Annotated in this window: 52 protein-coding genes; 25 read left to right on the top strand and 27 right to left on the bottom strand. The window is 62.3% G+C overall.

Features of this window, described 5'->3' with window-relative positions; genetic code table 11:
- Nucleotides 1–109 precede the first annotated feature (109 nt).
- Both dcd and ACF8EA_RS25515 read left to right on the top strand, forming a co-directional pair.
- The gene (gene dcd, locus ACF8EA_RS25520; protein ID WP_003254920.1) at nucleotides 110–676 is read left to right on the top strand and encodes a dCTP deaminase; all 567 of its coding nucleotides are present in this window, start codon (nucleotides 110–112) and stop codon (nucleotides 674–676) included.
- Between the two features lie 94 nt (nucleotides 677–770).
- The gene (locus tag ACF8EA_RS25515) at nucleotides 771–998 is read left to right on the top strand and encodes a hypothetical protein (protein ID WP_021781983.1); all 228 of its coding nucleotides are present in this window, start codon (nucleotides 771–773) and stop codon (nucleotides 996–998) included.
- Between the two features lie 6 nt (nucleotides 999–1004).
- Here the strand turns inward: ACF8EA_RS25515 and pdeM are convergent, their stop codons facing one another.
- From pdeM to ACF8EA_RS25480, 7 genes are all read right to left on the bottom strand, one after another.
- Entirely contained in the window at nucleotides 1005–1655 is a 651-nt protein-coding gene (gene pdeM / locus ACF8EA_RS25510; protein ID WP_274149004.1) for a ligase-associated DNA damage response endonuclease PdeM, read from the bottom strand.
- Nucleotides 1652–4102 (bottom strand): ligase-associated DNA damage response DEXH box helicase, encoded by a 2451-nt coding sequence (locus ACF8EA_RS25505; RefSeq protein WP_392523670.1) that lies wholly within the window; start codon nucleotides 4100–4102, stop codon nucleotides 1652–1654. The genes pdeM and ACF8EA_RS25505 overlap by 4 nt, the downstream gene beginning before the upstream one ends.
- 67 nt (nucleotides 4103–4169) lie before the next feature.
- On the bottom strand, nucleotides 4170–5285 hold the full coding sequence (locus tag ACF8EA_RS25500) for a succinylglutamate desuccinylase/aspartoacylase family protein (protein WP_021781986.1): 1116 nt from the start codon (nucleotides 5283–5285) through the stop codon (nucleotides 4170–4172).
- 113 nt (nucleotides 5286–5398) lie between these two features.
- On the bottom strand, nucleotides 5399–7057 hold the full coding sequence (locus ACF8EA_RS25495) for an ATP-dependent DNA ligase (protein ID WP_392523668.1): 1659 nt from the start codon (nucleotides 7055–7057) through the stop codon (nucleotides 5399–5401).
- Nucleotides 7054–8070, bottom strand: a complete 1017-nt coding sequence (locus ACF8EA_RS25490) for a ligase-associated DNA damage response exonuclease (RefSeq protein WP_392523666.1) — start codon at nucleotides 8068–8070, stop codon at nucleotides 7054–7056. The genes ACF8EA_RS25495 and ACF8EA_RS25490 overlap by 4 nt, the downstream gene beginning before the upstream one ends.
- Before the next feature lie 125 nt (nucleotides 8071–8195).
- Nucleotides 8196–10637 carry a penicillin acylase family protein gene (locus ACF8EA_RS25485; protein WP_392523664.1) on the bottom strand — a complete coding sequence of 814 codons (2442 nt, stop codon included), beginning with the start codon at nucleotides 10635–10637 and terminating at the stop codon, nucleotides 8196–8198.
- A gap of 102 nt (nucleotides 10638–10739) precedes the next feature.
- A complete protein-coding gene (locus ACF8EA_RS25480) occupies nucleotides 10740–12080 on the bottom strand; it encodes a PLP-dependent aminotransferase family protein (protein ID WP_021785821.1) in 1341 nt (446 codons plus the stop codon).
- Between the two features lie 172 nt (nucleotides 12081–12252).
- Here ACF8EA_RS25480 and ACF8EA_RS25475 point away from each other — a divergent pair, with 172 nt between their 5' ends.
- Genes ACF8EA_RS25475 through ACF8EA_RS25460 form a run of 4 tightly spaced genes read left to right on the top strand, consistent with a single transcriptional unit; the run spans nucleotide 12253 to nucleotide 15858 of the window.
- Complete coding sequence (locus tag ACF8EA_RS25475) at nucleotides 12253–12966, top strand: serine O-acetyltransferase (protein ID WP_028697985.1); 714 nt, start codon at nucleotides 12253–12255, stop codon at nucleotides 12964–12966.
- Nucleotides 12963–13751, top strand: a complete 789-nt coding sequence (locus tag ACF8EA_RS25470; RefSeq protein ID WP_367250710.1) for an alanyl-tRNA editing protein — start codon at nucleotides 12963–12965, stop codon at nucleotides 13749–13751. The genes ACF8EA_RS25475 and ACF8EA_RS25470 overlap by 4 nt, the downstream gene beginning before the upstream one ends.
- On the top strand, nucleotides 13748–14959 hold the full coding sequence (locus ACF8EA_RS25465; protein ID WP_084850146.1) for an MFS transporter: 1212 nt from the start codon (nucleotides 13748–13750) through the stop codon (nucleotides 14957–14959). Before ACF8EA_RS25470 ends, ACF8EA_RS25465 begins: the two co-directional genes overlap by 4 nt.
- Entirely contained in the window at nucleotides 14956–15858 is a 903-nt protein-coding gene (locus ACF8EA_RS25460; protein ID WP_084850147.1) for a pyridoxal-phosphate dependent enzyme, read from the top strand. Before ACF8EA_RS25465 ends, ACF8EA_RS25460 begins: the two co-directional genes overlap by 4 nt.
- A gap of 111 nt (nucleotides 15859–15969) precedes the next feature.
- On the opposite strand, the gene ACF8EA_RS25455 is transcribed toward ACF8EA_RS25460, so the two are convergent.
- From ACF8EA_RS25455 to ACF8EA_RS25440, 4 genes are read right to left on the bottom strand one after another with little or no spacing between them, the layout of a single operon-like run.
- On the bottom strand, nucleotides 15970–16167 hold the full coding sequence (locus tag ACF8EA_RS25455) for an SEC-C metal-binding domain-containing protein (RefSeq protein WP_003254900.1): 198 nt from the start codon (nucleotides 16165–16167) through the stop codon (nucleotides 15970–15972).
- Nucleotides 16168–16174: 7 nt separating this feature from the next.
- Nucleotides 16175–16648 carry an LEA type 2 family protein gene (locus ACF8EA_RS25450; protein ID WP_021785826.1) on the bottom strand — a complete coding sequence of 158 codons (474 nt, stop codon included), beginning with the start codon at nucleotides 16646–16648 and terminating at the stop codon, nucleotides 16175–16177.
- Nucleotides 16649–16650: 2 nt separating this feature from the next.
- The gene (locus ACF8EA_RS25445) at nucleotides 16651–17127 is read right to left on the bottom strand and encodes a YchJ family protein (RefSeq protein ID WP_021785827.1); all 477 of its coding nucleotides are present in this window, start codon (nucleotides 17125–17127) and stop codon (nucleotides 16651–16653) included.
- Between the two features lie 2 nt (nucleotides 17128–17129).
- Nucleotides 17130–17624: a DUF6231 family protein gene (locus tag ACF8EA_RS25440; RefSeq protein WP_021785828.1), complete on the bottom strand. Its 495-nt coding sequence runs from the start codon at nucleotides 17622–17624 to the stop codon at nucleotides 17130–17132.
- 159 nt (nucleotides 17625–17783) lie between these two features.
- On the opposite strand from ACF8EA_RS25440, the gene ACF8EA_RS25435 reads away from it, so the two are divergent.
- The 3 genes from ACF8EA_RS25435 to ACF8EA_RS25425 all read left to right on the top strand — a co-directional run bounded on the left by ACF8EA_RS25435 (nucleotide 17784) and on the right by ACF8EA_RS25425 (nucleotide 19660).
- Nucleotides 17784–18476, top strand: a complete 693-nt coding sequence (locus ACF8EA_RS25435; protein WP_003254894.1) for an OmpA family protein — start codon at nucleotides 17784–17786, stop codon at nucleotides 18474–18476.
- A gap of 89 nt (nucleotides 18477–18565) precedes the next feature.
- Nucleotides 18566–19285, top strand: coding sequence for an OmpA family protein (locus ACF8EA_RS25430; protein ID WP_392523662.1), 720 nt, complete (start codon nucleotides 18566–18568; stop codon nucleotides 19283–19285).
- A 99-nt stretch (nucleotides 19286–19384) separates the two neighbouring features.
- Entirely contained in the window at nucleotides 19385–19660 is a 276-nt protein-coding gene (locus ACF8EA_RS25425; RefSeq protein ID WP_021785831.1) for a DUF1145 domain-containing protein, read from the top strand.
- 122 nt (nucleotides 19661–19782) lie between these two features.
- Here ACF8EA_RS25425 and ACF8EA_RS25420 read toward each other — a convergent pair whose 3' ends face one another.
- Complete coding sequence (locus ACF8EA_RS25420) at nucleotides 19783–20247, bottom strand: CopD family protein (RefSeq protein ID WP_021785832.1); 465 nt, start codon at nucleotides 20245–20247, stop codon at nucleotides 19783–19785.
- A 98-nt stretch (nucleotides 20248–20345) separates the two neighbouring features.
- Between ACF8EA_RS25420 and dinG the strand changes: the two genes are divergently transcribed.
- The 5 genes from dinG (at nucleotide 20346) to pdxH (ending at nucleotide 27827) form a co-directional block, all read left to right on the top strand.
- The gene (gene dinG, locus ACF8EA_RS25415) at nucleotides 20346–22490 is read left to right on the top strand and encodes an ATP-dependent DNA helicase DinG (RefSeq protein ID WP_084850150.1); all 2145 of its coding nucleotides are present in this window, start codon (nucleotides 20346–20348) and stop codon (nucleotides 22488–22490) included.
- Between the two features lie 79 nt (nucleotides 22491–22569).
- Entirely contained in the window at nucleotides 22570–24804 is a 2235-nt protein-coding gene (locus tag ACF8EA_RS25410) for a beta-galactosidase (protein WP_028697987.1), read from the top strand.
- A 133-nt stretch (nucleotides 24805–24937) separates the two neighbouring features.
- Entirely contained in the window at nucleotides 24938–26083 is a 1146-nt protein-coding gene (locus tag ACF8EA_RS25405) for a serine hydrolase domain-containing protein (protein WP_392523660.1), read from the top strand.
- A 99-nt stretch (nucleotides 26084–26182) separates the two neighbouring features.
- A complete protein-coding gene (locus ACF8EA_RS25400) occupies nucleotides 26183–27160 on the top strand; it encodes an OmpA family protein (RefSeq protein WP_367250716.1) in 978 nt (325 codons plus the stop codon).
- Nucleotides 27161–27179: 19 nt separating this feature from the next.
- Complete coding sequence (gene pdxH / locus ACF8EA_RS25395; protein ID WP_003254885.1) at nucleotides 27180–27827, top strand: pyridoxamine 5'-phosphate oxidase; 648 nt, start codon at nucleotides 27180–27182, stop codon at nucleotides 27825–27827.
- A 39-nt stretch (nucleotides 27828–27866) separates the two neighbouring features.
- Here pdxH and ACF8EA_RS25390 read toward each other — a convergent pair whose 3' ends face one another.
- Entirely contained in the window at nucleotides 27867–28100 is a 234-nt protein-coding gene (locus ACF8EA_RS25390; RefSeq protein ID WP_021785838.1) for a hypothetical protein, read from the bottom strand.
- A gap of 147 nt (nucleotides 28101–28247) precedes the next feature.
- Here ACF8EA_RS25390 and ACF8EA_RS25385 point away from each other — a divergent pair, with 147 nt between their 5' ends.
- Nucleotides 28248–28712 (top strand): glycine zipper 2TM domain-containing protein, encoded by a 465-nt coding sequence (locus ACF8EA_RS25385; RefSeq protein WP_009684613.1) that lies wholly within the window; start codon nucleotides 28248–28250, stop codon nucleotides 28710–28712.
- Nucleotides 28713–28781: 69 nt separating this feature from the next.
- On the opposite strand, the gene nhaA is transcribed toward ACF8EA_RS25385, so the two are convergent.
- The 8 genes from nhaA to ACF8EA_RS25345 form a co-directional block, all read right to left on the bottom strand.
- Entirely contained in the window at nucleotides 28782–29975 is a 1194-nt protein-coding gene (gene nhaA / locus ACF8EA_RS25380; protein WP_028697988.1) for a Na+/H+ antiporter NhaA, read from the bottom strand.
- A gap of 277 nt (nucleotides 29976–30252) precedes the next feature.
- Nucleotides 30253–31860, bottom strand: coding sequence for an NAD(P)/FAD-dependent oxidoreductase (locus tag ACF8EA_RS25375; RefSeq protein ID WP_019750617.1), 1608 nt, complete (start codon nucleotides 31858–31860; stop codon nucleotides 30253–30255).
- A 103-nt stretch (nucleotides 31861–31963) separates the two neighbouring features.
- On the bottom strand, nucleotides 31964–32638 hold the full coding sequence (locus ACF8EA_RS25370) for a COG3650 family protein (RefSeq protein WP_084850151.1): 675 nt from the start codon (nucleotides 32636–32638) through the stop codon (nucleotides 31964–31966).
- 88 nt (nucleotides 32639–32726) lie between these two features.
- Nucleotides 32727–33428 carry an ABC transporter ATP-binding protein gene (locus tag ACF8EA_RS25365; protein ID WP_021785841.1) on the bottom strand — a complete coding sequence of 234 codons (702 nt, stop codon included), beginning with the start codon at nucleotides 33426–33428 and terminating at the stop codon, nucleotides 32727–32729.
- Nucleotides 33429–34196: a high-affinity branched-chain amino acid ABC transporter ATP-binding protein LivG gene (gene livG, locus ACF8EA_RS25360; protein WP_021785842.1), complete on the bottom strand. Its 768-nt coding sequence runs from the start codon at nucleotides 34194–34196 to the stop codon at nucleotides 33429–33431.
- Nucleotides 34193–35449, bottom strand: coding sequence for a high-affinity branched-chain amino acid ABC transporter permease LivM (locus tag ACF8EA_RS25355; protein WP_101196506.1), 1257 nt, complete (start codon nucleotides 35447–35449; stop codon nucleotides 34193–34195). Before ACF8EA_RS25355 ends, livG begins: the two co-directional genes overlap by 4 nt.
- Nucleotides 35446–36369, bottom strand: a complete 924-nt coding sequence (livH, locus tag ACF8EA_RS25350) for a high-affinity branched-chain amino acid ABC transporter permease LivH (RefSeq protein ID WP_008097482.1) — start codon at nucleotides 36367–36369, stop codon at nucleotides 35446–35448. Before livH ends, ACF8EA_RS25355 begins: the two co-directional genes overlap by 4 nt.
- A gap of 184 nt (nucleotides 36370–36553) precedes the next feature.
- Entirely contained in the window at nucleotides 36554–37669 is a 1116-nt protein-coding gene (locus ACF8EA_RS25345; RefSeq protein ID WP_021785844.1) for a branched-chain amino acid ABC transporter substrate-binding protein, read from the bottom strand.
- A 359-nt stretch (nucleotides 37670–38028) separates the two neighbouring features.
- Here ACF8EA_RS25345 and ACF8EA_RS25340 point away from each other — a divergent pair, with 359 nt between their 5' ends.
- Together ACF8EA_RS25340 and ACF8EA_RS25335 are read left to right on the top strand one after the other, a co-directional pair.
- Entirely contained in the window at nucleotides 38029–38340 is a 312-nt protein-coding gene (locus tag ACF8EA_RS25340; protein WP_021785845.1) for a DUF2288 domain-containing protein, read from the top strand.
- A gap of 192 nt (nucleotides 38341–38532) precedes the next feature.
- Nucleotides 38533–39420, top strand: coding sequence for an NAD(P)-dependent oxidoreductase (locus ACF8EA_RS25335; RefSeq protein WP_392523657.1), 888 nt, complete (start codon nucleotides 38533–38535; stop codon nucleotides 39418–39420).
- On the opposite strand, the gene ACF8EA_RS25330 is transcribed toward ACF8EA_RS25335, so the two are convergent.
- Both ACF8EA_RS25330 and rapA read right to left on the bottom strand, forming a co-directional pair.
- A complete protein-coding gene (locus ACF8EA_RS25330) occupies nucleotides 39320–41584 on the bottom strand; it encodes a putative bifunctional diguanylate cyclase/phosphodiesterase (protein ID WP_392523655.1) in 2265 nt (754 codons plus the stop codon). The two genes, ACF8EA_RS25335 and ACF8EA_RS25330, sit on opposite strands and share 101 nt — an antisense overlap.
- A 267-nt stretch (nucleotides 41585–41851) precedes the next feature.
- Nucleotides 41852–44698 carry an RNA polymerase-associated protein RapA gene (gene rapA, locus ACF8EA_RS25325; protein WP_103470083.1) on the bottom strand — a complete coding sequence of 949 codons (2847 nt, stop codon included), beginning with the start codon at nucleotides 44696–44698 and terminating at the stop codon, nucleotides 41852–41854.
- Nucleotides 44699–44848: 150 nt separating this feature from the next.
- Here rapA and ACF8EA_RS25320 point away from each other — a divergent pair, with 150 nt between their 5' ends.
- From ACF8EA_RS25320 to ACF8EA_RS25285, 8 genes are all read left to right on the top strand, one after another.
- Nucleotides 44849–45544: a M949_RS01915 family surface polysaccharide biosynthesis protein gene (locus ACF8EA_RS25320; protein WP_325950486.1), complete on the top strand. Its 696-nt coding sequence runs from the start codon at nucleotides 44849–44851 to the stop codon at nucleotides 45542–45544.
- A gap of 63 nt (nucleotides 45545–45607) precedes the next feature.
- The gene (locus ACF8EA_RS25315; protein ID WP_021785850.1) at nucleotides 45608–45937 is read left to right on the top strand and encodes a hypothetical protein; all 330 of its coding nucleotides are present in this window, start codon (nucleotides 45608–45610) and stop codon (nucleotides 45935–45937) included.
- 68 nt (nucleotides 45938–46005) lie between these two features.
- Nucleotides 46006–46167, top strand: a complete 162-nt coding sequence (locus ACF8EA_RS25310; RefSeq protein ID WP_021785851.1) for a hypothetical protein — start codon at nucleotides 46006–46008, stop codon at nucleotides 46165–46167.
- Between the two features lie 135 nt (nucleotides 46168–46302).
- Entirely contained in the window at nucleotides 46303–46419 is a 117-nt protein-coding gene (gene ccoM / locus ACF8EA_RS25305) for a cytochrome c oxidase subunit CcoM (protein WP_003254862.1), read from the top strand.
- A 216-nt stretch (nucleotides 46420–46635) separates the two neighbouring features.
- Complete coding sequence (locus tag ACF8EA_RS25300; RefSeq protein WP_103470082.1) at nucleotides 46636–48624, top strand: FUSC family protein; 1989 nt, start codon at nucleotides 46636–46638, stop codon at nucleotides 48622–48624.
- Nucleotides 48611–48817, top strand: a complete 207-nt coding sequence (locus ACF8EA_RS25295; protein ID WP_012051433.1) for a DUF1656 domain-containing protein — start codon at nucleotides 48611–48613, stop codon at nucleotides 48815–48817. Before ACF8EA_RS25300 ends, ACF8EA_RS25295 begins: the two co-directional genes overlap by 14 nt.
- 12 nt (nucleotides 48818–48829) lie before the next feature.
- Nucleotides 48830–49699: an HlyD family secretion protein gene (locus tag ACF8EA_RS25290; RefSeq protein WP_021785853.1), complete on the top strand. Its 870-nt coding sequence runs from the start codon at nucleotides 48830–48832 to the stop codon at nucleotides 49697–49699.
- A gap of 222 nt (nucleotides 49700–49921) precedes the next feature.
- Nucleotides 49922–50266, top strand: coding sequence for a DUF2025 family protein (locus tag ACF8EA_RS25285; RefSeq protein WP_021785854.1), 345 nt, complete (start codon nucleotides 49922–49924; stop codon nucleotides 50264–50266).
- Between the two features lie 16 nt (nucleotides 50267–50282).
- On the opposite strand, the gene ACF8EA_RS25280 is transcribed toward ACF8EA_RS25285, so the two are convergent.
- From ACF8EA_RS25280 to ACF8EA_RS25265, 4 genes are all read right to left on the bottom strand, one after another.
- Nucleotides 50283–52865, bottom strand: a complete 2583-nt coding sequence (locus ACF8EA_RS25280; RefSeq protein ID WP_103470081.1) for an EAL domain-containing protein — start codon at nucleotides 52863–52865, stop codon at nucleotides 50283–50285.
- Nucleotides 52866–52916: 51 nt separating this feature from the next.
- Nucleotides 52917–53990 (bottom strand): diguanylate cyclase, encoded by a 1074-nt coding sequence (locus ACF8EA_RS25275; protein ID WP_392523714.1) that lies wholly within the window; start codon nucleotides 53988–53990, stop codon nucleotides 52917–52919.
- 283 nt (nucleotides 53991–54273) lie between these two features.
- Complete coding sequence (locus tag ACF8EA_RS25270) at nucleotides 54274–55170, bottom strand: formate/nitrite transporter family protein (RefSeq protein ID WP_274119341.1); 897 nt, start codon at nucleotides 55168–55170, stop codon at nucleotides 54274–54276.
- Between the two features lie 90 nt (nucleotides 55171–55260).
- On the bottom strand, nucleotides 55261–55450 hold a 190-nt coding region (locus tag ACF8EA_RS25265), incomplete at its 5' end, for a hypothetical protein (RefSeq protein WP_392523653.1).

Here is a 55450-nt window from a genome sequence, read left to right as displayed (position 1 = left end):
TGCAGCCCCCACCCGGCGCGGGATTAGGGATGGAACTTTAACCTGGGCGCCGGGACCGGTAATATGCGCATCACGATTTTCACCACGCAACTCTTCAGGACACCCCGCCATGAGCATCAAATCGGACAAGTGGATTCGCCGCATGGCGCAGGAACACGGCATGATCGAACCCTTCGTCGAGCGCCAGGTGCGCGGCGAGCAGGACAACCGCGTGATCTCCTTCGGCGTCTCCAGCTATGGCTACGACGTACGCTGCGCCGACGAATTCAAGGTGTTCACCAACATCAACTCGGCTACCGTCGATCCGAAAAATTTCGATGCTGGCAGCTTCGTCGATATCAAGAGCGACGTGTGCATCATCCCGCCAAACTCTTTCGCCCTGGCGCGCACTGTCGAATATTTCCGCATTCCCCGTGACGTGCTGACCATTTGCCTGGGCAAGAGCACTTACGCCCGTTGCGGCATCATCGTCAACGTCACGCCGCTCGAGCCCGAGTGGGAAGGCCACGTGACGTTGGAGTTCTCCAACACCACCACGCTGCCGGCGAAGATCTACGCCAACGAAGGCGTGGCGCAGATGCTGTTCTTGCAGTCCGACGAAGAGTGCGAAGTGTCGTACAAGGACCGTGGCGGCAAATACCAGGGCCAGCGCGGCGTCACCCTGCCGCGTACCTGAGCCGACAAGCGCGGGGAATTACCCGCGCCTTTGGCACTCCAACGAAGTAACGCCGGTGTGCATGATGTGCATCGGCTTTCGTCAGGAGCAGCCAATGAAACTCCATCCCGCAATCAGTGCCAAGCTGGCAGGCCTGCAGCCCAATCACGTAGGGTTGTTGCCCTGGTCACTGCTGGCGCACCCGCTGCCCATGCAGGCGGGGGGCGTGCCTCATCAACCTGACCCCGATACTCCACAACCGCCGGAGCCCGGTGAGACGCCACCCATGGAGCCTGGCGAGCCGACCTTGCCGGACGAGGCGCCTCCCGCCCCTGTTGCCTGAGCGTCGCTACAGCGTCCAGACGCGGTCAGCGCCAGCCAGGTACACGCGGCTGGCGCTGGCGGGCGTTATTTCCCACCCTCCGGTGAACTCACCGAATGCAGGTAGCAGGCTGACCTGCTCATCGATCAGGAAGCAAGGCAGGCGCAGGCGCTGACGGGCCTTGCCTCGCAGGACGAAGACTGGGTGTACGTGGCCCGCCAGTACCGGGTGTGTGTGGTGGAGCTGCGGCTCGTGCTGCAGGGCAAAGGGCTCCAGAACCCAAGGCTCGTCCACGACCTGAATATCGAGCGAGGCGGGTGGATCGCCGGCGTTGCGGTCATGATTGCCGCGTATGAGCACTATTTTCAGTTCTTTGTGCCGCTTGCGCCAATCATCCACTTTGGCCAGCGTTGCCGGTGCACGGGCCGTGCGGGCATGCAGAAAGTCGCCCAGGATGATCAGTTGCTCACAGTCATGCGCGGCCAGCAAGCTATCGAGCCGGGCGAGTGTCGCCTCAGTCGTTCCGCGTGGCACCGGTTGATGCAGGGCACGGTAGCTGGCGGCCTTTCCGATGTGCACGTCGGCCACCAGCAGGGCCCGGCGGGCGGGCCAGTAGATGGCTTTGTCGGCGAGCAGCCAGAGCACCTGACCACAGTGTTCGATGGGTTGGTAATTCATTCCGCGTCCGCCGCTTGCTCCAGGTCCGCCACCATCCGCGCAATCCGGTCTGCCAGTTTCTCGGTGCTCAACGTCTCGCGCATGCCTTCCACCAGCAAGGCAAACGCCAGTGGCCCTGGCCGCTTCAACGCCCGCAGGTCCAGTTGCAACGCGCTCATTTTTAGCAATTGCCGACGTAGCCGCTCGATTTCCAGCTCTTCGCTCAATACCTCATCCCGCGCCTGGCCAAGCAGCAAATTCCCTGCGTCGTGTTTGCGAAACACCTCATAGAACAGGCCGCTGGAGGCCTGGATCTGCCGCGTACTCTTCTGCGCGGCGGGATAGCCGCCAAACACCAGGCCGGCAATCTGGGCAATTTCCCGAAAGCGCCGCAGTGCCATTTCCCCGGCATTCAGGCTGGCCAGCACATCTTCCAGCAGATGCCCGGTGCCTAGCGCTTGCGGCAGGTGCGTAGCCCAGTCCACCTTGGCAGGGCTGAGGAGTTCGAATCCGTAGTCATTGACGGCAATCGACACCGACAGCGGTTGTGCGCGGCTGACCCGCCAGGCAATCAGATTGGCCAAGCCCAGGTTGGCCATGCGCCCGGCAAAGGGGTACAGGAACAGATGCCAGCCCTGACGGGACTTGAAGGTCTCGGCCAGCAGTGTGCCTGTGGTGGGCAAGGCTGACCACTGTGCCTGAAGCCCAAGCAGTGGGCGTACTGCGCGCATTTCCGGCCCGTCAAAGCGTTCATGGGCTGCAGCATCGAGCTGCTCGACCAGCGCCTCGGCCAGCTCGCTCGAGAGCGGCATGCGCCCGCCGTTCCAGCGCGCCACAGCGGCCTTGCGCGCGGTGCTGCGACGCACATAGGCCGTCATGTTTTCCACACGCACCAACTCCAGTACCCGCCCGGCAAACACCAGCGTATCGCCGGGGCGCAGGCGAGCGATGAACGCTTCTTCAACACTGCCCAGCGTTTTCCCCCCGCCGCCCTTGCTCCAGTATTTCAATTGCAGGTTGGCATCGCTGACGATGGTGCCGATGCCCATACGGTGGCGCCGCGCCAAGCGTTCGCTGGTAACCCGATAAACACCGTCGGCCTGACGCTCGACGCGCTGGTAGTCCGGGTAAGCGGTCAGTGAGCTGCCGCCGTGGCAGACGAAATCCAGCGCCCATTGCCATTGGTTGTCGCGCAACTCGCGAAAGGCCCAGGTGCTGCGCACTTCGGCGAGCAGTTGCTCCGGGCGAAAGCCACTGCCCAAGGCCATGCTGACCAGATGCTGTACCAGCACGTCCATGCACAGGCGCGGTGAAAAACGAGCTTCGATGTGGCCGGCTGTCAGTGCCTGCCGGGCCGCCGCCGCTTCCACCAGTTCCAGGCTATGGGTGGGCACCAGGGTGACCCTGGAGCGCCGCCCAGGCGCGTGTCCTGAACGACCCGCCCGCTGCATCAGGCGGGCGATGCCCTTGGCCGAGCCGATCTGCAGCACCCGTTCCACTGGCAGAAAGTCCACGCCCAGGTCCAGGCTGGACGTGCAGATTACCGCCTTCAGGCTGCCTTGCTTGAGGCTGCGCTCGACCCAGTCGCGGGTATCGCGGGCCAGCGAGGCGTGGTGCAGGGCGATCAGCCCGGCCCAGTCCGGGCGGGCCTCAAGCAGGGCCTGATACCAGACTTCGGCCTGGGCACGGGTGTTGGTGAACACCAGGCTACTGGCACTGGCGTCGATCTCGTGACAGACCTGGTCGAGCATCTTCAGGCCCATGTGCCCAGCCCAAGGGAAGCGCTCGATCACTGTTGGCAGCAGGGTGTCGACTTGCAGCGCCTTGTCTTGCCGGCCTTGCACCAGCAGGCCGCCCTGCGGCAGCAAGACATCCAGTGCGTGTTGCAGGTTGCCGAGCGTTGCCGACAAGCCCCAGGTCGGTAGGCCCGGGTGCCAATGCCGCAGGCGCGCCAAGGCCAGTTGCAGTTGTACCCCGCGCTTGTTGCCAAGCAGCTCGTGCCATTCATCCACCACCACCAGCTGCAGCGTGGCGAAATCCTCACGTGCCTGTGGCCGGGTCAGCAGCAGGGTCAGGCTTTCGGGGGTGGTGATCAGCACACTGGGTAGCCGCCGGGCCTGTCGGGCGCGTTCGGCACTGTTGGTATCGCCGCTGCGCACCCCCACGCTCCACGGCAGCTCGAGCTCATCGAGCGGCGCTTGCAACGCACGTGCGGTGTCGGCGGCCAAGGCACGCATGGGCGTCACCCACACCACCTGTAAGGGCGCTGGCTGGCGGCCTTGCGGCCCAGCCTTGAACGCACGTAGCGCAGCGAGCCATACCGCGTAGGTCTTGCCTGCACCGGTACTGGCATGCAGCAAACCGGACTCGCCCCGTTCGACGGCAGCCCATACGCGCCGTTGGAAAGCGAAGGGCTTCCAGCCGCGCTTGGCAAACCAGGCATTGGCGAGGTCGGTAGCAGCAGGCATGAGGCAGATGGCCCTCCGAAGGCTGTGCTTCTACAGACCACCTGCCGGCTGCAATGGTTTTACCGGATCAATTGGCCAACAGGTAGCCGCTGCGGCATACCTGTTCGCCGGCCACATGGGCGATGACCATGCCAGCCGTGGCCATGCGCCGTACGCTACGCGCATACAGCAGGCCTGGCTGGCTGTTGCGCAGGGCGGTAACTCGGTCACTGAGCGGGTCGATGACTTCGGCGATCAATTGACCGGCCTCCAGGTGCTGGCCGGGTTTGGCGTGATAAACCAGCAATCCACCCAGTGGCGTTGCCACGGGTTCCACTGCGGCCAACGGCGTGGCGTGGCGTAACAGTGCGGGCAGGGCGGCACTGGTGCCTTCGATGACGCCGGCGTGGGTCAGGAAGTCGAGGATCGCCTGGCAGTCCTGGCTGGCAAGGTCATGGCTGACATCCGCCTGACCACGCAGCTCGACGGTTACCGAGCAGCAGCCCAGCGGAATCGGAAAGCGTTTGCCGAAACGCTGCTGCAATTGCCACCAGACCAGGCTGAAGCATTCATCGAACGACTGCCCGCCCGAGTCGGTTGCCAGCAGGCTGGCCTGGGCACCCAGGTAACGGGCCAAGGGTTCGATCTGGGGCCAGGCATCGGGTGTGGTGTACAGGTGCTCGACCGCTTCGAAATCGCAGTGCAGGTCCAGCACCATATCGGCATCGCAGGCCAAGCGCTGCAGTATCAGGCGCTGGGCCTGCAGAGGGGTGCGGGCCGGGTGTGCGTCCAGGCCTCGGCGCAGGTATTCGCGGATCAGTGCAAGGTTGTGCTGTGGGTCCTGGGTGAGGTGTTCTTCAATCTCGTCGCCGATGCTGTCCGACAGGTCGACGAAGTTGCGATTGAAATTCTCGCCGCTTTGCAGTTCAAAACGCCCCAATGGTGCGTCCAGCAGCACTTGCTCCAGGCCCACCGGGTTGGCCACCGGGACCAGAATGATCTCGCGCTGCAGTCGGCCTTGCTGTTCCAGCTCGACCAGACGGCGCTTGAGGTGCCAGGCTACCAGCATGCCCGGCAGCTCGTCGGCGTGCAGTGAGGCCTGTATATAGACTTTGCCACCACTGCGGGGGCCGAAGTGGAAACTGTGCAGTTGGCGGGTGATGCCCGGTACGGGGGAGAGCAGGTCATGGGTTGAATGGTGCATGTTGGTCCTGGCTGCGTGGCGAAAACGGTCTGCGACACGGGTCGGCTCAAAAATAGAAGCATAGTTTCAGCGAATGCGCCTCATCCTGCAGCAGTCGGACATCGCAAACTTTTTCAGGCCAGTAGCGCCTGCAAGGTGGCCAGGTCATCTGCCTCCTCCACCGGCTTGTCCAGCCGCCAGCGCAGCATGCGCGGAAAGCGCACGGCGATACCGCTTTTGTGGCGCCGGGACAGGGCGATGCCTTCGAAACCCAGCTCGAACACCAGCGTTGGCGTCACGCTGCGTACCGGGCCGAACGTTTCCACCGTGGTCTTGCGGATGATGGCGTCGACCTTGCGCATTTCTACGTCACTGAGCCCCGAATAGGCCTTGGCAAAGGGCACCAGCGCACGACCAGGTGTACCTGCCGGTGCATCCCATACGGCAAAGGTGTAGTCGCTGTACAGGCTGGCCCGGCGGCCGTGGCCGCGTTGGGCATAAATCAGCACCGCATCGACGCTGAACGGGTCGATCTTCCACTTCCACCAAATGCCCATGTCCTTGGTGCGCCCCACACCGTAAAGGGCCTCGCGCTGCTTCAGCATCAAGCCCTCCACCCCCAGGCTGCGCGATTGCTCGCGCTGGCGGGCAAGGTCGGTCCAGTCCGGGCCTTGCAGCAAAGGCGACAACAGCACGGGGGCAAGTGGGTGTTCATCCACCAGGCGTTCCAGCTGGCTTCGGCGTTCGTGCTGCGGGCGGCTGCGCCAGTCATCGCCCTGCCACTCCAACAGGTCGTAGGCCTGCAACACCACCGGCGCATCGTTCAGCAGCTTTTTGCCCAGCGTTTTGCGACCGATGCGCTGTTGCAGCAAGGCGAAAGGCTGCACGGCCAGTTCCGCCTCGGTTTCACCGGGTTTCCAGACCAGAATCTCGCCATCGAGCACCACGCCATCGGGCAACGTCTGTGCCAGACCATGCAGTTCGGGGAAACGCTCGGTAACCAGTTCTTCGCCGCGCGACCACACCCACAGCTGGCCATCGCGCTTCACCACCTGCGCCCGAATGCCGTCCCACTTCCACTCGATTTGCCAATCGCTTGGTGGACCGAGCAGGGTATCGAATTGATCGCTGGACACTTGCAGCGGATGGGCCAGGAAGAAGGGGTAGGGCTGGCCGCCGCGCTGGCTGTGTTCATCGGCGGACTCTGGAGCGATCAGCCTCTGGTAGCTGGCTGCAGTAGGGCGATGGCCTGTATCGGTGTAGCCGACCAGGCGCTGGGCCACGCGTTTGGCATCTAGCCCGGCCAGTTGCGCCAAGGCGCGAGTGACCAGCAGCTTTGACACGCCCACGCGAAAGCTGCCAGTGATCAGCTTCAGGCACAGCATCAGGCTGGCGCGGTCCAACCGCGCCCAGAGCGGTGGCAGGCGCAGCCTGACTTGCTCAGGCGGCAGGCCGCGCAGGGGCAGCAAGTGCTGTTCCACCCAGGTGGCCAGGCCTTCCTCGCTGCCATCGGCGTGCAGCGGCAGCAGCAGCGAAATGGTCTCGGCCAGGTCGCCCACGGCCTGATAGCTTTCTTCGAAAAGCCAGTCCGGCAGGCCAGCCAGCGTCGTTGCCAGTTCACGTAGAAGGCGGGTGGGCACCAGCTGGCGTGGGCGCCCGCCGGCCAGGAAATACACCGCCCAGGCAGCATCGTCGGCGGGCGCCATGTCGAAATAGTCCCGCAGTGCCTCGAGCTTGGCATTGCTGGAGGTGGTCGCGTCCAGGCGCAGGAACAGCGTAGCGAAGGCTTTCATGGTGAGGGGGCGGTGTTGGGCACATCGTCTTCGTCGCCATACTCGGTGACGAAGGCGCGGGCATCCAGGCCTTGTTCGGTGAGGTAGCGCACCAGTACCTCGACCGAGCCGTGGGTGACCATCACCCGTTGGGCACCGGTCTGGCCAATGGCCCAGAGCAGGCCAGGCCAGTCGGCGTGGTCGGACAGCACAAAGCCCCGGTCCACGCCGCGCCGCCGGCGGGCGCCGCGTAGCAGCATCCAGCCGCTGGCGAAGGCATCACTGTAATCGCCAAAACGGCGCATCCAGCTGCTGCCGCTGGCGGATGGGGGCGCCAGGACCAGTGCCTGGCGCAGCAGTGGATCGTTGCGCGGAATATCGCCTGCGTAGCGGGTTTCCGGCAGGCGGATGCCGGCATCCCGGTACACCCGGTTGAGCGGCTCCATGGCGCCATGTACGAGGATCGGGCCAATGCTGGCATCCAGCCCATGCAGAATCCGCTGGGCCTTCCCGAAGGCATAGCAGAACAGCACGCTGGCCTTGCCCTGTTCATTATTGGCCCGCCACCAGGCATTGATGCCGGCGAAGATCTCGCTTTGGCTTGGCCAGCGGTAGATCGGCAGGCCGAAGGTCGATTCGGTGATGAAGGTGTGGCACGCCACCGGTTCGAAGGGGGCACAGGTGCCATCGGGTTCTACCTTGTAGTCACCGGATGCAACCCAGACTTCACCTTGGTACTCCATGCGCACCTGCGCCGAACCCAGCACATGCCCGGCCGGGTGCAGGCTCAACGTCACACCGTGGTGCAGCAGGCGCTCACCGTAGGGCAGGGTCTGCAAATTGATGTCCTGGCCCAGGCGGCTGCGCAGAATGCCGGCACCGGGGCTGGCGGTCAGGTAATGGCCATTGCCGGTGCGCGCGTGGTCGCCGTGGCCGTGGGTAATGACAGCCCGGTCCACGGGCCGCCAGGGGTCGATGTAGAAATCTCCGGGTGGGCAGTACAGGCCTTCGGGGCGGGCGATGACAAGGTCCATGGCACGGGCACTAGTTCTGGGCTTACCCGTTAGGATTTGTGGTGCAAGGCGTTAGTTCGGATGGATGTGGAGGGGGCTGCTGAAAAAGTTCTCCAGGCCCCCTCGGGCTTCCCTCAAGCGCGCCCTTATCGCCCCGGTACCAATGTGAGCCGCTGGTTGCCATACGCCCTGCCGAAGTTCTGCTGTTGCAGTGGCAGGCTCATGAAGCGCCCTTTGAACCAGGCATCCAGCCCGTCGCGGTAATGCGCGCTGGCCGGGTTGCCGGACTGGCCGCTGCTGGTCAGTATCTGCAAGGGCTCGGCCTGGCCGAAGTCGACGATCATCCGTGCCGAGGCTGGCAGGCGAGTGTCGAAGTCGCTACCCCAGGCGAATGGTGTAAGAGCCAGGGTAGTGAAGTCGCCGCCTGCGGCAAGCGGCGCACGGCTGATCGCATCGCCCAGGCCATGGTAGGCCGGCGCCGGCCAGCGGTACTGGTGCAGCTTGCCCCACTGCCAGGTGCGTCGGTCGGCACCCAGTTGCGCGATACCGGCCTCCATTGCACCTGCCAGGCTGCGGGCGAGGATGGTGGGTTTGTCTTCTTTTTGCGGCGTGGTGCGGTCATCCCAGAAAGGGCTGTCATCGCGGCCCAGCAGATGATCGGCCTGCGCCGAGAACGACAAACGTGCATTGCTGACGAACGCCTGCCACGCCGGGCCGGCCTCCGGGCCCAGGTCATCGAGGAAGGTCTGGCGAGCGACCTCCTGCAAGAACAACTCGTACAGCGCGGCATCTGCCGACACCGGGCTCAGGCGGCCATCGAAGGCCTTGAGCCGGGCCAGTGTGTCGCGGGCCTTGTCGCGCTGCCCGGCTGGGAGGGCGTCGATCGCCTGCCTCAGAGGCTGGGCCATGCCGGGGGCGTCGAACATCTGCTTGAGCTTGTTGGCCAGCAAGGTCACCTGGTCATTCTGCAGGGCAATCAGGCTGCGACTGTCGTGGCGACCGTTGCCGGCCAGCTGTGCCAGGCGTTCGGCACGTTCGGGGTAGTACCAGGTGCTGGACAGCTGCATGCCATAGCCGCGCGGCAGGCTGCGCTGGTTGGCATGGCCGATCCAGCCCGCGGGTGGGTCCTGGTCGTATGGGTGCAGCATCGGGTCGGCATAGCCGTCCCAGTCGTAACGCCCGTCCCAGCCCGGCGAGGGCAGCAAGCCCTGGCCTTCGCGGCGATTGGGGTAGCGGCCACTGACTTGCCAGCCGATGTGCTCAGGCTCGGCGAAAACGAAGTTGACGGCAGCGGCGGTCACTTCCCGGGTGCTGTCGAAGGCCCGCTCCAGGTTCTTGGACCGCGTCAGGTCGAACAGCGCATCCAGGCTGCGATCACCTTTGAACTGTGGCAGGTTCAGCGCCAGGCCCAGGCTGGCGTTTTCTGGCTGGGCCAGCAGGGTGCCGTGGCGGGTGTCGTACATCACTTCGCGCACGGGGCGCTGGCCACGGACAAAGAAGGTTTCGTTACGGGTACGGGCCGGCAGCCATTTACCGTCGGCCAGGTAGCTCAACTGATTGCCCTGGTGGCGCAACTGCTCGAGGAACACGTCCTGATTGTCGGCCATCACCGCGCTGCTGCTCCAGGCCAGCTTGCCATTGTAGCCGGCCAGCACGATCGGCAGGCCGGGCAAGGACAGGCCGGCAACCTGGTACTTGCTGGTATTGATCTGTACCGGGCTCAAGGCCCAGCCGGCGCGGCTGTCGCTGGCCAGCAGGCTTTTGCCGCTGCGGCTGCGCTGCGGGCCCAGGGCCAGGTTGGCCGACCCCGGGCTACCGAGCAGGTCGAGGTCGGCGAGCTTCTGGCTGGCAGCCACCAGGGCCGGCAGCCCCGGCAACTGGCTGGCAAGGTTCAGCCCCTTGAGCTTGTCCACTTCCATTTCGGCCAACGGCTCGTCCGGGGCTCCGGGCAGCAACCAGGCGAGCTTGTCGCTACCCACTTTCTGCGCCAGGGTCAGGGCGCTGAGTTCCTCGTGCAGGTTAACCGACTGGCTGAACGCGTACAGGCAGAAGACCAGCGCCGAGTCTTCAGGCTTCCAGTATTCGGGGCGATAGCCACTACTGGCCAGGCCTGCTGGCAGCTTGTCGCGGTAGCGGAACAGGTAGGCGTTGATCCCGCGCGCATACACTTCGAAGAAGCGCTTGAGCCTTGGCGATGCGTCGGCGTATTGCTGGGCGGCACTCTGCTTGAGGTTGGCGGCGCGCATGAGGCGGTCGATATCCAGCGCCTCGCTGCCGGCCAGTTCGGCCAGGCGGCCCTGGGCGAGCAGGCGCATGGCGACCATCTGTTCGATGCGGTCGCCAGCGTGCACATAGCCCAGGCTGAACAGCGCATCATGGAAGCTGCTGCTTTCGATAAGCGGCGCGCCCATGGCATTGCGCCGTACCGAAACATTCTGCGCCAGGCCCTTGAGCGGCTGCACGCCGCTGGTTGGTGGCACGCTATCCTGGTAGCCGCCCGTCTGGCAGCCGGCCAGCCCGAGCATGCCGAGCAGGGTGGCAGCGGTTGCAAACCGCAGGCGGAAGTGAGGAAAGGCGGGGGCGGCCATGACAAGGGCTCCTGCAAGGCGAGGCTGGTTTGGAAAGGCGCTAAGGTAGTAAGCGCGCAGGCGCCATGCAAGGTCCCAGGTCGGTTTATTTGATTGCGCGCCTCAAACGTCGAAGTGCTCAGCCAGGGCGTCGGAAAAATGCGTGCAATTGATGCGCGTGTAGCGTCGGTAGTCACGGCTCACCGCGAATGCAGAACCGGGCATCAGCAGGATCTTGTGCTGCTCCAGTTTGCGCATGAAAGGTTGCAGGTCGGGCAGGTCCGGGTGATAGACCCAGAGGAACATCCCCCCTTGCGGTGCAATATCGAACTGCCAGCCGCGCTCGAGTAGCAAGCGTTGGGTTTGCACTTGCTGGCGGATCAGACGCTGCTGCACGTCCTTCATGTGCCGGGCATAGGTGCCATCTGACAATATGGTGTTGACGAAGCGTTCGCAAAACGCGGGGACGGCAACGCAGGTCAGCAGTTTAAGGCGTGTGAGCGGCTCGATCAGGTCTTGCGAGCAGGCAATGAACCCCACGCGCAGCGATGCCGACAGGCACTTGGAGAAGCTGCCGATGTAGATAACCCGGTCAAGGTTGTCCAGCTCGGCAAAGGTCTGGCGCACGGCGGGGCTGAAGTCCCCATACACATCATCCTCGACCACGAAGAACTCGTGCTCCACCGCCAGGCGCAGGACGCTGAAGGCGTTGTGCGGGCTGATGTTGCTGCCGGTCGGGTTGTGGAAGGTGCTGTTGCAGAAAAACGCCTTGACCTTGTGCCTGGCCAGGTGGCTTCTCATTTCTTCCACGTCCGGCCCGTCCTGAGTCCGCCGAATGCCGACGACGTGCCCGCCCGCCAGCTGGATCAGCTTGATCAGGTTGCCGTTGCCCGGCTCGTCGACGAAAACGTGGTCGCCTGGCTTGATCAGCAATCGTGCCACCAGGTCCAGGCCTTGAGTGGCACCCAGTGTGGTCAGCAACTGGTTGGGGCGGGCTTCGACACGGGTCAGCCGTTTCATGTGCACGCAAAGCTGTTTGCGCATGGGCAGGTAGCCCTGGATGTCGCCGTATTCTGCCAGCGAGCTCTGCTCCAGCCGCGCCGTGCGCCGAATTGCCTTGGCCAGCAGTTCGGTGTCGCGCCACGCCGGGGGCAGCCATCCGCTGCCTAGCTTGGTGAAGTGCTGGCCGCCCTGCAACAGCCGGAACAGCGGATCGCCGGCCATGCATTCGGGTTCGTGGATCACGCCGGTGTGACGCGTCCGGTTTGCGACGAAGTAGCCACGGCCGGGTGATGCCGTCAACACGCCTTCGCTGACCAGCTGGGCATAGGCCGACACGACGTCGTGGTAGCTGAAGTCGACTGCAGCGGTCAGCTTGCGGATGGAGGGCATGCGTTGCCCGGGCAACCACTCGCCTGCATCCAGGCGTTGTTTCAACAGGTGATGAAGGCTGCAGGGGATCATGGCAGGTCCGAAACCGTTAGAAAAAAAAGCCTAACAGTTAACGGAAATGCTTGTCGACTGTTCGTTTGCAAATGGCCAGTACATGCCAATATCCCTGTGTCGAAACTTTCGGCTGCCAACAAAGGCGGCACTTATAGCGTCTGTGCAGACCAGACAACTGGATATCAAGCCCATGCACCCTATGGACATGCAATCAGCCGTCATTGCCAGGCTTCCTGTCCCTGACGAACTGGAGTCATTCAAAGTTGTAAAGAATCTTGTGACCTCGGCGTTATTGGAGTGTTGTTCAATCGTCGAGTTCGAAGCACTGAAAGAAACATCGGTTATTGAAAGTGTGACTGAACAGGCACATGCCGATTTGCAGGCATTTGCCATGAAAGATCCGGCTGCCGGCCGCGACCTGGTATTTATTGCAAAAACCTACACTTCTTATTCTGCGGTTCTGCATTATCGGCTTGCCCATTGGATCTACAACAATAGCGCCGCTACCTACGGCGCCGGCGGCCAATGCCTGGCCGCCATGATCTCCCGGCGCGGAAAAATGCTGTCGGGGGCGGAGATCCATTTCCGCAGCCGCATCGGTGCGCGCTTCATCATCGATCACGGCATGGGCACCGTCATTGGTGAAACATCGACCATTGGTGACGATTGCTACGTGCTTGGCGGTGTAACCCTGGGCGCCCGCGGTATCAGTGACAACCCCTCGAGCCCCAGGCATCCGACGTTGGGTAACCGGGTACAGATCGGCGCTTTCGCCAGTGTGCTGGGCGCTATTCATGTGGGTGACGGCGCGTTTATCGGGCCGGGATGCATTGTTACCAAAGACGTCCCGGCCGCTGCCCGGGTACAGGTTAAAACATCATTGCAGGTGGTATTGGAAGCATGAACTCTCTTAACTATGAAGTTTTAAGAAATACCGAAAAACTGTATTACAAAGATCAGTACCTGGCGGGCGCGAATACTCAAGTAGTGCGGGTGCACAGTGACGGTATCGAGTTGCTGAGCACGGTGGCCTACCCGGAAGGTGGCGGCCAGGAAGCGGACTTCGGCACGATTGAATTACCGGTGGGTACCGTGCGATTCGTCTGGGTTAAAAAACTCTACGGTAGTCCTATTCGCCTGGAGGGTTTCAAAGGCGGAAAACTGGGCGGCATCATTATTCACAGTGTGCACCCTGATGATTTGCACTTGCTGGATGAAGTCACCGCAGGCATGCCGGCCCGCGTCACTATCGATATTGAACGTCGCGAACGGCTGACGTTGTCTCACAGTGCCAGCCACTTCCTGTATGCCGCCGCCATCGGGCTGCGTGAAGAGCTGAAGCAATGGACTATCGGCTGCCATATCAAAGAGGACACGGCACGCTTCGACTTCCTGGTCGAGGACGCGTTCACGGCTGAAGACGTACTTGAAATAGAACGGCGGGCGAATGAACTGATCGGCTGCGACGCGCCCATCGAGCACTACGCGGTTCAAGGCCTGGAAGACGCACGTTTGTGGACCTACAACGGGATCGAAATCCCCTGCGGTGGCACCCACCTCGATTCACCGCGGCGCATAGGGCGCCTTGGCGTCAAGCGCAAACGGCTGGGTAAAGGCAAGGAACGGCTGATCTGCGTGTTCCCCGAGGCGGAAATCGACCTGTCCACTTATCACGAGCACGCATTATGAACAGCACATTACCGCGGCGCACGTACCTGTATTTCACCGCACAGTCGATCAACCTGACGACTGCCGTGATGTCGGTGACGATGGCCGCCATTGTTGGGGCCTCGCTGGCGCCTGACGCCGCATGGTCCACGGTGCCGTACGGGTTCCAGTTTCTGTGCCTGATGTTGGCAACCTATCCGGTCTCCAGGCTGATGAGCCGCATCGGCCGAAAAAAGGCTTTCATGCTGGGCGCGATTCCCTTGGCGCTGTCTGGCGTCAGCGGCTTTCTGGCGGTGGAGCACGAGCATTTTCCTGCGCTGGTCCTCAGTCACTCTGCATTGGGTGTGTACATCGCGTTCGCCAACTTCAACCGGTTCGCGGCGACCGACAATCTTTCCCAGGCCTTGAAGCCCAAGGCGCTTTCGCTGGTCGTGGCTGGCGGGGTCATCGCGGCTGTGGTCGGGCCGACGCTTACCGAGTGGCTGCGTGATGTTGGCGGCTTCCCACTGTTTTCGCTGTGTTACGCCGCGTTTGTCGGCCTGGCGCTGCTGTCGTTGTTGATTGCCCTGTGCCTGCCCAATGATGCGGGCACGGCCAGCGCGGTCAACAGCACAGCAAAACCGGCAAGCACCCGTGCCGAGCCGGCAGGCCCGAGCGTGGTTGTGGCAATGGCTGTGGCTGCGCTGGGCTACGGGATCATGAACCTGCTGATGATCCAGGCCTCGATGCACATGAAACACATGCACGAAGACTTCACTGACGTCCGTCTGGCGATCCAGTGGCATGTGATCGCCATGTTTGCCCCGTCGTTCTTCACCGGCGCCATCATCCAGCGGCTGGGTATCAAGACCACCATTTGCGCGGGCCTGGCCCTGTTGATCGGTTGCTCGGCGATGAATATCTGGTCGCACAGCTACGCCATGATGACCTTGGCACTGATTGCCCTCGGTCTGGGCTGGAACCTCACTTATGTAGGCGGAGGTGCGTTGCTGGCCCAGTCACTGCAGAACAGCCCGGCTGCGATGCAGATGCAGGGCAAGAACGACCTGGCCATTGCCGTTTTTGCCACCATCGGCGCATTCAGCCCTTCGCTGTTGCTGAGCTCGGTCGGCTGGGACGGTACCAATGCCATCTGCATGGTCCTCTGCATGGGGCTGCTGGTTGCCACTGCCGGGCTGCTGCAGAACAAGGCCGGCCTGCATACTTCAATGGAAGGTAGCCGCAAATGAGCGAGCTCATCAGTGTCAGCGATCGCATCTACACCAAACTGGAAATGAACAACCCGGGCGGTAGCCACAAGTACCGGGCGGCGCGGCAGATCGTCGAACATGCCGTGCGCAGGGGCGACATCATTCCAGGGGTGACGACCGTCATCGAAAAGACCGGTGGCAGTTTCGGCTTTGGCTTGCTGGCGGCTTGCCATAAGTACCAGGTCGCCGTAGAGCTAGCGGTCGGGCTGAGTTTCAGCCAGACCAAGCGGGATCTGCTGGAGTGTTTCGGTGCCCGGTTGATTGGCAAGGAAATGCTGATGGCCGGTGCCACCCCCAAGGACGTGGTGATGCATCACCTGGATAATCAGGCCGCACTGGGCAAGTCATACTTCTACACCGACCAGTTCAACAACCCGGTAGGCATCGAGGCCCATCGCTATCAGACCGCCAGCGAGCTGGCCATGCAACTGACCAACGCCGGGGCGGGGCGGCAGATCCTGTTCGTGGGCTGTGCGGGTACTGGCGCCAGTTTCACGGGTATCACCCTGGGGCTGAAGGACCATGGCTTCGAGGTGTCGACGGTACTGGTCGATCCCAATGGCTGTGATTCGAGGGCTGGCGTGTTCGCCGATCATCGTTTTGAAGGTATGGCCGTGGGCGTTTGTCCGCCGTTCATGGACTGGTCGCTGGTGGACGAGCGGGCCCAGGTGCACCATGCAGAAATGCTGGCCGCACAGCGCTGGTTCTACATGCAGAGTGGCATTTTCGTCGGTAATACAGCCGCTGCCTGTCTGGCGGTTGCCCAGCGCATGGCCCAGCACCCGCGGTATGTCGAGACCACCCTGGTGACCATCGCCTATGATGCCGGCCTCTGGTACCAGGACCTGCTGGGGGCTAACCGGCGCAAAGCCGCATAACCCACCTGTGTCAGGCTCATGATCCAGAGGCTGGCACGGTACCCGTGGGAGCGGGCGCGCCCGCTCCCACAGTGATCGTGCAATCTCTCAGATTTTTATCGAGTCAGTCGATCAGGCGCCGTGGCACTTCTTGTACTTTTTCTCGCTACCACACGGGCACGGGTCGTTACGGCCAACGTCCTTCAGGGCGTTGCGTACCGGCTCCTGGTGGCCGTGGTTGCAGTGCGGGCCGTGTACATGGCCGTGGTCGTGGTGGTGATCATGGTCATGGTTGCAGTCAGGGCCATGAACGTGGGGTTGTTGGGACATTGCAGGGTTACTCCGGTATGTGATCGCCGGGGATTATCTCACCACTGCGTGATATGTGCAGGTCCCGATGGATGAGCAACCCGGTCGCCAGTTCGCCCTGCAGTGTGTAATGCAGCGGCTGCTTGCTTCTCAGCAGTTTGGCCAGTGGTTTCAGGTGCTGCCACAGGTTGGTGCGTGCGGTTATCTTGAAAGTGCGCCGTGCATGCCCGCCCACGCTGCGCCATACGCTGGCTTCATCCTGCACCAGGAGTAGGTCATTGAGGCGTATTGCATACGACACGTTGCGTATGAACAGGCGGCTGTCATTGGGGTTGTCGACCCGCACGTGCAACACGAACTCCTGTTCCAGCAACCTGGCCTTGACCGTTTCGACCTCGACCAGGTGCACTTCGGGCTCGCGCCAGTCTTCGCCCCAACTGGCACAGCCCGTCAGCCATGTCAGCAGCGCACCGAGCAGTAGCAGACGGGTGCGCTTGATCATGTTCAGTTCCCTACGTAGCTGGCGCAGCATTTCTTGAATTTGTGCCCGCTGGCGCAAGGGCAGGGGTCGTTGCGCCCGGCCTTCAGCCCGACCGTCGGGTCGATGAAGTACCAGCGCCCGGCATGCTGGACGAAGGCCGAGCGTTCACGGTGCTGATGATCGCCGTCCTGGTCGTGCCAGCGCGCGGTGAAGGTGACGAAGCCGTGTTCCGGCTGGCCGCCCAGCACTTCTGCGCTTTCCACCTCCAGGCCCAGCCAGGTGCTCTGTGCACTCCAGTCGGCCATGGCAGCACGGTCCAGGTCGGCTTGCTGAACCGGCAGGGTGGTGGCTACCAGGTAGTCGACCAGGCCCAGCACGTATGCACTGTAGCGTGAGCGCATCAGGGCCTGGGCATCCGGTGCCGGGGTACCGGCATGGTAATGCCCGCAGCAGGCGTCAAGCAGGTTGCCACTGCCACAAGGGCAGACCGAGACACTCATCATCACCACCAGTACTTGCCAAAGTTTTCAGGGTTGGCCCAGAACCTGGCGTTGAGCCAGTCCGGGACCTGCTTATAGTCATGTAGATCATAGGTGAACAGGCTCAAAACCTGTTGGTCACGGCAGAATTTCTCGCTGGCCGACAAGGCCAGGGCGAAAAAGTCGGTGTCCTGCCAGCCGCAGGCGGCCAGGTCGGCCAGCACTGCAACGCGGCTGGCATTGAGGTTGCGAATGCCGCCGAGCAGCTCCAGGCCGGTGCGCTTGGGCAAGTGTTCCAGGCAGTCCACCAGTACCGCCAGGTCAAAGCGCTGGGCAGCCAGTTCGGCCGGCAGCGGGCCAGGGGCGGCGATGTCGATGGTCACCTGGGGGTGCGCCTGGGCGAAGGCGTCCAGCGCCGGAAAGCGCGTACCTACCAGAAGCAGGCGTTGCGGAGTGAAGCGCTCGAGCAGGGCTGCCAGGGCCTGTTGAGGGGTGCGTTTGGAAAAACCTTCGGTCATTGCCATTCCTCGTTCTAGTCGTCCAAGACTAGCGGGCTGCGGCGTGCGGGCAAAGAGGCTTGTGGCCGTGTCGTAGCTTATTGCTGGCAGGGTTGGGATGAGCGGTCTTTACTCCCAGAGATCGGTCTTATGCCGATTCCCCCTAGGAGAAGCAATGAAATGAGCATAGTACGCACAGCGATACCCCTGGTACTGCTCACCAGTGTGTTGACTGGTTGTGCAGGTTTGCAAAAAACCGACTGGCCGAAATGTGCCGCCGTCGGGGGTGTAGGCGGCGCCGCCCTGGGCGCCATCGAAAGTTCCAGCTGGGCTGGCTGGGGTGCGTTGCTGGGCGGTGGCCTGGCGGCGGGCTATTGCTGGGCCCACGGCGATGGCGACGAGGATGGCGACGGCGTGCCCGACAGCCGTGACAAATGCCCTGGCACCCCGCGTGGTGTGCAGGTCGATGCCAACGGATGCCCGCCTGAGCCGGTCGCGGTGGTCGAAGAAGTGGTGGTGCAGAAGGAAGAAGTCATTGTCATCCGTGATGTGCACTTCGAGTTCGATTCTGCGCGCCTGACTGCCAGTGACAAAGAGCGCCTCAATACCATTGCCACGCGCCTGAAGCAGGAAGCGCCATCTGCCCGCCTTAGCGTCAGCGGCCATACCGACAGCGTCGGTTCCGACAGTTACAACCAGAAACTGTCCGAGCGACGCGCCCATTCGGTGACCGATTATCTGGTCGAAAGCGGTGTACCGCGCAGCAGCTTCGTTTCGGTGGTCGGCGCGGGTGAAACCCAGCCGGTGGCAGACAACGCCACGGCCGAAGGGCGTGCCATGAACCGTCGTACCGAGATCAAGATCCAGCGGTAAGGCGGCCTGCGCCCGTGCCTTGAGCAGTGGCACGGGCGCGTCTTCATGCCGGCCAGCCGTTTGTGGCCAATGACACAGGAGCATTCAGCATGAGTGTGACGTCGAAGGCGGCATTGCCGCTGTTGGTGGCTGCCAGCCTGCTCGCGGGCTGTGCCACGCACAGTGATGGCAGCGCGCCCCTCAACCAAAGGACCTGGCCCATCTGCAGCCTGCTGGGCGGCTTGGTCGGTGGTGGCCTTGGCGCCATCGAGAGTTCTTCCTGGGCTGCCGGTGGTGGTGCCTTGGGCGCCATCGCCGGGGGGCTGATTTGTTACGCCCAGGACGGTGACGAAGATGGTGACGGCATTTTCGACCGACGTGATCACTGCCCCGAGACCCCTGCCAACACGGCGGTCGACCACATGGGTTGCCCACTGAAACAGTACCCGGTCGCGCCACCTGCCAGTGCTCCCGAACCCTCACCAGAGGTGATCACCCTCGATGACAACAGTGCGGTGATGTTCGCCTTCGACTCCGCCGAACTGACGCCGGCGGCCCAGCAACGTCTGCAAGGCCTGGTGGCGAAACTCAATTCACCGACGGTGGCCAAGGTCCGTGTGATAGGGCACACCGACAGTGTGGGCTCCGACAGCTACAACCAGGCACTTTCCGAACGCCGCGCCAGCAGCGTGGCCGAGTACTTGATTGGGCAGGGCCTGGAGATGGGCAAGGTCACTAGCCAGGGCCGCGGGGAAAGCGAGCCGGTTACCGACAACGAAACCGACGAGGGCCGTGCGCGCAACCGACGGGTGGAACTGCACCTCAACTGAGTGGTGTTGGCGCCTGCCTTGGCATTACCGTGAATGCTGTTCGCATGGTTTGCTCGATCAGGCTGCCTCGACATGAGAACAATCGATAGGGGCGGGGGTATGAAGTTCATCCTGGGCCTGGGCAAGGTCCTGACGGTCGCTTTCTGGGGGGTGGTGTTGTTCAATCAGTTGATGCCACAACCCTTGCCCTTCAATCTGCTGATCAATGCTGCTGGCATCGTCTTGTTGGGCCTGCACCTGCTTGAAGTGCTGTTCTTCAATCGCAGCCTGCGCGGACGCAGTCACCGCTGGTTTGACCGTTTGCAAATACTGTTGACGGGTATCTTCCATGTGATGTCCATTCCCCGTGCGCGGAAGGCGCCGCGGCTGAACTGATCTTGCAGCGGCTCTGATTCTCACTGCGGCCCCATGCTGACGGGGGCTTGCCCGCGAACACCGGCAACGCCGGTGACATTCACCGTGGCGCCGGCTTCGCTACAGGTTGCGCGCAGAACCTGTCAGATCACCAGCCGCGAACTGGCCACCGCAACCACGGCCAGCCCCAGCAGCAGATTGATACCCACCATCCGCCGAATGCGCCCCAGTACCGCCGCCCCCGTCGGCCAGTCCTCGGCCTGTACTGCTGCCTTCAATTCCGGCAGCAGCAACGCCTGAATGCGCATGAACAAGGCAAGCATGGCGATCCCGCCACCTATCATTACGTGCACGTACCGGGGCGCCGTTTCGAAACCGCTGAAGCGCATGTGCAACATGCCGATACCACTTATCGCCAAAATCGCCACCGCCAGCCAGACCCAGCCGAAGAAGCGTCGGAAAACTTCCACCCACAAGCGCAGGCGGGCAGGCCCTTCCAGGGCTGCAACCGTTGCCGGGCGCAGCACCAGCCAGGCGAAGAACATGCCGCCGACCCATACCAGGGCGGCCAGAACATGCAGTGTGTAGGGCAGGGCAAAGGCGAGCATTCGGATCTCCATGCGGCAGAAAGGGCAATAGCGGGGTATGATAGCCGCCCCATGCGAAACACTGAAAATATATCCAGCCCTCCGGGCGCCTGCAGACCATGATCAGCAACGAACTCAAAGCCACTATCCAGGGCGCCTATTCGCGTTTTCTCGAAGCCAAGAGCCTCAAGCCGCGCTATGGCCAACGCCTGATGATCGCCGAAGTGGCCAAAGTGCTTGGCGACATTGCCTGCGACGATGAAGGCCGCCGCGCTGGCGAGCCTGCCGTGGTGGCCGTGGAAGCGGGCACCGGTACCGGCAAGACGGTAGCCTACAGCCTGGCTGCCATCCCGGCGGCCAAGGCCGCCGGCAAACGCCTTGTGATCGCCACGGCCACCGTGGCCCTGCAAGAGCAGATCGTCTTCAAGGACCTGCCCGACCTGATGCGCAGCAGCGGCCTCAACTTCAGCTTCGCCCTGGCCAAGGGCCGTGGCCGCTATCTGTGCCTGTCCAAGCTCGACATCCTGTTACAGGAAGGCCACGCCCAGTCAGCCACGGCTCAGTTGTTCGAGGAAGAAGGCTTCCGTATCGAAGTCGACGAGCGCAGCCAGAAGCTGTTCAACAGCATGATCGAGAAGCTTGCCGGCAACCGCTGGGACGGTGACCGTGACAGCTGGCCAGAGGCACTGGAAGACCAGGACTGGGCACGGCTGACCACCGACCACAGCCAGTGCACCGGCCGCCACTGCCCCAACTTCCAGCAGTGCGTGTTCTACAAGGCCCGCGAAGGCATGGGCAAGGTCGATGTGATCGTCACCAACCACGACATGGTCCTGGCCGACCTGGCCCTGGGTGGCGGTGCGGTGTTACCCGACCCGCGCGATACCATGTACGTGTTCGACGAAGGCCATCATCTGCCAGACAAGGCCATCGGCCATTTCGCCCATTATTCGCGGCTGCGTTCCACCGCCGACTGGCTGGAACAGACCGCCAAGAACCTGACCAAATTGCTGGCCCAGCATCCGCTGCCCGGCGACCTGGGCAAGTACATCGAGCAGGTGCCGGAGCTGGCGCGAGAAGTACGCACCCAGCAGCAGTTCATGTTCACCCTTTGTGAACAGGTGGCCGACTTCCGTCCCAGCGAGGACACCGAAGGCCGTGAACGCCCGCGTTACCGTTTCGAGGGTGGGGTGGTGCCGGAGCAGATTCGCGAAGTGGGCATCGAACTGAAAAAGGGCTTTGCCCGCCTCAACGATCTGTTCACCCGCCTGGCTGACCTGCTCAAGGAAGGCATGGACGGTGAGGTCAACATCGGCATCGCCAGCCATCAGGCCGAAGAGTGGTATCCGCTGTTCGGCAGCCTGGTCACCCGTGCCCAGGGCAACTGGGAGCTGTGGACGGCCTTCACTGCCGAAGACCCGGAAGACAGCCCGCCCATGGCGCGCTGGCTGACCTTGGCCGAGAGTGGCGCGCTGTTCGACATCGAAGTCAACGCCAGCCCTATCCTCGCCGCAGAAATGCTGCGGCGCAGCCTGTGGAGCGTGGCGCACGGTGCGCTTGTGACTTCGGCGACATTGACAGCGCTGGGCAAGTTCGACCGTTTCCGCATGCGTTCGGGGTTGCCGCGCGATGCCGTCACTTGTGTGGTGCCCAGCCCGTTTGTGCATGGCGATGCCGGTCTTTTGCGGGTCCCCGACCTGAAGGCCGACCCCCGCGATGCTACGGCGCACACTGCAGCGATCATCCGCGAGCTGCCGAACATCGTCGAAGATGCCCGTGGCGCGCTGGTGTTGTTCTCGTCACGCAAACAGATGCAGGATGTGTTTGATGGTCTGGACCGTGACTGGCGCAAGCTGGTGCTCATCCAGGGCAACCTTTCAAAGCAGGAAACCCTGAACAAGCACAAGGCGAGGGTCGACGATGGCCAGCACAGCGTGCTGTTTGGCTTGGCCAGCTTTGCCGAAGGTGTCGACCTGCCGGGTGCGTATTGCGAGCACGTCGTCATCGCCAAGATTCCCTTTGCTGTGCCCGACGACCCGGTCGAAGCTGCGCTGGCCGAGTGGATCGAGGCACGTGGCGGTAACCCGTTCATGGAAATTGCCGTGCCCGACGCCTCGTTGAAGCTGATCCAGGCCTGCGGTCGCCTTCTGCGTACCGAGCAGGATCGCGGCGTCATCACCTTGCTTGACCGGCGCTTGGTCACGCAGCGTTACGGCAAGGCTATTCTCAATGCGCTACCGCCGTTCCGGCGGGAAATTTCCTGATCGCCGGAGCACTTGCTCCGGCGCATTGTCCATTACTCGTCTTGGGCCCGTCAGGGTCTTGAAGGAGAGCCCCCGCCTTATGATCCGCCGCACCCTGCCCGCTGTTTTCGCCTTGCTGTGCAGTTCGCCCTTGCTGGCCGAGCAGCAAACGCTGTTCAGCTTCGTGCGCCCGGCCTCGGTGGTCAATGTGGCGACCGTGGATGCCGGCATGCCGCAGTACAACGCGGAACAAACGGCCGAGGGCGAAGTGTTGCGGCGTGTGGTGTTCAACCCGGCGCAGCAGCCGACCCTTCGCCTGAGCCCGCAGAGCGGGGTGTGGGACTGGTCTGCGGGGCAGTTCCTGACCTTGCGCCTGCAAAGTGCCATGGATTGGGCATTGACCGTGGATGTTACGGTGCAAGGCAGCGATGGGCGCACCTTGACCAGCCGTATCGACCTGCCCGCTGGCCCCGCGCAAACCGTGATGGTGCCGTTGACGGCCCGCTCACCTCTGAGCCAGGGCATGCGCGCCGGCCCGCCGATGCCCTGGAACCATGGTGGTCAGCGCGTTCTTTTGACCAGCAGTGCCGGTGCAGTCGACCTCAAGCAGGTGACCTCGGTCAGCCTGAGCATCCCCAGCCCCAAGGTGGCGCAGAGCCTGTTGATCGAGCGTGTCGGTATTCAGGATGACGACCAGGCGTACAGGGCGGCCTATCACGAGCTGATTGATGCCTATGGCCAGTCGACTCGCGGGACCTGGCCCGAGAAGGTATCCAGTGACGAGCAGCTCAAGGCGGCCAATACCCGTGAACAGCAACAGCTCAAGGGCTGGTTGGCGGAGCGCAGCAAGCAGCAGTTGGACGCTTACGGCGGCCTGGTGGGCGGGCCGGCCTTTGCAGCCAAGGGCTTCTTTCGCACTGAAAAACGTGATGGCCGCTGGTATCTGGTAACGCCGGATGGGCACCCGTTCTATTCGCTGGGGGTGAATGCCGTGGCGGCAGACGGCGGGCGTACGTATGTCGCCGGGCGCGAAGGCATGTTCAAGGCCCTGCCCGCCGAGGGCGATGCACTGGCCGCGTTCTATGGCGAAAGCAACAACGACGATGGCAATGCCTCGTCGCAAGGGCGCAATTTCAAGCAGGGGCGCTGGTTCGACTTCTACGCCGCCAACCTGCAGCGTGCCTACGGCAAACCCTGCCCGCCTGCGGTGGAGGGCCAGCCAGCCGACTGCGCACCGCCGGCGCTGGATGCCGACCGCTGGCAGGCGCACGCGCTTGACCGCCTTCAGGCCTGGGGGTTCAACACCGTTGGCAACTGGAGCGAGCCGGCTCTTGGCCAAGCCAGACGCATGCCATATACCTTGCCGCTGTCGATCGAGGGCGACTACGCCAGCATCAGCACTGGCATGGACTGGTGGGGGCGCATGCCCGACCCGTTCGACCCGCGGTTTGCCATGGCCACCGAGCGTGCCGTGGCCATTGCCGCTCGCGATCACCGTGATGACCCTTGGTTGATCGGCTACTTTGCGGACAACGAGCTGGCCTGGGCTGCCCCCGGAAGCGACCCCAAGGCCCGCTATGGCCTGGCTTACGGTACCTTGCGCCTGACCACCGACGTGCCAGCCAAGCGCGCGTTCCTCAAGCAGTTGCGCGACAAGTATCGCAACCAGGAGGGGCTGTCCAAGGCCTGGGGCATCGAACTGACCGCCTGGGAACTCATGGAAGATCCTGGCTTCGAGGCGCCGTTGCCTAACCCGGAGCACCCGGAAATCGAGCGTGACTATCAGCACTTCCAGCGGGTATTTGCCGAGACCTACTTCAAGACCATTTCCGATTCGTTGAAGTGGCATGCGCCCAATCACATGCTCCTGGGTGGCCGTTATGCGGTCAGCACACCGGAGGCGGTCGAGGCCTGCGCCGAGTTCTGCGATGTGCTGAGCTTCAACTTCTATACCCTCAAGCCACAGGACGGCTACGACTTTGCCCGCCTGGCGGAACTGGACAAGCCGGTGCTGGTGTCCGAGTTCCAGTTCGGCTCGCGTGATCGCGGGCCGTTCTGGCCGGGGCCATTGGAGCTGGCGCGGGAAGAGGATCGCGGCCCGGCCTACGCAAACTTCCTCAAGGCGGCCATGGCGCAGCCGATGATCGTTGGCGCGCACTGGTTCCAGTACCTCGACCAACCGGCCAGCGGTCGCCTGCTTGATGGTGAGAACGGTCACCTCGGGCTGGTGGCGATTACCGATATGCCATATCCAGGGTTTGTCGATGCTGTGCGCAAAAGCAATCAGCACACCATGAACCAGCTGCGTGCCGAGCTGGAAAAGCCGGCCCCCTGAGATCAGGTTGATGCAGTCAACTTAGGTAAGAAGGGCCTTGTGTCACGACCACTTGGCCCTAGCCAGTTTGCAAAACACCCAACTACTGAAACAATGCACACCTTTTTGGATATGGTCGTACGGAGAGCAGCGGGTGCAGATCCAGGGTCACTATGAGCTGAAGTTCGAAGCAGTGCGCGAAGCCTTTGCCGCGCTGTTCGATGATCCCCAGGAGCGTGGCGCCGCGCTGTGCATCCAGGTGGGTGGCGAAACCGTCGTTGACCTGTGGGCCGGCAGTGCCGACAAGGACGGCCAGCAGGCCTGGCACAGCGATACCATCGCCAACCTGTTCTCCTGCACCAAGACCTTCGCGGCCGTTACCGCCCTGCAGCTAGTCGGCGAGGGTAAGCTGGCCCTCGATGCCCCGGTGGCCAACTACTGGCCCGAGTTTGCCCAGGCGGGTAAGCAGTCGATAACCTTGCGCCAGCTGCTCAGCCACCGTGCCGGCTTGCCGGCCATTCGTGAGCTGCTGCCGGCCGAAGCCTTGTATGACTGGCAGGTCATGGTCGATGCCCTGGCTGCCGAGGCATCGTGGTGGACGCCAGGCACAGAACACGGCTATGCCGCCATCACCTATGGCTGGCTGATCGGCGAACTGATTCGCCGTGCCGACGGCCGTGGCCCTGGCGACTCGATCGTGGCCCGCACCGCCCGTCCGTTGGGGCTGGATTTCCATGTTGGCCTGGCTGACGAAGAGTTTCACCGCGTCGCGCATATCGCCCGTGGCAAAGGCAATGCTGGAGATGCCGCAGCGCAACGCTTGCTGCATGTGACCATGCGCGAGCCTGAGGCCCTGTCGACCCGGGCCTTTACCAACCCGCCCGCGATACTGACCAGCACCAACAAACCGGAATGGCGGCGCATGCAGCAGCCAGCTGCCAATGGCCATGGCAACGCACGCAGCCTGGCGGGGTTCTATGCCGGGCTGCTGGACGGCAGCCTGCTTGAATCCGAACTGCTCGATGAGCTGACCCGCGAGCATAGCCTCGGCCAGGACCGTACCTTGCTCACCCAGACCCGTTTCGGCCTGGGCTGCATGCTCGACCAGCCCGATGTGGCGAATGCCACATTTGGCCTCGGCGCCCGCGCCTTTGGTCACCCCGGTGCCGGTGGTTCGGTTGGTTTTGCCGACCCGGAGCATGATGTGGCCTTCGGTTTTGTGGTCAATACCCTCGGCCCTTACGTGCTGATGGATCCACGGGCCCAGAAACTGGTACGCGTTCTTGCCAGTTGCCTTTGATCGGGTAATGCGGGTATTGCCACACCCCTTTGACTATCCTCAATGCCAACGCCTGAAGTTCGTAGGCAAAATATCTTTCTATTTCATGGTGTATCGCTGATGTCTTCACATAAAACCTTAGCACTCGCCCTGTGCCTGACCGCCGTTACCGGCTGCGCCAGCCACTCCCCGGACGGCTCCAAGGAAGGTGGTTCCAGCTGGTGGCCTTTCGGTTCGGACAAGGTTGCCGAGCAGCAAGTGAAGTCAGCCGTCACTGAAAAGGTGGCCAAAGCCGATGCCAAATCCGAAAGCGCCAGCCGCTGGTGGTGGCCGTTTGGTGGTGAGGACAAGCAAGCCAAGGGACCGGTGGTGCCGAAGATTGACCAGAAGGCCACCCAGGCCTGGCTGGACGAATACGAGCCCAAGCTGCGTGAAGCGATCAAGGACAGCAAGCTGGAGCTGGAGCGTCGCGACAATGTGCTGGCGGTAACCCTGCCGGTGGACAGCTCGTACAATCCTGATCGCCCGAACATGCTGCTGCCCATGTCCCTGGGCCCGATTACCCGCGTCGCCAAGACTGTCGAAGGCGACCCCAAAACTGCCGTGCTGGTACTGGGCCATGCCGACAGCAGCGGCGCCGCCGTTGTCAACCAGAAGCTCAGCCTGGAGCGCGCCGCGTCGGTATCGGCCATCTTCCGCCTCAGTGGCCTGCAGCGTGACCGCCTGACCCTCAAGGGCATGGGCTCGGTGATGCCGCGCGCTGCCAACGACAGCGCCGAGGGGCGCGCCCTGAACCGCCGGGTGGAAATGTTGCTGACCCCACAGAACACCATGGTCGCACTCTTGGCCAAATACCAGCAGGCCACCCCCGCACCCGCCCCAGCCTCGATGGTGGCAGTGCAGGATGCCAAGGCGCCAGCCGCCAAGGCCGCTGGCAGCAAGCCGGCTGCCAAAACTGCGGCGAAGAAACCTGTAGCCAAGGCCAAGACACCTGCGAAGACTGCAGCCAAGAAGAAAGCTGCACCGGCCAAGCCAGCAGCCAAAAAAGCTACTATTGACAAGAAAGTAGCTGCCAACAGCCCTGCGAAGACCAACTGATCGTCAAGGAACCGCAGTAATGACCCAATCCCTGGCCGATATGCGCCGCGACTACACCCGTGATGGCCTGGCCGAAGCCCAGGCACCAGGGGAGCCGTTCGCCCTGTTCCACCAGTGGTTCGCCGATGCGGTGAAAACCGAGCAGGTACCGGTGGAAGCCAACGCCATGACCTTGGCCACGGTGGACGGCGAAGGTCGCCCGCATTGCCGTGTATTGCTGTTGAAGGGGCTTGACGAGCAGGGGTTCACCTTCTTCACCAACTATGACAGCGCCAAGGGCCAGCAACTGCAAGCCAACCCCTTTGCTGCAATGACCTTCTTCTGGCCAGCGCTGGAGCGGCAGGTACGCATCGAAGGCCGTGTGCAGAAGGTTACGGCACAGGAGTCGGATGCCTACTACCAGGTACGCCCGCTGGGCAGCCGCCTGGGGGCCTGGGCCTCGCCACAGAGCCGCGTGATTGCCGGGCGTGAGGAACTGGAGGGCCTGGTAAAGGCCACCGAAGCGCGATTCTCCGACACCCAGCCGCATTGCCCTGAGCATTGGGGGGGATACCGTTTGTTGCCCGAGCGCATCGAGTTCTGGCAGGGGCGCGCAAGCCGCCTGCATGACCGGTTGAACTATCGGCTGGTGGATGGGCAGTGGCTGCGAGAGCGGCTGGCGCCCTGAGTAACTGGGGCCACCAAGCGGCCCCAGCCATCGATCAAGCTACCCCGGATATCCCGCCGCCTCGCGCTCCAACCACTCCGCCAGTTGCTTACGCCCCACTTTCTCCTGCCGCGCCTGCGCCAACCTTTCCAGCATGAATGCGCGCTTTTCAGGATCAGCCCCTGCCAGCGACAATGCCAGGTCACGGTCCATCCAACGGCGCATGCGCACATATAGCCACCAGTGGAAATACAGTCCCGTAACGGTGGTGACCACGACGATGAAGTAATCCATGGCTATTCTTGGTCTCACTTGAAAGGCCTTCGACACAGCCCGGCAGGCTGTACCCCGGCTGAATGAAAACAATTTTATTACGTTTGTACCGTGACAGCCGTCAATGTGCAGCGTCTAATGAGCACCTGACTTATGGAGACTTTACCCATGCGTAAATCCGCTTTGCTGGTGGCGACCTTTACCACCATGTCGCTGCTGCTGGGGGGCTGTGCCTCGAGCCTGACCGGTGACAGCTACTCCCGTGACGAAGCCCGCCGCGTGCAAACCGTGCGTATGGGCACCATCGAATCCCTGCGTCCGGTCAAGATCGAGGGCACCAAGACCCCGATTGGCGGCGGTGCTGGTGCCATCGTGGGTGGCGTAGCCGGCAGCGCCGTGGGCGGTGGCCGGGGCAGCATCGTGGCCGCCGTGATCGGTGCCGTGGCCGGTGGCTTGGCGGGTTCCGCAGCAGAAGAAGGCCTGACCCGTACCCAAGGCGTCGAAATTACCGTTCGTGAAGATGATGGCAGCATGCGCGCCTATGTGCAGGCCGTGCAGGAGAACGAAATCTTCCGTGTTGGCGACCGCGTGCGCATCATGACTGTTGACGGTACCAGCCGCGTTTCGCACTGACCGTAGCGCAGTAAAACAAAACCCCGACATGGCTGCTGCCAGTCGGGGTTTTTTCATGCTTCAGCCAAGTCAGGCAACGCTGGTTTTGCGGCTGGCCATTGCGGTGACGGCGTAGCCGATCACTGCGGCAAAGAACGAACCAGTAAGAATGCCCATGCGGTCCATGCCGGCGTACTCGCTGCTACCCGGGGCGAAGGCGAGCGAGCCAACGAACAGGCTCATGGTGAAGCCAATGCCGCAGAGTATCGCTACCCCCAATATTTGCCCCCAACCAGCACCTGCCGGCAGTGCGGCCAGGCGTAGCTTGACCGCCACCCAGGTCAGGCCGAAAACCCCTACGGTCTTGCCTAGCAACAGGCCGACCGTGATGCCCATCGGCACCGGGTGGGTGAAGCTGTCTAAGGTCATGCCTGTCAGAGAAACGCCGGCATTGGCGAAGGCGAAAAGTGGCAGGATGGCATAGGCCACCCAAGGGTGCAGGGCGTGTTCCAGCGCCAGCAGAGGCGACGATTCAGCATTGCGTGTACGCAGCGGAATGCACAAGGCCAGTGCGACACCGGCCAAGGTGGCATGCACGCCACTCTTGAGCACGCAGACCCACAGGATCAGGCCAACGATCATGTAGGGGCCGAGCTTGACCACGCCAAGCCGGTTCATCGCCACCAGCACCACCAGGCAGGCTGCAGCCAGCAGCAGCGACACACTCGACAGGGTGCCGGAGTAGAACAGGGCGATGACAATGATCGCACCCAGGTCGTCGATGATCGCCAGGGTCATCAGGAACAACTTCAGTGACACGGGGATGCGTTTGCCGAGCAGGGCCAGGACACCGAGGGCGAAGGCGATGTCGGTGGCGGTAGGGATGGCCCAGCCGGCCACGGCTGCAGGGTTGTCACGGTTGATGAACCAGTAGATCAGCGCTGGCACCACCATGCCGCCCACGGCAGCGGTGGCAGGCAGGATCACTTGTGAGGGCTTGGACAGGTGTCCGTCGACCACCTCGCGTTTGACCTCCAGGCCGATGAGCAGGAAGAACAGGGCCATCAGGCCGTCGTTGATCCACAGCAGCAATGGCTTGGCGATGTTCAGCGCGCCGACCTGAACGGCGACGGGTACGTCGAGCAAGCCGTTGTACAGGTAGGACAGCGGCGAGTTGTTGATGATCAGGGCCAGAACGGCGGCAGCGATCAGCAGCAGGCCGCTGGCAGCTTCGAGCTGGAAGAAACGGGTAAACAGGCTACGCACGGGCTGTAGGCTCTCCATGAGCAGTTTACGAAGGGTACGGGCGTACACCCTAGTCGGTGACGATCTTCCTTAAAACAAAAAGCATATTCGTTTTTGTTATATGTTGTTGCTGACAGGCCTAGGGCAAGCCTAGATGGATTTGGGGAAGGATGGGGGAGGGGAAGTCTGGAGTAGGTGCTGGAATAGACTGATGCCGGACCGGGCCCTTTCGCGGGTAAACCCGCTCCTACAGGGGACCATTGTTCCGTGTAGGAGCGGGTTTACCCGCGAAGAGGCCCTGTCAGTCGATAAAGAGTCAGAGGCCGAGCATATCCCGCGCCACCGCCTCGGCGATACGAATACCATCCACACCGGCTGACAGGATCCCGCCCGCATACCCAGCCCCTTCACCCGCCGGGAACAGCCCCTTGAGGTTCAGGCTCTGGTAATCCTCACCCCGGGTAATCCGCAGTGGCGACGAGGTACGCGTCTCGATTCCGGTCAACACCGCATCATGCAGGTTATAGCCCTTGATCTGCCGGTCGAACGCCGGCAGTGCCTCACGGATCGCCTCGATGGCGAAGTCCGGCAGGCTCGGTGCCAGGTCTCCCAAGGTCACACCTGGCTTGTAGGACGGCTCGACACTGCCCAGTGCGGTGGAGGGCCGGCCGGCGACAAAGTCACCCACCAGTTGCGCCGGTGCCTGGTAGTTGCTGCCGCCCATTACATAGGCGTGCGCTTCCAGGCGCTCCTGCAGTTCGATACCGGCCAACGGGCCACCCGGGTAGTCGCGCTCGGGGTCGATGCCGACGACGATGCCGGAGTTGGCGTTGCGCTCGTTACGCGAATACTGGCTCATGCCGTTGGTGACGACTCGGCCTGGCTCGCTGGTGGCCGCGACCACGGTGCCACCCGGACACATGCAGAAGCTGTACACCGAGCGGCCATTTTTGGCGTGATACACCAGCTTGTAATCGGCAGCACCCAGTTTCGGGTGGCCGGCGTACTTGCCCAGGCGTGCCTTGTCGATCAACGTTTGTGGGTGCTCGATACGGAAGCCCACCGAGAACGGCTTGGCTTCCATGTAGACACCTTTGGCATGCAACATGCGGAAGGTGTCGCGGGCGCTGTGGCCCAGGGCCAATACCACATGGCGAGAGTGCAGCTGTTCGCCGCTCTCAAGCACGACACCTGTCAGTTGGCCATCTTCGATCAACAGGTCGGTGACCTTTTCCTGGAAGCGCACTTCGGCTCCCAGGGCGATCATGTCCTGGCGCATCTGTTCGACCATGCCGGTGAGGCGGAAGGTGCCGATGTGCGGCTTGTTGATGTACAGGATTTCGTCCGGCGCACCGGCCTTGACGAATTCTTCCAGCACTTTGCGGCCGTGGTGTTGCGGATCCTTGATCTGGCTGTAGAGCTTGCCGTCGGAGAAGGTGCCGGCGCCGCCTTCACCGAACTGCACGTTGGACTCAGGGTTGAGCACGCTTTTACGCCACAGGCCCCAGGTGTCCTTGGTGCGCTGGCGCACTTCCTTGCCGCGTTCGAGGATGATCGGCTTGAAGCCCATCTGTGCCAGCAACAGGCCGGCAAAGATGCCGCACGGGCCGAAACCGACCACAATCGGGCGCTCCTGCAGACCTGCCGGGGCCTGGCCGACGAACTTGTAGGTGACATCTGGCGCAGGGCCGATGTTGCGATCATCAGCGAACTTGCTGAGCAGCTCGGCCTCGTTGCTGGCTTCCAGGTCGATGGTGTAGATGAACAGCAGTTCGCTGTTCTTCTTGCGCGCATCGTAGCTGCGCTTGAACAGGTTGAAGCTGAGCAGTTGCTCGTCGCGGATGCCCAGGCGCTGGACGATGGCTTCGCGCAACGCTTCGTCAGGATGGTCCAGGGGCAGCTTCAGTTCGGTGATTCGTAGCATGGCAGGGTCCAGTATCCCGGCCATGGGCGGCCGGCGGCTTTACACAAACCGCCAAGTATAAGCTGTTCGCTGCCCCTACTGGCAGGATAAAAACGCCCGGTGATCAGTTGTCGCGTGCGCCGCCGTAGTAAGCACAGCCCTGCAAGGTCTTGCCGTCGATGCGCAGTTCGGCGCGCAGGTGGTGGATGGCGCCAGTGGCAATATCTGCACAGCGCTGCGGAGCGACCCACAGTTCCACGTGCTGGCCGTTGGCTTCGCTGGTCAGGGTCAAGCCACCACCGGGTACTTCTTCTTCCAGGAACGGCAAGGGTAGGGGGGGCTGGCCGATTCGCTCGATGACCATGCCCTTGCCGCTGGCCTTGATGTCCCAGTCCGGTTCATGACCGTTGGCGCGCAGGGTCAGCTGCTTGAAGTTGGGGTCGTCGCAAGCGCGGGTGGAGGGTTCCAGGCGGTACAGGCGGCTGACCTCCAGCTGGCCGTCGTTGTCGGCCTGCTTGGCGCCAGTGAGGCGACCACGCACGTCGGCGAACAACTTGGCGTTGGCGTCCTTGGCCAGGTTGGCGGCCTCCGGCAGGATGCCGGTGCCGGCGACGTCATTGATCACGAAGCGGCGTGCTTCGCTGCAGGGCTTGAACAACAGGCGGCCGCCATTGGCGCTCAGTTCGCCCTGCATGCGCGTGGTGCCGATGTTCGGGTCACGGGGCTGCTCGGCCAGTAACTGGCAGCCAGCGAACAGGGGCAGCAGGGCACTGAGCAGCAGGGTAGGGGTGAGGCGCATGGGGCGGGCTCCGGGGAATCTTTGCCAAAGAGCTGGCCACGATACACGTCCTGCAGGCAGAAAAAAGGGCCCGAAGGCCCTTTTTCATTCAACCCCCCAGGTACGCGTCGCGCACTTTCGGGTCGGTCAACAGTGCTTCCCCCGTACCCTGCATCACCACCCGACCGTTCTCCAGCACATAAGCCCGGTCAGCGATCTTCAGCGCCTGGTTGGCGTTCTGCTCCACCAGGAACACCGTCACGCCATCGCGGCGCAGCTGTTCGATGATGTCGAAGATCTGCTGGATGATGATCGGCGCCAGGCCCAGCGAAGGCTCGTCGAGCAGCAGCAGCTTGGGCTTGCTCATCAGCGCCCGGCCGATGGCGAGCATTTGCTGCTCGCCGCCGGACATGGTGCCGCCACGCTGCATGTAGCGCTCCTTCAGGCGCGGGAACAGTTGCAACACCTTGTCCAGTTGCTCCTGGTAGTCGCCCTTGTCGGTGAAGAAACCACCCATTGCCAGGTTTTCCTCGACGGTCAGGCGGGCAAACACGCGGCGGCCTTCCGGCACAACGGCGATGCTTTTGCGCATGATGTGCGAGGACGGCTGGCCGACCAGTTCTTCACCCAGGTACTTGATGCTGCCACTGTGCGCCTGCGGCGAGCCGCACAGGGTCATGAGCAAGGTCGACTTGCCGGCACCGTTGGCGCCGATCAGGGTGACGATTTCGCCCTGGTTGATCTCCACGTTGACGCTGTGCAGCGCCTGGATCTTGCCATAGAAGGTGGAAACGTTTTCAAACTTCAGCATTTACGCTTCCCCCAGGTAGGCTTTGATCACATCAGGGTTATCGCGGATCTCTTCCGGCGTGCCGTGGGCCAGGGGGGTGCCCTGGTTGATGACCACGATATGGTCAGAGATGCTCATCACCAGCTTCATGTCGTGCTCGATCAGCAGCACGGTGACGCTGTGCGACTCACGCAGGTAGGCGATCAGGGCCTTGAGGTCTTCGGTTTCTTTCGGGTTAAGGCCTGCGGCAGGTTCGTCCAGCATGATGATGCGTGGCTGGGTCATCATGCAGCGGGCAATTTCCAGTCGACGCTGCTGGCCGTAGGCAAGGGTGCCGGCGGTGCGGTTGGCGAACTCGGTAAGGTTGACCTTCTCCAGCCAGTACTGCGCACGCTCCAGGGCTTCCTTCTCGCTGCGGCGGAAACCCGGGGTTTTGAACAGGCCGGCGAAGAAGTTGGTGTTGAGGTGGCGGTGCTGGGCGATAAGCAGGTTTTCCAGCGCGGTCATTTCCTTGAACAGGCGCACGTTCTGGAAGGTTCGCACCACGCCCTTGCGGGCAATCTGGTGGCCGGCCAGGCCCTGGATCGGCTGGCCATCGAGCAGGATGGTGCCGCCGCTGGGCTTGTAAAAGCCGGTCAGGCAGTTGAACACGGTGGTCTTGCCGGCGCCGTTCGGGCCGATCAGCGCCACTACCTGTTTCTCCTTGACGGTCAGGCCCACGCCGTTGACCGCCAACAAGCCGCCAAAGCGCATGCTCAGGCCGCTGACTTGCAGAATTTCGCGGCTCATCGGGGCAGCTCCATCTGTGGACGTTGCATAGGCAGCAGGCCTTGCGGACGCCAGATCATCATCAACACCATCAACGCACCGAACATCAGCATCCGGTATTCGCTGAACTCACGCATCAGCTCTGGCAGCAGGATCATCACGATGGCCGCGAGAATCACGCCCAGTTGTGAGCCCATGCCGCCAAGCACGACGATGGCGAGGATGATCGCCGACTCGATGAAGGTGAACGACTCCGGCGTCACCAGGCCTTGGCGCGCGGCGAAGAAGCTGCCGGCGAAACCGGCGAAGCAGGCGCCCAAGGTGAATGCCGAGAGCTTGATTACGGTCGGGTTCAGGCCCAGTGCACGGCAGGCGATCTCATCTTCACGCAGTGCTTCCCAGGCACGACCGATCGGCATGCGCAGCAGGCGGTTGATCACGAACAACGCCAGCAGGGCCAGCAGCAGAGCCACCAGGTACAGGAAGATGACCTTGTTGATCGAGTTGTATGGCAGCCCGAAGTACTCGTGGAAAGTCTGCATGCCCTCGGCTGCACGGCGTTCGAAGGTCAGGCCGAAGAGTTCCGGTTTGGGGATGTTGCTGATGCCGTTGGGGCCGCCGGTCCAGTCGGTGAGGTTACGCAGGAACAGGCGGATGATCTCGCCGAAGCCGAGTGTCACGATCGCCAGGTAGTCACCGCGCAGGCGCAGCACCGGGAAGCCGAGCAGGAAGCCGAATGTGGCAGCCATCAGGCCGGCAATCGGCAGGCACACCCAGAAGCTCCAGCCCAGATAATGCGAGAGCATCGCGTAGCTGTAGGCCCCGACGGCATAGAAGCCCACGTAGCCGAGGTCGAGCAGGCCCGCCAGACCGACCACGATGTTCAGGCCCAGGCCCAGCAACACGTAGATCAGGATCAGCGTGGCAATGTCGACCGCACCACGAGAGCCGAAGAACGGCCATACCAGTGCCACCACGATCAACCCGATGATGACATAGCGCTGGGTTTTGGGCAGGGTGAGGTAGTTACTGACTGCCGGGGGGATCAGCTTGCGATCCGAACGGCGGCCCATCACCGAACTCCACTGCTTGTCGAACAACACGCGCAGGAACATCAGCACCGAACACACGGCGATGATGCTGATGGTGAACGAGCCCTGGCTGTGCACGACCAGGCTGATGCCGTCGATGCTCAGTTTCAGGCCCAGCACCGGGAAGGCCACGGCCCAGACCAGCAAGGCGCTGAAGAACGCCTGTTTGAGATTTCTGTTCATACTTTTTCAACCTCCGGGCGGCCCAGGATGCCGGTCGGCCGGAATAGCAGGACAAGAACCAACAAGCCGAATGCCACTACGTCCTTGTACTGGTCGCCGAAGATGTCGGCGCCAAACGCTTCGGCTACACCCAGCACCAGCCCACCGAGCATGGCGCCCGGAATACTGCCGATGCCCCCCAGCACTGCTGCGGTGAAGGCTTTCAGGCCCACCAGGAAACCGGCGTTGGGGTTGATCACCCCGTACTGCATGCTCAGCAGCACGGCCGCCACGGCAGCCAGGGCGGCCCCGATGACGAAGGTGAGGGCGATGATGTTGTTGGTGTTGATGCCCAGCAGGTTGGCCATCTTGATGTCCTCTGCACAGGCACGGCAGGCGCGGCCCAGGCGGGAACGAGAGATGAACAGGGTGAGCAGTGTCATGGCCACCAGGGTGACGACGAACACCAGGATCTGCATGTAGCTGATCAGTACTTCTTCAGCACCGCCTGGTCCGAAGGAGAAACTCCCGGGGATCAGGTTGGGGATGGACTTGTCCTTGGAGTCCTGCGAAAGCAAGACCGTGTTCTGCAGGAAAATCGACATGCCGATGGCGGAAATCAGCGGGATCAGACGGTTGCTGTTGCGCAGGGGGCGGTAGGCAACCCGTTCGATGCTGTAGCCATAGGCGCTGGTGACGAAGATCGTCGCGACGAAGGCGACGGTCATCAGGATCGGCAGCGAATGGATACCCATCATGGCCAGGCCCGCCAGGGCGATGAAGGCCACGTAGGAACCGATCATGTACACCTCGCCGTGGGCGAAGTTGATCATGCCAATGATGCCGTACACCATCGTGTAGCCGATGGCGATCAAGGCATAGGTGCTGCCGATGGTCAATCCATTAACCAGTTGTTGGAAGAAATGGTAGATCTCAGGCATTACAGCGCTCCTAAAAACCTGATTTGCATTTCACTGGCAGGGGTACGGCCAGGAAACCGCGGGTGACGGTTTTAAGATTTTCAGGTGAGCCCGCCCCCGGATCGCGGGGAGGGGCCCATGAACCTCATAAAACGAAGCCCACTGCTCGCACAGTGGGCTCGTAGGTCAGCTATTAGTCACGCAGTTACTGAGGGGAGACTTCGGTCTTCGGCTTGCCGAAGTGCCATTCGTAGACCACGAACTTGAAGTCTTTCAGGTCGCCTTTATCGTCGAACGACAGGTCACCGGTCGGGGTCTTGAAGGTGCCTTCGTGGATGGCTTTGGCCACCTTGTCGGTATCTTCGGAACCGGCTTTCTTGATGCCTTGAGCGATCAACTCGACAGCCGAGTAGGCGGGGAATACGAACGGGCCACTTGGGTCCTTGCCGTCAGCCTTGATGGCGTCGACGATCTTCTTGTTCTCCGGGTCAGCGTCGAACGACTTCGGCAGGGTGACCAGCAGGCCTTCGGAAGCGCCCTGGGCGATCTGCGAAATGGAGTCGTTACCCACACCTTCCGGACCCATGAACTTGGCTTTCAGGCCTTTCTCTTGAGCCTGGCGCAGGATCAGACCCAGCTCTGGGTGGTAGCCGCCGTAGTAGACGAAGTCGACATTGTTCTGCTTGAGCTTCTGGATGATCGAGGAGAAGTCCTTGTCACCGGCATTCAGGCCTTCGAAGACGGCCACTTTGGTGCCTTTCTTCTCAAGGGTTTGCTTGACTGCGGTGGCGATGCCTTCACCGTACTGCTGCTTGTCGTGCAGAACGGCAACGACCTTCGGTTTGACGTGGTCGGCGATGTAGTTGCCGGCAGCCGGGCCCTGGGCGCTATCCAGACCGATGGTGCGGAAGATCAGCTGGTAGCCACGGGCGGTGATTTCCGGGCTGGTGGCGGCGGGGGTGATCATGATCACGCCTTCGTCCTCGTAGATGTCGGACGCTGGCTGGGTGGAGCTGGAGCACAGGTGGCCGACCACGAACTTGACGCCGTCGTTGACCACTTTGTTGGCGACTGCCACGGCCTGTTTAGGGTCGCAGGCATCGTCGTATTCCTTGGCTTCGAGCATCTTGCCATCTACGCCGCCTGCGGCGTTGATATCCTTGATGGCTTGCTTGGCGCCGATGAACTGCATGTCGCCATACTGGGTGACAGGGCCGGTCTTGGGACCTGCAATCCCGATCTTGATGGTATCGGCGGCAAACGAATGGCTGGCTACCCCGGCCAGAACCATTGCGGCGAACAGCTTGGAAATCTTGATCATAGTGCTCCACTCATTCTGTTGTAATTCTTATAGTCCTGGCGGCCAGGGCTACAGACCGGGCGGGATTTGCGGCGTGGCCATGCCAACGCGCTAGCCCACCTTCCCCCGGAACATGTCCCGGAACTGTACCGGTACAGTGTAGAGCGCTGTTCGAGCGCTTGAAAAGCGGTCGAAAAGTGCGTCTTTCCTGCGTTGTCGCTTGATCGACAGAAAGATACAGAAAGGCGCCATCAAACTGCCTGCATCTGCGGCCCCGTCCCACAACTTCGGGGCCAATCGACCAAATTACATATTTGAAACCGGGTTTTTCTGCAAAAATGCCGGCCTTTTTATTGACCGATTTTTTGCGGATACCACCCATGACTGATCAAACAAGCACCCTCTATGCCAAATTGCTTGGCGAGACGGCAATCATCGAGTGGAAGGCGCTGGAGCGTTTTTGGGCCAAGGGTGACCTGATTTGGGTCGACCCCAGCCTTGACCTGATCGCCGTTGCCGAGGCGATGGCCGAGAATCGCAGCGAGATCTTCGCCAAGTGGCGTAGTGATGGCACTGTTGGGCCGGTGTCGGCCGAGCAGGCATTGGACCTGCAAAGCCGCGACCCAGAGATCTGGGCGGTGGTGGTTTCACCGTTCATCGTGATTCAGGTGAAGTGCCAGGAAGAGGCGTGATCTTTTTTGGTGCGCAAAAGTACGCATCAGCTCCGTTTTGGTGCTTGAAAGTAATCAAGGCGGGTAGAGGGAAGTAACAATTCGGCGTGGCGGTAACAGTTTACGGGATGCGTAATGTGGCCATCGTTCTGCCAGGCGCCACCGGGACCGTCGCCAGCCTGGGAAATGTTCCAATCAGTCAGGAGTTTATCGATGAGCACTGCACGACCTTCGCTTGGATTCGCCGGCATCGGCCTGATGGGCCTGCCCATGTGCCGCCGCCTGCTGGCAGCGGGTTATCCGCTCACGGTTTGGAACCGCAGCCCGGACAAGTGCGCCGCCCTGGTCGCTGCTGGCGCGCGCCTGGCCGGCAGCCCGGCCGAATTGTGCCGTGACAGCGACATGGTTCTACTCTGCCTGGCCGACACGGCGGTGGTGCGTGAAGTGGTGTTCGGCGAGCAAGGCGTTGCCCAGGGCGGTCGCAGCGGCCAGTTGCTGATCGATTTCTCCAGCCTGGAACCCACCGCCACCCGTGAAATGGCTGCCGAACTGGCAGCACTGTGCGGCATGGCCTGGCTGGATGCACCGGTATCTGGCGGTACCCCCGGTGCCGAGGCGGGCACGCTGGCGATCATGGTTGGCGGTGAAGCGGCCGACTTGCAGCGTGCGCGCCCGGTACTGCAGGTGCTTGGTCAGCGCGTGACACATATGGGGGCAGTAGGCGCTGGCCAGGTGACCAAGGCTTGCAACCAGATGATCGTAGCGTGCAATGCCCTGGTAATTGCAGAGGTGGTGGCACTGGCCGAACAGTCGGGCGTGGACGCGACGCTGATCGCTGAAGCGCTGGCCGGTGGTTTTGCCGATTCCAAGCCATTGCAGATTCTTGCGCCGCAAATGGCAGAGAGCCGCTTCGAGCCAATCAAGTGGCACGTACGCACGCTGCTCAAGGACCTTGATGGCGCGGTCAAGTTTTCCCGCGAGCAAGGCTCGGCAACGCCACTCAGTGGCCTTGCCGCGCAACTGATGCGGCTGCACGGTAGCCAGGGTTACCTGCAAAAAGATCCGGCGACCCTGGTAGAGCTGTATCGCAACAAGGTGTAATCCGGCGGCTCTGGTGCTGCGACCGCTCTAGCAGTGGCCGCAACTCGGTCAGCGGAACGGGGCGCCCCAACAGGTAGCCCTGCAGGTAGTCGCAGCCATGGCTTTCCAGGAATGCCTGCTGTTCGGCGGTTTCCACGCCCTCGCTGACTACCTGCAGGTGCAGGGTATGCGCCATGGCGATGATTGCCTGGACAATTTCGCGGTCTTTCTGGTTGCCTGGTACATCCTGCAGGAAGGTGCGGTCGATCTTCAGCACATCCAGCGGCAGGCGCTTGAGGTAGGCCAGTGACGAGTAGCCGGTACCAAAATCGTCGATCGAAAGTGCCACCCCCAAGGCCCGGACGCGTTTGAGCAGGCTGACCGTGCGCTGGATATCGCCCACCAGGGCGTTCTCGGTCACCTCCAGCTCCAAGTGGTGCGGCGCAAGGCCGGCGTGGAACAGCGCCTTTTCAACTTCGTTGGGCAGTTCATCGTGGCTGAGGGTGACTGCCGAGCAATTGACCGTGACCTTGACCTTGCCATAGCCGTGGCGCTGCAAGAGTGCCAGGTCGACACAGGCGTGGCGCAGCACCCACAGGTCCAGGTCGATGATCAGGCCGTTGGCTTCGGCAATGCCGACAAAGCGGTCGGGCCCGAGCAGGCCGTGTTGAGGATGCTGCCAGCGTACCAGCGCTTCCAGTTTGGCCACTTGCCCATTGCGCAGGTCGAAGATCGGCTGGTAGTGCACACACAGCCCGCGTTCTTCGAGCAGGGCCAGGCGCAGCTCTTCTTCCAGTTGCAAGGCGATCGACGCGCGGGCCTTCAGGCTGTCGTTGAAGAAATTCAGGCTGTTGCGGCCGTTGTCCTTGGATTGGTAGAGGGCCAGGTCGGCATGCTTGAGCAGCTCTTCGGCTGTGCCGCCATCGTCCGGGAAGATGCTTATACCAATGCTGGTGGTCATGACCATGCGTCGCCCGCCAAGGTCGATGGGTTCTTTCATCCGTTGCATGATGCGCTGGGCCAGGTGTCGGGCTTCGTCGCGGCTGTTCAGGCTGGTGACCACACAGAACTCGTCGCCACCAAAGCGTGCAACCAGGTCGTGGCTGCGGGTAGCAGCCTTGATGTGGTTGGCGATCACCTTGAGCAGTTCGTCACCGGCGTCGTGGCCGAGGCTGTCGTTGATGCGCTTGAAATGGTCGATATCGAGGAACATCACGGCCAGGCGGTTCGCGCTGGCCTGATGTTCGACCAGGCAATCGGCGAATACCTGGTTGAACCCACGGCGGTTGAGCAGGTTGGTCAGGGCATCGTAGTTCGCCGCCTGCTGCAGCGAAGCGCGGGCCTGGTCCAGTTGGCTGAGCAGTACGCTGACCCGGCGCAGGTCGTGCTCCTTGCTTTGCAACTTCTTGTCGGCCAGTGCGGCGCTGATGCTGGCGCCACTGATCAGCAGGGTGATGAAGCCAATGCCCAGTCCCAGCTGCAGGCTGTTGTCGCCAGACGGCAGGCGCAGTGCGGTATCGGCAGGGATAACCAGGGTCATGGCCGACATCGCGGTGAAATGAGTGGCGACAATGCCGCCGGCCATCAGCAGGCTGGCGCCGTATTTCATGGTCTGGTACAGGGTGCCGCTGCCATTGCGCAAGTAGCGGGCCAGGTACAGCGCGGTCAGGGCGGTAAGCAGGGCAATGGCGGCAGAGGCAAGTAGCAAGCCGGTCTGGTAGTACTGGCGGGCCCCCGTTTCCATCGCGGCCATGCCGACAAAATGCATGAGGATGATGCCCAGCCCGATCAGCGCTGCGCTTGGCACAAAGTGGGGCGCACGCATCTTGCTTCGTTCCAGGCTGTGCATGGCCAGCCAGGCCACGCCCAGTGCGATGAGTAGCGAAAGAATGGTCAGGGATGGGTCGTAGTGCACTTCTACCGGAGCCCGAAAGGCCAGCATGCTGATGAAGTGCATGGCCCATATGCCGCCTGCCAGGCAGCAGGCTCCAAGCATGTTCCATTGCCGGTGGGCGGTGGGGTCGTCGCTGTGGGACTGGCGTTCGGCCATGTCGAGGGTGGCGAAACAGGCCGCGCAAGCAACGAAATAGGCGAGCAGAACCAGGAGCGGTTCATGACGGCAGTCGATGACGATACGCCCGGTTGCGGGAAGATCGGCGAACAGTTGTAGCCCCAGCCATTCCATGGAATGCCTCTTGGTCGAGTCTTCACTCGTCTGCGCTACAACCCGTGCAGACTGCCCAGAGGCAGTATAGGAAGGACTATTTAAGCCTTCCTGACTAATGGCACAATGACTTCTACGATTTGGTTATTACAGTAATCGCAGTCAGGAATATTGCTTGCCTTAGGGGCGCGGGGGTACCCGCGAAGCATCCAGCACGGTGGATGTCACCGGCTTCGTAGGTGTTCGCGGGCCTGCCCGCCCCCTCAAGGGCAGCGGGCCTGATGTGTCTTAGCCAGCCACCAGCACGCGAATGGCTTCAAGGCGCAGGGCGGCTTTATCCAGCATCGCCAGGCCATCTTCGCGCTGCTTGCGCAGGGCGTCGATTTCGCTGTCACGTACGCTCGGGTTGACCGCTTGCAACGCTACCAGGCGCGCCAACTCCTCGTCAGCCTCGGCTGCCAGGCGGCGCTGGGCTTCGGCCACGCGCTCAATGTGGGTTGGCAGAATCTTCTCTTCGCCGCCACTGATACGCTTGGCCAGCACATCGCGCTGGGCCTGGACGAACTTGTTGGCGCTGGCGCGCGGTACGCTCTCGAGCTGGTCGTTCAGGGTTTCGAAGGCCACGCGTGACGCCAGGTCGTTGCCGTTGGCATCGAGCAGGCAGCGCAGTGCCGCCGGCGGCAGGTAGCGGCCCAGTTGCAGGCTGCGGGGTGCCACCACCTCGCTGACGAATAGCAGTTCGAGCAGTACAGTGCCTGGTTTGAGCGCTTTGTTCTTGATCAACGCCACGGCGGTGTTGCCCATCGAGCCTGACAGCACCAGATCCATGCCGCCCTGCACCATCGGGTGCTCCCAGGTAAGGAACTGCATGTCCTCGCGCGACAGCGCCTGGCCACGGTCGTAGGTGATGGTCACACCTTCATCGTCACCCAGCGGGAAGCTGGCATCCAGCATCTTCTCGCTCGGCTTGAGGATCAGTGCGTTCTCCGAATGGTCTTCGCTGTCGATGCCGAAGGCGTCGAACAGGGTTTCCATGTAGATCGGCAGGGCAAACTGGTCGTCCTGTTCGAGAATGGCCTCGACCAGCGCCTGACCTTCGCCGGCACCGCCGGAGTTGAGCTCCAGCAGACGGTCACGGCCAGTGTGCAGTTCGGCTTCCAGTCGCTCGCGCTCGCCGCGGGCGTCGGCCACCAGGGTATCCCAGGCCTTGTGATCGCCGCCTTCGAGCAGCGGCAGCAGGCGCGGGCCAAACTGGTGCTGCAGGGCATTGCCGGTGGGGCAGGTGTTGAGGAAGGCGTTGAGGCCTTCGTGGTACCACTGGAACAGGCGCTCTTGCGGGCTGTCCTGCAGGTACGGGATGTGCAACTGGATAGTGTGCTTTTGGCCGATCCGGTCAAGGCGGCCGATGCGCTGCTCGAGCAGATCGGGGTGCGCTGGCAGGTCGAACATCACCAGGTGATGGGCGAACTGGAAGTTGCGGCCTTCGCTGCCGATTTCCGAGCAGATCAGTACCTGGGCGCCGAACTCTTCATCGGCAAAGTAGGCAGCGGCGCGGTCGCGCTCAAGGATGCTCATGCCTTCATGGAACACCGAGGCCGGGATGCCGGAGCGCACGCGCAGGGCATCCTCCAGGTCCATGGCGGTTTCGGCGTGGGCGCAGATCACCAACACTTTGGTGCGTTTGAGCATCTTCAGGGTGTCGATCAACCAGTCGACACGCGGGTCGAAACGCCACCAGCGCTCGTCATCCGCTACTTCACCCTGGGCCTGGAAGGCAACTTCCGGGTACAGCTCGGCGTGCTCGCCGGCTGGCAGGTCGCGGTACTGCTCGGGCGTGGCCAGCGGGTAGGGGTGCAACTGGCGCTCGGGGAAGCCCTGAATCGCCGCGCGGGTGTTACGGAACAGTACGCGGCCGGTGCCGTGGCGATCCAGCAACTCGCGAATCAGCCGCGCGCTGGCCTGGGTGTCGCCGTCGCTGACCGCAGCCAGCAGGGCTTCGCCTTCGGCACCCAGGAAGCCCTGGATGGTGGCGTGGGCCTTGGGCGACAGGCGGCCCTCGTCGAGCAGTTCCTGCACCGCCTCGGCTACCGGGCGGTAGTGCTCGCTCTCGGCGCGGAAAGCGGCCAGGTCGTGAAAGCGGTTGGGATCGAGCAGGCGCAGGCGGGCGAAGTGGCTGTCCTGGCCAAGCTGCTCGGGGGTGGCGGTGAGCAGCAGTACGCCCGGGATCACTTGGGCCAGTTGCTCGACCAGGCCGTATTCGGCGCTGACCTGGTCTTCGTGCCAGACCAGGTGGTGGGCTTCGTCGACTACCAGCAGGTCCCAGCCAGCGGCAAACAGCGCGTCCTGGGCCTTTTCGTCGTCGACCAGCCACTCCAGGGCAACCAACGCCAGTTGGGCGTCCTCGAACGGGTTGCTGGCGTCGCTTTCGATGAAGCGCTCGGCGTCGAACAGCGCCACTTGCAGATTGAAGCGCCGGCGCATTTCCACCAGCCACTGGTGCTGGAGGTTTTCCGGCACCAGGATCAGTACGCGGCTGGCGCGACCCGACAGCAACTGGCGGTGAATGACCAGGCCGGCTTCGATGGTTTTGCCCAGGCCCACTTCGTCGGCCAGCAGAACGCGCGGGGCGCTGCGGTCGGCGACTTCGCGGGCGATGTGCAGTTGGTGGGCGATGGGCTGTGCGCGGCAGCCGCCCAAACCCCACAGTGCCGACTGCATCTGCTTGCTGGTGTGCTGCAGGGTGTTGTAGCGCAGGCTGAACCACGACAGTGGGTCTATTTGCCCGGCGAACAGGCGGTCGCTGGCCAAGCGGAACTGAATGAAATTCGACAACTGGGTTTCGGGCAAGGTGCGGGGCTGGTTCTGCCCGTCCAGGCCGTGGTAGACCATCAGCCCGTCGATGTCCTCGACCTCGCGCACTGTCAGCTTCCAGCCCTCGAAGTGGGTGATCTGGTCACCTGGCGAGAAGCGCACGCGGGTCAGCGGCGCGTTGCGCAGGGAATACTGGCGGGTGTCGCCAGTGGCCGGGTAGAGCACGGTCAACAGGCGGCCATCCTGCGCCAGGATGGTACCCAGGCCGAGCTCTGCTTCGCTGTCGCTGATCCAGCGTTGCCCCGGTTGATACTGCTGCGCCATACTGCCTGAACTCCCGCGGTGAAAAAGCCGATTATGTTAACGGATCGGCCGATCAGACCAAAGTGCCGATAGCACCGAAAAGTATCGAAAGGCACAGTCTAGTCGTTTCATCGCTCTGCACAGGGTCGCCGACGAGGGCTCCGGATCAACATGTCTGCCAAGCACCGCTGGATCAGCGCTTCGATAGCCGTAGGCAGCCTGGTGCTGCTGAGCGCCTGTGAGCAGAAAAACTTTGAGACATTGCCCCCCATCCCGATGGAGCAGCTTGAGGTGCTGGGCGTGCAGACGCCGATAAAGAGTGTGCACTTTCGTGACGTTGATGGAGAAGGGCTGCTGGTTCTGAGCCGCAGCGATGGTCAGGCCAGCGACCTTGAAAGCGAACAGGAAGTGGACAGGGTGGTGCTCAAGGCCACCTTGTACGGGCGCACGGCCGAGAACGACACCTTCAAGGCGCGCTGGCAGATCGAGCAGGAAACCACCTGCCCGGGGCTGGACCTGGACGTGGACTTCTATAATGACGTCAGTGATGTCAGCGACCTGAACAAGAATGGCGTGGCCGAGGTAACGGTGGCCAGCCATGCGTTCTGCGGCGGCGGTATCGACCCGCATGATATCGCCCTCGAGATGCGTGAAGGGCAGGCCATTTACACCATTACCGGCCAGTCGCTGATCACCCCGGCGGGGGAGGAACCGGTCGGTGGTGAGCGCGAGGACAGCGCTTCGCTGAAGGCCGCGCCGCAGGTATTGCGCGATCATATGGATGCAGTTTGGCAGCAGGTGTACAAGCGGCCCTGGAGCGAGGCCAGCCCGCCAGGCGACGACGACCCTGGTGACGAAGCCGAGTAAATGTTGCCCATGACATCAAGGTAAAGCTGCGCCTGCCGATACAGGGGGCATAGGAGAACGTCCATGCTGCCGCCGATCATTCCGCTCAGTGCCGCCCCGGTCACCTCGCAACAGGACCCGGTCAAACCAACCCCAGACATCAAACCGGTGGTGCCGGCGCAGCCTGCATCCGGCGAAAGTGCCATTGACCTCAAGCGCCAGCGCGACCCGCAAGAGCAGGTATTGTTGCTGCGCGATGAACAGCGCCGCCAGCAGCAACGCCGGCAAAAGGGCGAGCACGAGCGCTACGATGCCGTCCCGGGTGACGAGGTCAATGCCGACAACACCGTGCCGGTAGCGCCATTGATGGGCGAGCATGTACGCCAAGGGCTGCTGGTGGACATCGAAGTCTGATAAGGGGGCTGGTCAGCGCCTGCGCCTGGCTTCATCATGCAATTCTCTGTTGATCGTCGAGCCCCCCCATGAGCCAAGACAACCTCATTGATTTCGAGGCCGAACGCGCCAAGCGCGTCCACGACCTCAAGGAAAAGCGGCTGAACGAAATGCGCAATGCTTTCGAGCAGGCCCTGCCATTGAGTACCACCAAGAAAAAGAAGCCCAAGGGCAAGCCGAAGAAGCGTTGAAACTTGACGCAGGTCAACCCTGCGCCCCCCTCGTGTGCCCGGCCCCGGGCGCCATTGACGCTGATCAATTTTTCGCGCCTCCACATTGGTTAACTTGCACCCATCGGACAACGGCAAACGAATGGGGAGGCCAGCATGTTCTTCGACAATGTGGTTATCGCCGGTGTGGTAACGGTCGGGTTGATGGTTGCCTTCTTTGCCGGTCTGGGCATTTTCATCTGGAAGGACTCGAACAAGCGCAAGCCGCGCTGACCTTCCGGGTACACGAGCACGCAAGGCATTTAGGGCGACTTCGGTCGCCCATTTTTTTGCCTGCATTTTTTATATTGCCCGAGTCGGCCCCTTTTGCAGCGGCGGCGAATCTGCAATCGAATAAACATGATTAGCTAGCTAATTAATCGTTTCCGCTTTATTCTTCCCACCATTGTCTATCTTTTCAGTAAGACCATTCCCCGCAAGGTCCGCCTCGTGCCCATCACCTTTCAGGCCCTGTTCGCTCCCAGCAGCCTCGCCCTCAAGTTTGCCATCAAGACCCTGCTCGGTGGCGGCCTGGCGTTGTGGCTGGCAATGCGCTGGGGGCTGGAGCAACCCTCCTGGGCATTGATGACTGCTTTCATCGTCGCCCAGCCGCTATCGGGCATGGTGGTGCAGAAAGGCTTGGCGCGGTTGGCCGGCACGTTGGTCGGCACAGTCATGTCGGTGCTGTTCATCGGCCTGTTCGCCCAGACCCCCTGGCTGTTTTTGCTTACCTTGGCGCTGTGGCTGGCCCTGTGTACCGCCGCGTCCACCCAGTTGCGCAGCGCCTGGGCCTATGCTTTCGTGCTGGCCGGCTACACCGCAGCGATCATCGCACTGCCGGCAATCGACCATCCACTGCAGGTATTCGACCAGGCCGTGGCTCGCTGTACCGAGATCTGCCTGGGTATTTTCTGCGCAACAGCCAGCAGTGCCTTGCTCTGGCCCATGCGGGTCGAGCAGCAACTGGGCGGGCAGGCGCGGCAGGCCTGGCAGAACGGCCTGCAGGCCGCCAGAGCCATGCTGGGCGGAGAGGACGAGGCGCGCAAAGGCCTGCTGGAAAGCCTGGGACGCATCGTCGCCATCGACAGCCAACGTGAACATGCCTGGTTCGAGGGCAATCGCGGGCGCCAACGTGCCCGTGCCATTCGTGGCCTTAGCCAGAAACTGATGGTGCTGCTGCGGATTTCCCGTTCGGTGCGCCGCCAGTGGCGGCAACTGGATGAGCGTGAGGTCGAGCACCTGACGCCTTGGTTGCAGGAAGTGCGTGCGCTGCTGGATCAACCCGACCAGCCCAGCCTGTTGTTGTTGCGTCAGCGTATCTGGGATGCCGCACACGATGAGCAGATCAGTTCAGCGGAACACTTCTGCCTGGCGCGCATGGCCCTGCTGCTGGACTATGCCATGGCCGCCACCCAGGCACTTGAGGATGTGGAGGTGGGCAGGGCGCCCAAGGACGTGTCCCAGGGGCTGGCCGCGCACCGTGACTGGTCGCTGGCCTTGCTGTTCGGCTCGCGCAGCGCGCTGGCCTTTTTGGTAATGAGTGGCTTCTGGCTGGCCACGGCCTGGCCTTCTGCCCCGGGTGGATTGATATTGACCTGCGTGGTCTGCAGCCTGTTCGCCAGTCGCGAGAACGGCGCACAGATCGGCCTGAGCTTCCTGCGCGGGATATTCCTGGCGGTACCGGCGGCGTTTCTGGTCGGGCAGATCATACTGCCGCAATGGAGCAGTTTCGCCATGCTCTGCCTGGGCATGGGCGTGCCGCTGTTTCTAGGTGCACTGGGTATGGCCCATCCGCGTACCGGGGCTACGGCCACTTCCTATTGTCTGCACTTCATTGTGCTGGTGTCGCCGCTCAACGCCATGCAGTTCGGCGTGGCGACCATGCTGAACAGTGCACTGGCCATGCTGGTGGGGGTGTCGGCAGCGGTCATGGCCTTCCGCTTACTGGTGTTCCGCCACCCGGCCTGGCTGGGCCGGCGCTTGCGTGCTGCAACGCAGAACGACCTGGTGCGCTTGACTCGGCGCGATCTGCGCGGGGCTGACAGCTGGTTTGGCGGGCGCATGGCTGACCGGCTGATGCAACTGGCGAGGCATGCCAGTGAATTACCGGAAGGTGAACGCAAACGCTGGGATGACGGCCTACACGGGCTGGATATCGGCGACGAACTGGTGCACCTGCGCATGTGCCTGGCGGTCGCCCAGGCCCCTTTGGGGCCGGCCGAGCGCGAGTACCTTCAACAAGTGGAGGCAGTGTTGGCCAAAGGGCCGGCTGCCGGGCGTGGGCAGCGGCTGGATGCTGCCAGTGAGCAGTTCATTGCAGCGTTGCGTCGGCTGCCAGCCAGCGACCCGCTGCGGCTGGCCGAGGGGGCGGTGCTGCAATTGCAGAAGAGCTGGGGCAAATGGTGCCGCTGGCAGGAGGACACCCATGGGTTTGCGTGAGTGGGAAGTGGGCGGTGTGCTGCTCAGCCCGTTTCTGCTTTATGTCTTGTTGGCGCTGCTGCTTACCGGCCTGCTGCGCCTGGTGGTGCATGCCACGCCGTTGGGGCGCTGGATCTGGCATGAGGCGCTGTTCGACGCGGCGCTGTTCGTTTGTGTGTTGTTCCTGGTGGTACGCCTGCTGGGAACTTTATAAAGGAGTGTTTCGATGCGTGCGGCCGTACGTACTCTGGTGACCCTGTGTGTGGTGGCCCTGGCCGTGTTGGCCGGCTACCAGCTGTGGCAGTACTACATGCTCACCCCATGGACGCGCGATGCCCGTGTGCGCGCCGATGTGGTGGTGATAGCGCCTGATGTGTCTGGCTGGGTACGCGAGCTGAAGGTCCATGACAACCAGCAGGTCAAGGCTGGCGACCTGTTGATGAGTATTGACCGCGAGCGCTTCCAGGCCGCGTTCGATCAGGCTAGCGCGGTGACCGAGACCCGCGCCCAGCAACTGCGCTTGCGCGAGCGTGAAGCAGCCCGGCGTACTGCCCTGGGGCCAGAGGCGATCAGTGCCGAGTTGCGTGAAAACGCCCAGATCAATGCTGCCATCGCCCGTGGCGAGTTGCATGAAGCCGAGGCGCAGTTGCAGGTGGCCAAGATCAACCTGGCGCGCAGTGAAGTGCGGGCCCCGCGCAGCGGGCATATCACCAATTTGCGTCTGGCCGAAGGCAACTATGTGAACACCGGGGAATCGGTGATGGCGCTGGTGGATGATTCGACGTTCTACATCCAGGCCTATTTCGAGGAAACCAAGCTGCCGCGTATTCGCGTAGGGGACACCGTGAAAGTGTGGCTGATGGGTGCGGGTGAACCGATGCAGGGGCACGTGGAAAGCATCAGCCGCGGCATCACCGACCGCAACAGCAATCCGGACAGCCAGTTGCTGCCGGAGGTAGAGCCGACTTTCAACTGGGTGCGGCTGGCCCAGCGCATACCGGTGAGGATTCGCCTGGATCAGGTGCCGGAAGGGCTGACCTTGAGTGCGGGGATGACGGCGAGTGTGCAGGTGCACGAGGACCGCGACCCGCAGTGATGGTGCTGCCTCAATAGACAGAAATGAAATTTTTGAAGCGGTACAGCCTGGTCGTGTGGAGAAGGCAGTACCGCTTGAGTTCGCCGACAACGTTGGGCAAACACGAAAAACTTGGCGAACGGCCCGCCAGTTGCGTTAGGCTGCCGCTGTGAGTTGCCCGACAGAGGCAACCCCTCTCCCGCCAGGCGTGCGTATCTTCCGATTTCATTGCGAGGTTACGTCATGGCCATCACTTCCCAGGATATCTGCAACGCCGCCGATCAGCTAAAGGGCTTTGTCGGTTTTCACGGCAAGCGCGGTGTTCATATCGTGCGTTTCTCCGAGGACGCGTTTGGCATGGACGTGGCCGACGCCAGTATCACCCCCTGCAGCGAGTTTGTCTGGCGGCCTGAAGGAGGACAGCGCATGGCGCTGTGCCGCGAACGGCTTTCGCTGTTGCTGGATCAGCATGTGGATGAACGCTTGAACATTGGTGAACCGCTGCGCGCCTACCTGCGCCGGTGTGATCTGCCCGAGATCGTGGCGCAGCGCAGCCTGCAGCAGCACACCCGGTCTGTGTCGCAGTAGCACAAGGCTGCTTCTGCTAGGGCTGTGCTGTGCTTTGGGATGTTTGGTGCAACAACGCCGCCAACCCTGCGCTGTCCAGTGGCCTGCTCAGGTAATAGCCTTGCACTTCATGGCAGCGGTCCTTTTCCAGCGCCTTGAGTTGATGTTCGCTTTCCACGCCTTCGGCTGTCACTGTCAGCCCCATCGCCTCGCCCAGGTTGATGATGGCCTGGACCACTGCGCGGTCGCTGCCGCCGTTGTTGTTCAGGCCGCTGATGAAGCGCTTGTCGATCTTGATACTGTCGAACGGGTAGGTACGCAGGTAGCCCAGCGAAGAATAGCCAGTGCCGAAATCATCCATGTTCAGGCGCACGCCGAGCTCCTTGAGCGACAGCATGGTGCCTAGCGCCCCTTCGATGTCATTGAGCATTACGTTCTCGGTAATTTCCAGTTCCAGCCGTTGGGCGGGGAAGGCCGTGTCGAGCAAGGTTTCGCGTACGTCGGCTACCACATCGCTGCGCAAGAACTGCGCAGGCGACAGGTTGACCGAAACCAGCACATCGGCCGGCCAGTCATGGGCAGTGCGGCAAGCTTCGCGCAGCACCCAGCGGCCCAGCGCAACAATGATGTCGCTCTGCTCGGCCAACGGGATGAAGGTGTCCGGCCCCAGCAACCCTTCCTGTGGGTGCTGCCAGCGCACCAAGGCCTCGACTGCGACGATACGCAGGTCCTCGAGGCGATAGCGCGGCTGGTAATGCAACTCGAACTCCTGATTGCGCAGGGCCCGGCGCAGGTCGTTCTCCAACTGGCGACGGTACTGGATCTGCTGGTTCATTTCGGCAACGAAGTAACGCCATGTGCTCTTTCCATCGGCCTTGGCCTGGTAAAGGGCGATGTCGGCGCAGCGGATCAGCTCGCCTGCATCGAAGCCCTGATTACGCGTCTGGGCAATGCCAATGCTGGCACCAATGTGCAGAGGCTGGCTGTCGAAGACGATGGGTTGCTGCAGCAGGCTGATCAGGCGCGCACAGAAGCGGTCGATCTCGCTGCTGTTGTCCATGCCGTTGAGTACCAGGATGAACTCGTCGCCGCCCAGACGCGCGACCAGGTCGCCATCGCGGGTGGTGTCACGCAGGCGCGTTGCCACTTCTTGCAGCACGGCATCTCCGGCGGCATGACCGAGCGAGTCGTTGATCGGCTTGAAGTTGTCCAGGTCCAGCAGCAACAAGGTCAGCGGCGGCGAATCACTGCCGCGCAGCAAGGCCTGCTCCAAATGCCTGGCGAGCTTGTTACGGTTGGCCAGCCCGGTCAGTGGGTCGTGCAGCGAAAGGTGCTGGATGCGCGCGTGGGCATCGACTTCGTCGGTGATATCGCTGGCGGTACCCCGAAAACCGATGGCCTTGCCATTGCGCCAGATAGCACGGGCGGATATCCGGCAGTAGCGGTTCTGGCCATTCTGGTCGCGGTAAGTGCAGCGCAGGTTGGCCAATTGCTGCGGGTCTGCGGTAGCCAGGGTGTCCAGCCAAGGTGACAGCGGCGTGGTATCGCAGGCCAGCAATTGGTTGAGCGGGTGACCCAGCCAGCCGTCTACCGGGTAGCCGGTGACGTTGGCGAAGCGCTGCGACAGGTAAGTCAGGCGTTGTTGCCGGTCGGTCTCCCAGATCCAGTCGGACGCCGACTCGGCCACCGCGCGGAAACGCTGTTCGCTAGCCTCCAGGGCCTGGTTACTCTGTTGCAGGTGCACGAGCGTGAGGCCGATCGCTCGGGAACTGCGCAAGGCATGGCGAAACAGGTACAGCATCACCAGCCCAAGTATCAGCAGTGCGCCCAATAGTGTCGGCAACACTGCCCACAACAGTTGACGCCCCGGCAGCGGGCTGTTCCAGGTCAGATGGTAACCGGTTTCGCCCAGCTCTATACGCAGGTGGCTGTGATCCTGCATATCCTCCTTTTCCACGTGCATGCCGGTCAGGCCAGCGCCGTTGCCCAACTGCGCCAGTTTGCTTTCGGTGAGCTGATCAATGAACAGCATCACTGGCGCTTGGCTCACCTCGCTGTCGGTTACCTCCCGGTCCGGGCGCACAGCAGCTGCACTGAGTGCCGCCGGCCAGCCATTGAACAATACGAAACGGGTGACCTGCTCGCGTGAAGTTGCCGCCGCGCGGGCCTGTTCGATGATCGGCTGTAGGGGGGTATCTATATAGGTGTTGGCACCTGCCTGGCTGGGCTGGCCTTTGAACAAGGCATAGGTGGTGCGGCCGTTCTCCACTACGAACACCCCTTCGTAGCCGCTGGCGCTGTACAACGACTCGCCTACGTTCTTTTCCTCGTAGGCCCATTGCCAGTCGACTTGGCCCGCCAGGTGCTCGAAGGCTGCATCCCATACGGCATAGCTGGACAGAAACTGGCGTGAGGCGAGCAGCCGTTGTTCCAGCGCCTGGTTCGCATGGAAGGCGCTACGCTGGCGTTCCTGCTGGTCGAGCGTGGTAGCGATATTGAACAGAGCGCCGAGAATGACCAGGCAGGCCAGGCCGAACACTGCGCTGAAACCGGTAATAAGGTGGCGCACCTGAAAGCGTGGTGTGGGGCTAGCGGGTGGAAGCTTGGCGGTCCTGGCCATGCGCGAGCGGCTCCTTCAGGCAACCTCCCGCCAGGCAGTCAGGAAGGAGGTTCAATCAGGATAGGCCAGCCTGAGCGCGGCAGCTTGACCGGGGGCAAAATTGACCTGATCGCGGCCAGCGTGCTTGGCGATATACAGCGCCTTGTCCGCCTGTTCGAGCCAATGCTCGGGGGACTCGAGGTTGGCTTCGAAGGGCGACAGGCCGATACTCAGGCTGATGCGCAGGTGCGGTAGCTGCGGGTTGCGGTAGCTGGAAACCCGTTCGCGCAGGCGCTCCATGGCTTGGCAGGCCTGAGCTTGGCTGGTTTCGGGCAGGATCACACAGAACTCGTCGCCGCCGTATCGTCCGGCCTGGTCGCCCTCGCGCAGGCTTCGCCGCAGCTCAGCGCTGAGCTGGCGCAATACACAGTCACCGACCACATGGCCGAAGGTGTCGTTGATGGTCTTGAAGTGATCGATGTCGATCAGGGCAATCACCGCGTGCCCCTGTTGCTGCTTGCAAACCTGGAACTTCAGCAGCAGCAGGTCCTTCCAGGCGCCGTGGTTGTACAGCCCGGTCAGGCTGTCGGTGAGGCTCAGGGCGCTCAGGCGGCGCTTGTGGTCGCCCAGCTTTATCGCAAGCTGGTAGCACACCCAGCCCAAGGTCAGCGGGTACAGCGTCAGCATTGGCAGGCACGCATGGACCTGCAGGGGCGTGGCGGTCAATTGCAAGCCAGGGCCAAGCAGCAGGAGAGCGACGAGCATGCCAGCCAGTTGCGCCAGCCCCCCACGAAAGACCATGCGCTTTCCGCCGGCGGCGACGTTGTTCATCGTCATCATCGACAGTACGGTCACGCTGGGCAGCGGATTGAAGTGCATGGCGGCGGCCCAGAACCCGCCCATCAGCGAGTCCAGCAGGAGGTTACGCTGCTCTGCCTGGTAGGGCGCTGTCGAGCGGGCAGCCCACAGGTAGGCCACGTGCGGCCACAACAAACCGTTGAACAGTACCAGCAGCCACATCCAGGTGGGTGGCGACAGCGGCGCAATGGCCGCCATGACAGTGAACAGGCCGATTCCCAGGCCGACGACACGCGGCAGGTAGATGCGCTTGACGAATGAAAGCCCTTTGCCGTTGCGGTTGTCCATAATGCTCATATTCTTCCGCTGATGTACCGTTCATCGCATAATTCCCATGAATATTGTCGAACAGTGCTTCATCGGCGAGAAATGACCTTGCAAGCCAATTCACGGTTGATTCGATCACCGAGGGGGCATCAAGGCTTTCCTGTTGCTTGGGGGCGCCTTATGGTTCCTCCTGATGTTGGCCGGCCAGGCTGGACTCACCGGATGGCGTGCAGAGTGGGGGCAGCCCGGCCTGTGAGTCCCGCTGTGCCAGGGGCAGGAGCGAACCGTAGCGGTGCGCTGAGTATCACTTGCGCTCGTCCGAACTGCGCGGAGGGAGGGCCTCGTCATCCTTTAGAAGCCGCGAGGGTGGTTTGCCACTGTCACTGCGCACCTGTGCATGGCTGATCAGGGCGAAGATGAAACTGCCGCCTATGATGTTGCCCGCCAGCGTCGGCAGTGCAAATTCCAGCCAGAAGCGGCTCCAGGTTTCGTCGCCAGCCCACACCAGGTAGGACACTTCGACTGACCCCACCACTATATGAGTGAAATCGCCAAGGGCCATCAGGTAGGTGATCATCAGAATGATCCAGATCTTGGCGTGCTCCATTGAAGGGATCATCCAGACCATGGTGGCAATCATCCAGCCTGAGACGATGCCCTTGGCGAACATCTGGCTGATGTCGTTCTTCATTACCTTGCGGCCCACCTCCAGGAAAGCCACATCGGTCTTGCTGTCGAAGATCGGCAGTTCCAGCATCACCCAGGCGACCAGCAGGGTACCTGCCAGGTTGCCAAGTAGCACCACGCCCCAGAGACGTAACAGTCGCCCGAAGTTGGCCAGCGTAGGGGAGGTCATGACGGGCAGCACGGCGGTAAGCGTATTTTCGGTGAACAGTTGCTGGCGGGCCAGGATCACGGCCAGAAAGCCCGCGCTATAGCCGACGCTGGCGATCACGTGGGCACCAGCGCCTTCCGGCAGGCGGGCGTAGAACAGCCCCATGGCCATCAACGACAGCCCCATGGACAGGCCGGCGGCAAGTGCCGACCACCACAACGCGCCAAGTGTACGTTCCAGTTCCTGGTCGCCCTGGTAGCGAATGATCTCGTGCAGCAGTGCCGCCCGCGGTGGTTGGCTGTGGCTGACCTCCTGCTCTTCATCTGCCGAGAGGCCGGGGGTTTTCTCGCTTTGCCCATTGCTCATGGCCGCTACGCTCCGTGGTGTGTTTCTTTACAGATCCACTGCGCTTTCATTAGTTGCCAGGTAGGGGCAAAACGTTGATGGAAAAGTTTTTCAGAACAAGGTGTTGACTCTGATTTCAAAGGGCGTATTATTCGCCTCCTCGCAGCGATGAACGCTTCGGGGCAAGCGGTAAGTTGTTGAAGTTGTTGGCTTTCGAAAGAAAGCGCTAGTAAAAACTTCAAAATAAACGCTTGACAGGTTCTGAGGAAAGCGTAGAATGCGCGCCTCGGTTGAGACGAAA

This window comes from Pseudomonas sp. YQ_5 (genome assembly GCF_043103305.1).
Taxonomy (GTDB): domain Bacteria; phylum Pseudomonadota; class Gammaproteobacteria; order Pseudomonadales; family Pseudomonadaceae; genus Aquipseudomonas; species Aquipseudomonas putida_Y.
This window is presented reverse-complemented; position numbering and strand designations above follow the sequence as displayed.

What these genes read in the sequence shown, in the direction of transcription:
- ACF8EA_RS25445 (WP_021785827.1), bottom strand. Translation starts at nt 17,127, where the DNA reads ATGAGTGTCTCGGTCTGCCCTTGTGGCAGTGGCAACCTGCTTGACGCC.
- rapA (WP_103470083.1), bottom strand. Translation starts at nt 44,698, where the DNA reads ATGGCGCAGCAGTATCAACCGGGGCAACGCTGGATCAGCGACAGCGAA.
- ACF8EA_RS25390 (WP_021785838.1), bottom strand. Translation starts at nt 28,100, where the DNA reads ATGGATTACTTCATCGTCGTGGTCACCACCGTTACGGGACTGTATTTC.
- ACF8EA_RS25465 (WP_084850146.1), top strand. Translation starts at nt 13,748, where the DNA reads ATGAACAGCACATTACCGCGGCGCACGTACCTGTATTTCACCGCACAG.
- ACF8EA_RS25470 (WP_367250710.1), top strand. Translation starts at nt 12,963, where the DNA reads ATGAACTCTCTTAACTATGAAGTTTTAAGAAATACCGAAAAACTGTAT.
- ACF8EA_RS25335 (WP_392523657.1), top strand. Translation starts at nt 38,533, where the DNA reads ATGAGCACTGCACGACCTTCGCTTGGATTCGCCGGCATCGGCCTGATG.
- ACF8EA_RS25355 (WP_101196506.1), bottom strand. Translation starts at nt 35,449, where the DNA reads ATGAACAGAAATCTCAAACAGGCGTTCTTCAGCGCCTTGCTGGTCTGG.
- ACF8EA_RS25310 (WP_021785851.1), top strand. Translation starts at nt 46,006, where the DNA reads ATGAGCCAAGACAACCTCATTGATTTCGAGGCCGAACGCGCCAAGCGC.
- ACF8EA_RS25340 (WP_021785845.1), top strand. Translation starts at nt 38,029, where the DNA reads ATGACTGATCAAACAAGCACCCTCTATGCCAAATTGCTTGGCGAGACG.
- ACF8EA_RS25375 (WP_019750617.1), bottom strand. Translation starts at nt 31,860, where the DNA reads ATGCTACGAATCACCGAACTGAAGCTGCCCCTGGACCATCCTGACGAA.
- dinG (WP_084850150.1), top strand. Translation starts at nt 20,346, where the DNA reads ATGATCAGCAACGAACTCAAAGCCACTATCCAGGGCGCCTATTCGCGT.
- ACF8EA_RS25270 (WP_274119341.1), bottom strand. Translation starts at nt 55,170, where the DNA reads ATGAGCAATGGGCAAAGCGAGAAAACCCCCGGCCTCTCGGCAGATGAA.
- ACF8EA_RS25500 (WP_021781986.1), bottom strand. Translation starts at nt 5,285, where the DNA reads ATGCACCATTCAACCCATGACCTGCTCTCCCCCGTACCGGGCATCACC.
- ACF8EA_RS25430 (WP_392523662.1), top strand. Translation starts at nt 18,566, where the DNA reads ATGAGTGTGACGTCGAAGGCGGCATTGCCGCTGTTGGTGGCTGCCAGC.
- ACF8EA_RS25275 (WP_392523714.1), bottom strand. Translation starts at nt 53,990, where the DNA reads ATGGACAACCGCAACGGCAAAGGGCTTTCATTCGTCAAGCGCATCTAC.
- ccoM (WP_003254862.1), top strand. Translation starts at nt 46,303, where the DNA reads ATGTTCTTCGACAATGTGGTTATCGCCGGTGTGGTAACGGTCGGGTTG.
- nhaA (WP_028697988.1), bottom strand. Translation starts at nt 29,975, where the DNA reads ATGGAGAGCCTACAGCCCGTGCGTAGCCTGTTTACCCGTTTCTTCCAG.
- ACF8EA_RS25480 (WP_021785821.1), bottom strand. Translation starts at nt 12,080, where the DNA reads ATGATCCCCTGCAGCCTTCATCACCTGTTGAAACAACGCCTGGATGCA.
- ACF8EA_RS25505 (WP_392523670.1), bottom strand. Translation starts at nt 4,102, where the DNA reads ATGCCTGCTGCTACCGACCTCGCCAATGCCTGGTTTGCCAAGCGCGGC.
- ACF8EA_RS25295 (WP_012051433.1), top strand. Translation starts at nt 48,611, where the DNA reads ATGGGTTTGCGTGAGTGGGAAGTGGGCGGTGTGCTGCTCAGCCCGTTT.
- ACF8EA_RS25450 (WP_021785826.1), bottom strand. Translation starts at nt 16,648, where the DNA reads ATGATCAAGCGCACCCGTCTGCTACTGCTCGGTGCGCTGCTGACATGG.
- dcd (WP_003254920.1), top strand. Translation starts at nt 110, where the DNA reads ATGAGCATCAAATCGGACAAGTGGATTCGCCGCATGGCGCAGGAACAC.
- ACF8EA_RS25330 (WP_392523655.1), bottom strand. Translation starts at nt 41,584, where the DNA reads ATGGAATGGCTGGGGCTACAACTGTTCGCCGATCTTCCCGCAACCGGG.
- pdxH (WP_003254885.1), top strand. Translation starts at nt 27,180, where the DNA reads ATGACCCAATCCCTGGCCGATATGCGCCGCGACTACACCCGTGATGGC.
- ACF8EA_RS25365 (WP_021785841.1), bottom strand. Translation starts at nt 33,428, where the DNA reads ATGCTGAAGTTTGAAAACGTTTCCACCTTCTATGGCAAGATCCAGGCG.
- ACF8EA_RS25485 (WP_392523664.1), bottom strand. Translation starts at nt 10,637, where the DNA reads ATGGCCGCCCCCGCCTTTCCTCACTTCCGCCTGCGGTTTGCAACCGCT.
- ACF8EA_RS25345 (WP_021785844.1), bottom strand. Translation starts at nt 37,669, where the DNA reads ATGATCAAGATTTCCAAGCTGTTCGCCGCAATGGTTCTGGCCGGGGTA.
- ACF8EA_RS25455 (WP_003254900.1), bottom strand. Translation starts at nt 16,167, where the DNA reads ATGTCCCAACAACCCCACGTTCATGGCCCTGACTGCAACCATGACCAT.
- ACF8EA_RS25435 (WP_003254894.1), top strand. Translation starts at nt 17,784, where the DNA reads ATGAGCATAGTACGCACAGCGATACCCCTGGTACTGCTCACCAGTGTG.
- ACF8EA_RS25460 (WP_084850147.1), top strand. Translation starts at nt 14,956, where the DNA reads ATGAGCGAGCTCATCAGTGTCAGCGATCGCATCTACACCAAACTGGAA.
- ACF8EA_RS25280 (WP_103470081.1), bottom strand. Translation starts at nt 52,865, where the DNA reads ATGGCCAGGACCGCCAAGCTTCCACCCGCTAGCCCCACACCACGCTTT.
- ACF8EA_RS25490 (WP_392523666.1), bottom strand. Translation starts at nt 8,070, where the DNA reads ATGGACCTTGTCATCGCCCGCCCCGAAGGCCTGTACTGCCCACCCGGA.
- livG (WP_021785842.1), bottom strand. Translation starts at nt 34,196, where the DNA reads ATGAGCCGCGAAATTCTGCAAGTCAGCGGCCTGAGCATGCGCTTTGGC.
- ACF8EA_RS25420 (WP_021785832.1), bottom strand. Translation starts at nt 20,247, where the DNA reads ATGCTCGCCTTTGCCCTGCCCTACACACTGCATGTTCTGGCCGCCCTG.
- ACF8EA_RS25440 (WP_021785828.1), bottom strand. Translation starts at nt 17,624, where the DNA reads ATGACCGAAGGTTTTTCCAAACGCACCCCTCAACAGGCCCTGGCAGCC.
- ACF8EA_RS25515 (WP_021781983.1), top strand. Translation starts at nt 771, where the DNA reads ATGAAACTCCATCCCGCAATCAGTGCCAAGCTGGCAGGCCTGCAGCCC.
- ACF8EA_RS25410 (WP_028697987.1), top strand. Translation starts at nt 22,570, where the DNA reads ATGATCCGCCGCACCCTGCCCGCTGTTTTCGCCTTGCTGTGCAGTTCG.
- ACF8EA_RS25370 (WP_084850151.1), bottom strand. Translation starts at nt 32,638, where the DNA reads ATGCGCCTCACCCCTACCCTGCTGCTCAGTGCCCTGCTGCCCCTGTTC.
- ACF8EA_RS25495 (WP_392523668.1), bottom strand. Translation starts at nt 7,057, where the DNA reads ATGAAAGCCTTCGCTACGCTGTTCCTGCGCCTGGACGCGACCACCTCC.
- ACF8EA_RS25320 (WP_325950486.1), top strand. Translation starts at nt 44,849, where the DNA reads ATGTCTGCCAAGCACCGCTGGATCAGCGCTTCGATAGCCGTAGGCAGC.
- livH (WP_008097482.1), bottom strand. Translation starts at nt 36,369, where the DNA reads ATGCCTGAGATCTACCATTTCTTCCAACAACTGGTTAATGGATTGACC.
- ACF8EA_RS25425 (WP_021785831.1), top strand. Translation starts at nt 19,385, where the DNA reads ATGAAGTTCATCCTGGGCCTGGGCAAGGTCCTGACGGTCGCTTTCTGG.
- ACF8EA_RS25400 (WP_367250716.1), top strand. Translation starts at nt 26,183, where the DNA reads ATGTCTTCACATAAAACCTTAGCACTCGCCCTGTGCCTGACCGCCGTT.
- ACF8EA_RS25285 (WP_021785854.1), top strand. Translation starts at nt 49,922, where the DNA reads ATGGCCATCACTTCCCAGGATATCTGCAACGCCGCCGATCAGCTAAAG.
- ACF8EA_RS25475 (WP_028697985.1), top strand. Translation starts at nt 12,253, where the DNA reads ATGCACCCTATGGACATGCAATCAGCCGTCATTGCCAGGCTTCCTGTC.
- pdeM (WP_274149004.1), bottom strand. Translation starts at nt 1,655, where the DNA reads ATGAATTACCAACCCATCGAACACTGTGGTCAGGTGCTCTGGCTGCTC.
- ACF8EA_RS25315 (WP_021785850.1), top strand. Translation starts at nt 45,608, where the DNA reads ATGCTGCCGCCGATCATTCCGCTCAGTGCCGCCCCGGTCACCTCGCAA.
- ACF8EA_RS25385 (WP_009684613.1), top strand. Translation starts at nt 28,248, where the DNA reads ATGCGTAAATCCGCTTTGCTGGTGGCGACCTTTACCACCATGTCGCTG.
- ACF8EA_RS25290 (WP_021785853.1), top strand. Translation starts at nt 48,830, where the DNA reads ATGCGTGCGGCCGTACGTACTCTGGTGACCCTGTGTGTGGTGGCCCTG.